Genomic DNA, 46,999 nt, shown 5'->3' with positions numbered 1-46,999 from the left:
CTTCGGGTCATACACCGTATGAAGCTTTATGCCGCCTTTGGTTTTTCGGAAATGCGCCCACTCAAACTGGTTCAAATGTAAGTCAATGGTCGTGGAATCAATCAGGCGTACCATATACTGGCCGCTCCCCGAGGCAGATGGCTTCTGACCTTTTGCAATAGAAAGAAAAAGGTTTCTGAGAAAATGCTGGCCGCCCGAGTGCTGTTGGCATCTGACAATGAAGAGCGCTTTATGCGAGAGACACCCAAATGATAATGGTGGTTGTGGCAGGTATTAAAATTCTCAACCAGATCCCGAATGGAAACCCGGCTGGCCAGTTGAGCAAACATCATGGCAACGAGTTGAGTCCAGCATGACAGAGTCCGGATTCGATGATCTCCGTTGTGGCGATCAACGACCTTCTGAAACTGATGACGTGGGATTGTCTTGAGTAACTGTTGGAAAACGCTGTTATGATGCTTTATGCCTGTCTTTTTTGTTTTGTGAAATAGCTGTCTCGACAACCGCTATTTTACCGCAAACCACTAAAGACAGGCATCTCACGCCTTTCTCGATTTTTTTAACCGGACAGCAGTGTTCTCAATTAAACATCCTGCAAAGATACTTGCCCAGCCACCAGTTTTTCCTTGGTGGCTTTTGGTTGTTTCTTTAACTTGTATTCCATTTTTAATGCCCATGAGCGATTTTTAACTTTTTCCGAAAAAACCAATTCCAGCGGCCCCCGACCTCGAAGATAACGAGCCGCCTTGCCTTTCCCGGACTGATGTTCAGCAAAACGCCGCTCCACATCAGTCGTTATGCCACAGTAGAGGCTGTTGTCTTTACAGCGAATTAGATACAGAAACCAGTGATTCATCGGATCCAAAATTTTTACATTCTGTTTTAAAATGTACAGACTGCTCTTCTTAAGGCCAAGGGTAATTTCCAGCATAAACACTCTGGCTCTGGGTTAGCATTCAGAATTTGAAGACGGCCCCCCCGAGAGCTCCAGCCATTTGCTTTAATTCTCATCATGAATCCCAGATAATACCGCCTCTGCCTACTGAGGCAGGTTAATGACCAAGGACATAACAATGTTAAGGATATCCACTCACGTCTCTATTCCGGATGACGAAATAGAAATCACCGCGATTCGCGCTCAAGGAGCCGGAGGCCAGAACGTTAACAAGGTTTCCAGTGCTATCCATTTGCGCTTCGATATAAACAGTTCATCATTGCCGGATTTTTACAAATCCCGTCTGCTGAAGCTATCTGACAGCCGTATCAGCAAAGATGGCATTGTTATTATCAAAGCCCAAAGGTTTCGCACCCAGGAAAAAAACCGTAATGATGCGTTGGAGCGGCTGGCCGAGCTGGTTTATTCCGTCACCAAAGTGCAGAAAAAGCGTGTTGCAACGAAACCAACAAAAGCGTCAAAGGAAAGAAGACTGAAAAGTAAAGCTAAACGCAGCAATGTGAAATCAATGAGAGGTCGGGTTAATGATTAATCTCAGCGTAATCACTGAACTAAATTAACAACCATTAGCCCCCTCGCGCAACCAACGATTAACCGGCTTCTACTGCCGTACGATAACCTCCTTTGTAGTCAAATATCTTATCTCTTATACTCCAACCCCGTTTCTCTTTTGCAGCAATTACGAAGTCCGGCTTCCGGAATTTCTTGCTTTGTTCTACAACATCTTCCGGAGTACGTGCGCGAAAAGTTTCTCCACGATTAATCTGATGCAGCTTGCCAAAATGGTGATAGAACGCTCCCTGCTGGGCGGGAGTCTCCAGCCGGAAGTACTCGGTTATTTCTAAACCTTCCTCATCAAAGTACGCAACCCGAATACGTGACTGGCCGGCTTTATCCTTATCTACTTTCATCTCCATCCAGGCACATCGAAGAACAGTGACATTGCGCAGATTCAAGGCATCTTTCAGTTTGTCATCAGGGTCAGCAAGAACATTTCCACAGTCATGACAACGGCGGGCTGCAATATCATTTTCTGCGTTGCACTGTTTGCACTCTTTAAAACGGAATCGGAAGTCGCAACGATCACGTTCACCATCAAGGGAATCAATATAGCCCTGACAACGGCGCCCATAGTGCTCGACAAGATCACCCTCGCTATCCACGATCCCCCAAAAACTATTTTGGCAACCACATACGGGGCAATCCACATCCACAGGCACACATCTGGAGTTCGGGCGGGGTTCACCAATTTCCGGGCTGAAAATATTGTAATTATTACCAGTGAAATCCATTACCAGACAATCTTTCTTACCCTCAGCAAGCCGCAGGCCCCGACCAACAATCTGTTGATACAGGCTCACAGATTCTGTGGGGCGAAGAATGGCAATCACATCAACATGGGGCGCATCAAAGCCGGTGGTCAACACCGAGACATTGACCAGATACTTAATTGCTTTTTGTTTGAACTGCTCAATCAGTTTGTCTCGCTCGACACCAGGAGTATCACCAATAATCAATGCCGATTCAGCTTTTGGAAGATAACCCAAAATCTCTTTGGCATGATCAACCGTAGAGGCAAAAATCATTACCCCCAGGCGATCTTCAGACTCTTTCATAACCTGAGCCATTATGGCCGCCGTTGCCCTGCCCTCGCCTTTTAACAGCAGATTCAAGTCAGCTTCAGGATAATATCCGTTGCGATTGGCAACACGGCTAAAGTCATACCACGCTACCGGCGCGTCAATCATCCTGGGTGGTGTCAGGAACTGATTGTCGATCATATAAGACAGCGGCAGTTCAAATACACACTCTGCAAAAAAGCGCTCTTCTTCTGTCCGTACTCTTTTTTGCTGTCCCGGCTGGGAGAAATAGTTATAGAGCCAACCCATGCCCAGACGATAAGGCGTGGCAGTTAACCCCAAAACTTTCAGATTAGGGTTCAACTTACGAAGGTGGTTAATGACTTTGTGATAACTGCTGTTTTTTTCCAGAGAAATCCGGTGGCATTCATCAACGACCAACAAGGTATAACTGCTGTCATTAAACTCTGACAAGTTACGAACCACAGATTGAACACTGCCAAACACAACATGCTCACTGGCTTCCTTGCGCCCAAGCCCGGCGCTGAATATAGAGGCCTTCAGGTCATAACTTTCGTACTTATTATGGTTCTGCTCCACCAGTTCTTTGACATGGGCGAGCACCAGAACCCGACCACGGGCAATACGACCAAGCTCACTGATTACCAGACTTTTACCAGCACCGGTAGGTAAAACAACAACCGCGGGGGCACTGGTTTTGCGAAAATGCTGGATCACACTTCGGACGGCATCTTTTTGATAAAGGCGAAGCTGGAATGACATAAAGGACTTAAATTCATACAATACCTAACGGATAGAATATCCCTACCTCCTTTCAAAAAACCAGTTATTTACTTTTCATGGCCCTCAATCGCAGCCGTTTAGACCGTTTTCTCAGTACCACTATCAATATCAGCCGACGTGATACCCGCATATTGTTTGCGCAGGGGCGTGTTCAGGTTGATGGAAGAACAGCTTCGGATGGCAACCAGCAAATCGACCGGTTTACATGCATCACTTTTGACGGGACAATTCTGCAGGACAACAAGCCCCGCTACCTGATGCTTCATAAACCCGTAGGTGTTGTCAGCGCTACCCGAGATACAGAACATAGAACGGCACTGGAAATCCTTAATGAACCAGAAAACAGTGATCTGCATATTGCCGGGCGCCTGGATCTGAATACATCAGGATTACTGCTACTGACAAACGACAGCCGCTGGTCATCCAGGCTAACGGCACCAGACCACAAGGTTGAAAAGCGGTACAGAGTCACTCTGCAGAAACCATTGAATGACTCTTATGTGAAAGCCTTCAATCAAGGCATGTACTTTGAGTTTGAAAACCTGACCACCCGCCCGGCAGGTTTTAAGCAGTTGTCATTATTTGTGGCAGAAATCACTCTTCAGGAAGGCCGTTATCACCAGATTAAACGCATGTTTGGGCGATTTCGAAATCCGGTACTGGCACTGCATCGGATATCGGTTGGCAAGATCCAACTCTGCCCAACGCTTTCCCCTGGCCAGTACCGAGAACTGACATCCGAGGAAGTTAGTCATATTCAAGGATTCGCCGCACACACGCGGTTCCTATGAACACCCTATGAACAAGCAGGTATAAAATTAAGGAGCGTATTTACGCCCCTTAATCAAAACTAACCCTGCTCATGGGCTTACTACAAATGCAACCAAAGCGCTCACTGTACAGCTACACCAGCACCGCCCTCTTCAACTTACCAAGGTCACCGCTCTGCTCTTCCCCATAAACCAGGCGGATATAAAAAGACGTCACTTGCATCGCCTGTCGCCCCAATTCTGGCCTCTCTCCCATAATACGGCGGGCATAATCTTCAGGCCCTTCTCCCGGCTTTCGGGGAATACCTTTACGAGCCATACGCTTGCAGAATCTGCGGTAATAACGTTCGGTTGGTGCCATCCGCTGCTTCCAGGGCTTAATCAACATCACAGCGGTAACAACCATTACCGCCAGCACACTGATAATAAGCAGACGGGTTAACACCATTAGCGAGTCCTGCCCTGGGAACAGTTTTTTAAACAGATCTTTCTGACTGTTCTCATCGTAGGACAAAACCATACGTTGCCACTGGTATTCCAGATTCTCGTACTTCAAACGTAACGAATTCACCCAGGAAATATCCCGATAGCGAATAGGAGAAAAGATAGCTCCTTCAAGGAAGGAACCTTCCATCGCCACAGCGGATTCCAAACCTTCTTCTATCCGGTTTGGAGCGACGGCAGCTGTTGGATCAACTCTTTCCCAGCCATAGCCGGGTTGCCAGAACTCAACCCAGGCGTGGGCGTCAAACTGACGCACCTGAATAATTTTGCCATCCTTAAGCTCACCACCCTGATAACCTGCAACAACACGGGCGGGGATTCCGGCGGCACGCAGCAGGAATGTGAGAGCGCCAGCATAATGGGCGCAAAAGCCACGCTTGGTATCAAACAGAAATCTGTCTATACGATTTCCATCGAGAAGTGGTGGGCGAAGGGTGTAGTAATACTGCTGGAACCGGAAACGGTAGAGAACATCCTCAATAAACCCAGAAACATTATCTCCATGGCGTTGCTTTAGTTCCTGTGCCAGTGCTCTGGTGCGCTCGTTACCGTTCTTGGGCAACTGAAGGCTGACCTTTTTTAACCAATACGGAAGCTCCCGATCAAATCCCTCCAGCTGCCCGGAACGCATATGGTATTGCTTAAGAAGATCAACATTATCTTTTGCCAGTAACCGCCAGTCCCGAGTGACACCTGCACCTTCAAACGTTTCTGTAGCAGACCCCAAAACCGGCAGCCACGGGCGACCACTCGGTTCAAGAATGATGTCGTAATCATAAACAACCGATTCTTCATCCTCACTGGGAACTGGCCAGTACGGATCAGTGGGGTACCAACTCACTAACTTGTTAGGGTCAACGCCAATACTAATCCAGTCATCACTCTCTCCCTGAAACCAGCGGCGACCATCAAAAAAATGCATAACTACAGCACGCCAGTAACGTTCATCAGGTGATGGTATAGCTCCGGTAAATGTTGCCCGAAAAGCCAGCTCTGCAGACTGGCTCAAACGAGCTATATCGCCAGGGGCCATCTCATCAGACAAGCCAGTTTTGGCGCTGTTATCTGGAAGAGGAACAACCCATAAAGGAGGAATACGAGGAACCAGCACAAACAGAAGAACCATTAAAGGCAATGATTGAAGCGTCATTACCATCCCGGTCTTTAAGACGGGCAAAACCGCCGTTTTCTCTGATGATTGGTGCAATCCGACAAGAGACGAAACCAGCATAACCAAACAGGTCAGCAAATATATCGTCATAGGAATCGACTGTGAAAACAGCAACCCGGTTACCGCAACAAAGAACCCAAGAAAACAAAGCAGTAACGCATCACGCCGACTGCGCATTTCCAACAGTTTCAGGGTATAGGCAGAAACAAGAGTTGCTGCCCCGGCTTCCAGCCCCAGCAAGGTTCCATAGTGCATAACAATCATAACAAGCGCGGCGATAACTAACGCTGTACGAATAATCCAGCCAGGGTTACTGCCCCTTGAACGCAGTAAAGTCAATCGCCAGATAACGGTCAAAGCCGCCAGTGCCAGTATTCCCGGCGGCAGCAGCGGCACCAGTGGCAGGCTCACCATCACCAGAATAATAACCAGACTAAAGCTTGCTGCTCGGGTCACTGCCTTGGGTGGAGTTGTATTGTTCTTTTTACCAAACATATTCAGCGTTTTGGTTACTTATTAGCATTAATGATACAGCGCAAGAGCATCCAGACACCTGTGGGCATGACTCGTTCCCTGCCCTGGCTCAATAGCTTGCCCACCTAATCTGAGCCCCCAGATTTGGGTACCATTGCCCAGCTGCACACATTGGCTGGCTAACCAGCTCAGCTTTTCTTCCATATCTCGACCAGGTGCTTCGTCATAGTTCAACCATAAGTCCTCACCGGCTAAACCATGAAACTGCCGAACTAGTAATTCATCGCTACGGGCCAGAACTTTCCAGTCAACCTGAGCAGCAGAATCAGTCGGATTGAAAGCGCGGAAACCGGCAAAGTCATCCATACCATCGGGCACAATTCTATGACCCTCTTCCCCAAAACCTGTGGAAGCGACGGTTTCAACAGTCTGTAAACCTGGCCAGACCAATGTTCTCTGATCCAAATCTACCCAGCTCCATGCGCGAAACAATCCAAGAGGATATATGGTTTCTATTCTTAGCCGGGAAGGTGATAACCACCCCCGTTTAGACGCTGGGCAACTCACAGTGGTTTCAATTTCTTCCCCTAAAGGGTCAACCCTTACCAAGCCTTCATCAGGTTGAGTAGTATCGGGCCAGCCAATCATCACTCCTTGCTGCTGGCGCCCTTCTTCTCCCCGGCAGGCAATATGAAACCCTGCCAGTTGCCCTGCATGCACAGAGTCTGCTTTACGGGCAGTCAGGGTTATTCCGGCGAGATTGCGCCATGTTTGCCATAGAGCAACCTGAAACAACGCAACCATAAAGAAAGACACACCAAAACTAAGACTGTTGCGGTAATTCACTCCCGCCAGAAACACCAGGACAGCCACCAGAAGAAAGCTATAACCTGCCTTTGTGGGAAGGATAAAAAGACTTTTCTGATTCAGTGTGACCGAGCGGGCTGGAGGAATACGCCGGTTCAGCCATTTCTTCCAGCGTGCCTGTTGTTGCTTGATAACACTCATCGGGCATCGGTCACATCAACTTCCATAAGCAGCGCTTTGACCGCCCCGCCTCTACGGCTTTGCAGCCTGTGCTCTGCCACTGAGGGAAAAACCGCCTGTACGTCTTCCGGCAAAACATAATCCCTACCCGACATAAATGCCCAGGCTCTCGCAGCAGCCAATAAGGCAAGGGAAGCTCGTGGGGAAAGACCACACACAAAACGATCACCCTCACGGGTAGCCGCCACCAATCGCTGAATATAATCCAGCAGCCGCTCACGAGCCTGAACCTGCTGAACCTTATTCTGAAGTGCAACCAGTTGTTCTGTGTTGATAACAGCCTTCACTTTATCCATAACCGCACGGCCAGTTTCACCACTCAACATGGCTCGCTCTGCTGCTGGGTCGGGGTAGCCCATCTGAATGCGCATCAAAAAACGGTCAAGCTGGGATTCTGGCAGCGGGAAGGTTCCGGACTGGGTAATCGGATTACGTGTGGCAATAACAAAGAAAGGTTCAGGCAGCGGGCGAGATTCACCTTCTACAGACACCTGCCCTTCTTCCATCGCTTCCAGTAACGCACTTTGAGTACGAGGCGTTGCCCGGTTAATTTCATCGGCCAGCAACAATTGAGTAAACACCGGTCCGGGCTGAAAACGGAAGACAGATTCGTTTCGGTCAAAAATGGAAATACCGAGAATGTCCGCTGGCAATAAATCACTAGTGAACTGAATACGCTGCCAATCCAAACCTGTCACTTTGGCTAAACCCTGAGCCAGCGTGGTTTTCCCCATACCGGGAACATCTTCAATTAGCAGGTGACCACGGGCCAGCAAACAGCACAGAGCGAGACGTAACTGCTGATCCTTACCACTGATAGCTTGGGCAAGGGAGGAGATAGACTGATCAATCAGAGACATAAATTGGCGTTTCTTGTTATCCGTTGGCTTATAAATTGATTGTAGTGAGCATCCTTAAAGAAACTCAACCACCTGTTTTGATTTCTGCCTGTCTGGTTTACGAATTAATGTAAGCCATGGATTCAAAAAACTGGTCGGCACAACTTCCCGCCGGTTCTAAAGATTACAAAGACCCTTTAAACGAAAACCACGCTGGTTGCGGATCCCCCTCAGGAAGATATTCTGAAGGGCGAAGATAAGTCTGAAATATTTATTGATCCGGATGAATAATAAAACCAAAAATTTCCAGCAAAGAGGCCATTTACCACTCGTAAATCTCAACACCTGAGAAGTACTCCGGTTCTATACTAGCTGCTCATTCTCATTTAAATTTAAGATTTCCTCTATAAACGCTGAACGGTTTACGGCGTTCTCTTCTGATAAATGATCATTCATTTTCACATCCATGGAATACGAGGAAATGTATATTAGGGGGATATCAGAGTGCCGAGCAGCACCGGTCAGAAATACTCTGACCGGCACTTATAGAGAGCGAGAGGCTATCGTACAGGCCGCTTTTTCTTATTCTTTGGTGTCACCGGCTTTCTGTTATCCCACTGCCCACCGCGCGCTTTTTGATAAGGCTTACCTGCCGCTTTCTTCGCAGGCGGACGATGACCTTGCCGCCCGGGTGCATGACGCCCTTTACGTTCAGGTGCTGGAACCAATTGATGTGGTTTGTCACCAATCAGATCTTCCCTTCCCATAGTACGCAAAGCTTCCCGGATAGTGTCATGGTGACGGGTATCATGGTTACGCAAGAAAGCCTTATGAAGACGACGCTGATTCATTTCTCGAGGAATGAACAATCGACCATCTTTATAGCTCAACTTCTTCAGAGGATTACGACCAGAGTGGTACATAGCTGTCGCCAGAGACATTGGCGAAGGATAGAACGTCTGCACCTGATCAACCCGGAAGCCATTCTTTTTCAGCCACAAGCCCAAGTTCATCATATCTTCATCAGTACTGCCGGGATGGGCAGCAATAAAGTACGGAATCAAATACTGTTTCTTGCCAGCTTCCCTGGAGTACTTCTCGAACATTTTCTTGAAGTTGTCGTAAGTCCCCATACCCGGCTTCATCATCAGATCCAATGTGCCCTTCTCGGTATGCTCCGGTGCAATCTTCAGATATCCTCCAACATGATGAGTAACCAGCTCCTTCACATACTCGGGATCTTCCACTGCCAGGTCATAGCGAAGACCAGAAGCAATCGCGATTTTCTTGATACCCGGTACTTTACGAGCTGCACGATAAAGCTCAGTTGTGGGCTTATGGGAAGTCTCCAGATTCTTACATATACCGGGAAAGACGCAGGACAAACGTCGGCAACTGGCCTGTATTTCTGCAGATTTACAGTTCAGGAAATACATGTTGGCTGTTGGGCCGCCAAGATCAGAAATTTGGCCGGTAAAGCCCGGCACCTTGTCCCGAATATCTTCCAGTTCCTGCAGAACAGATTCCTGGGAACGGCTTTGGATAACCCGGCCTTCATGCTCAGTGATACTGCAGAAGGTACAACCACCGAAACAACCTCGCATGATATTGACCGATGTTTTGATCATATCGTAGGCAGGAATCCTGGCATCACCATAAGAAGGATGAGGGCGGCGCTGATAATGCAGAGCAAATACTCCATCGATCTCAGGAGTTTCCAGAGGAATCGGTGGAGGGTTGACCCAGACTTCACGATTACCATGCTTTTGTACCAGCACACGGGCATTGTGAGGGTTGGCTTCCTGATGCAGCACCCGTGAGGCATGGGCGTACAAAGCCGGATCCTTATTCACCTTTTCAAAAGACGGCAGGCGAATACAGGTTTTTTCGTCCAACTCCGCTTTACGGTGCAGCGGCAGAGGAATGATACGAATCGCTTGAACGTCTTCGTCAGCGGCTTCCGATTTCTTTTTGTCACACTCGCTTTCTTCTTTCCACTCGTACGGGTTGCCACCGTAAGCGTCTTCCAGAGAAGAAACATCACGGGGCCAGTCAATACGGGAAGAATCAATCTCAGTCCAGCCTGTCGGAGTAGCCGATTTGATCACGACCGTGCCACGAATATTATCGATGGTATCAATCGACTCCCCTGTCGCAACCCGGTGCGCCAGTTCAGCCATAGCCCGTTCGGCATTGCCGTAAATCAACATATCTGCACCGGAGTCAATCAATACAGAACGGCGTACTTCGTCGGTCCAATAATCATACTGAGCAATACGACGCAGGCTGGCTTCGATCCCGCCAATGTAAATAGGTACGTCTTTGTAGGCCTGACGGCAACGTTGGCTGTAAACAGTCACCGCACGATCAGGACGTTTACCCGGCTCACCATCAGGGGTATAAGCATCATCACTGCGAACCTTCAGATCAGCGGTATAACGGTTGATCATGGAGTCCATATTGCCCGCAGCCACACCGAAGAACAGGTTCGGCTTACCCAATTTCATAAAGTCATTGGGGCAGGTCCAGTCTGGCTGGGCAATAATACCCACACGGAAACCCTGGGACTCCATAAACCGGCCAACAACGGCCATGCCAAAGCTGGGGTGATCCACATAGGCATCACCAGTCACAATGATAATGTCACAGGAGTCCCATCCCAGCTCATCCATCTCAGCACGAGACATAGGAAGATAAGGAGCCGTGCCATAACACTCCGCCCAGTATTTGGGGTAAGAGAACAAATCTGGAGCCTGCACAGGCATGCGCTGGGTGGCTTTTGTCATTGGAGCTCAGGTCAAAGTTCTAGAAAGTCGCGCATTCTAACCTTGAATAGCCCACGATGGTATCTCTCTTGACCACCGGCAAGGCAGGAGTTTCATCAGACTTATAGGCATTAGCAGCCTAAACTGGAAAAAGTATTCAGGGGTTATGTAATGGGCAAGATTGGAGACTTCGCAGTTGAAGCTGCTAAAAAGCTATGACAATCCGTTCGCCCGATTCGGCTTGAGGAGACAGCCCCAACTATTAACACAGCAGTGGAAACAATTGGGGCAGCCCTGCACAGAGCCGGATTAAGATAGTTTAAAAGCGTTACCCTAATGGCATAAGCAACTGATCAACTCCGTCAGAAAATCAGAGCTGAGACAACCCTCGTTCGAGATCAGCCTTCAGGTCTTCAACATTCTCCAGGCCAGCAGCGATACGAACCAGCCCTTCGGCTATACCGGCCTTAAGTTTGTCTTCATCACTTAAACGGCAATGGGTCGTTGAGGCCGGGTGAGTGACCGTTGTACGGGTATCTCCAAGGTTCGCCGTACGGGAGATAATCTGAACACTATCAATCACTTTCCAGGCTGCTTCACGCCCTCCCTCAACTTCAAAAGACAGTACGCCGCCGTAACCCTGCTGCTGTTTGCGGGCTAAGGCCGCACCGGGGTGATGGGGCAAACCGCAATAATGCACATCGACGACCTTCGGGTGCTCAGCCAACCACCAAGCTAATTGCTGGGCATTACGGCAATGAGCATCCATACGCAGCTTCAGTGTTTCCAAACCTTTCAGCAGCACCCAGGCATTAAACGGGCTCAAGCTGGCGCCCGCCCCACGCTGCCAGAGTTGGATAGGCTGAATCAACTCTTTATTGCCCAAGGCAATACCACCCATACAGCGACCCTGACCATCTATAAACTTAGTGGCCGAGTGCATCACAATGTCCGCGCCCCAGGCCAAAGGTTGCTGAAGAGCGGGGGTGCAGAAACAGTTATCAACCACGAACAGTGCATCACCCTCGTGGGCAATAGCCGCAATGGCTTCCAAGTCTGCGACTTCGCACAGGGGGTTGGAAGGTGTTTCCAGAAACAACATTTTGGTTTCCGGCTTCATGGCTGCTTGCCACTGCTCAAGATCAGTAAGCTCCACAAAAGTACAGGTCACACCAAACTGGGCCAGCGTTTTACCAAAAATGGTGACAGTTGTACCAAAAACACTACGGGAGCAAATCACATGGTCACCAGCTTTCAGGTGTGCCATGCAAATACCCAAAATGGCCGCCATACCAGAGCCGGTAGCACAGCCTTCTTCTGCCCCTTCCAGCGCCATCATCCGCTCTTCAAACATCCGAACACCGGGATTGGTATAACGGGAATAGACATTACCCTCTTCTTCCCCGGCAAAAACCGCGGCGGCCTGGGCAGCAGACTCATAGATGAAACTGGAAGTTAGGTAAATTGCTTCACTGTGTTCCCTTTCTGCCGAGCGCACAGTTCCGGCACGAACAGACAGGGTTTCAAAAGAAGCAGATTCAGGAAGTTCTTGCCGGTTTTTCATTCTGGTTATCTCCATACAAAAATGCAGCATCAGTATCTCTGATGCTGCACACTAACACACGAGTCAATGTTTATTGAAGAAAACCCTGATCAGGCCGTCTGGTTATAAACATCAATCACAGAGTCATCTTTGGAGCTGGCGGTCTTCGCGGCATCACTGCGGGACATAGCAAGCTTGTTCAGGTAATCCTCATCCACATTCCCAGCCAGATATTTGCCATCAAAGACAGCACAGTCAAACTCTTGAATCGTCGGATTACCCACCTGCACGGACTCGACCAAATCATGGAGTTCCTGGTAGAACAGTTTATCTGCACCAATCAACTCGGCGATTTCAGGAACAGTCCGACCATGGGCCACAAGCTCATGAGCTACCGGCATATCGATACCATACACATTGGGGTGGCGCACTTCCGGAGCCGCAGAACTGAAGTAAACATTCTTCGCTCCTGCTTCCCGTGCCATCTCAATGATCTGAGTGCATGTCGTTCCGCGAACAATGGAGTCATCAACCAGCATCACGTTCTTGCCCTTGAATTCAAGAGCAATAGCATTGAGCTTTTGCTTCACAGACTTTTTGCGCTCAGTTTGACCGGGCATGATAAAGGTGCGACCGATATAGCGGTTTTTAACAAAACCTTCCCGATAATTCACACCCAGATATTTTGCCATTTCCATAGCGGCAGGACGGCTACTGTCAGGGATTGGCATCACCACATCAATATCATGGTCGGCCCATTCCCTTTGCACCTTCTCTGCCAACTTCTGCCCCATACGCAGGCGTGACTTATAAACCGAAACCCCATCAATAATTGAGTCCGGACGGGCAAAGTAGACATACTCAAAAATACACGGCGTCAGCTGGCTGGTTTCCGTACAGATCTGGGTGTGAACCTCACCGTCGGGAGAAATCAAAATGGCTTCCCCGGGGAGAATATCCCGCACAGGTTCAAAACCAAGTGCACTCAAGGCAACAGATTCAGAGGCAAGCATAAACTCCGGGCCTTCCGGGGTTTCACGGCGGCCATAAATCAGCGGGCGAATACCGTGAGGATCACGGAAACCAACCAGTCCGTGCCCATTCACCATCGCCACAACCGCATAGCCCCCCTGGCATCTTTGCAATACCCGGCTTACCACGGTAAAGAAGTGCTCAGGCTTTGGCTGCAATTGCCCCTGCTCATGAAGTTCATGGGCAAAAACATTCAGAAGGATTTCGGAGTCAGAACTCGTGTTAATATGCCGCAACTGGGTGCGGTACATCTCTTCTTTTATGTCCTGAGCGTTGGTGAGATTACCGTTATGGGCAAGAGCGATGCCATAAGGAGAGTTTACAAAAAAAGGCTGGGCTTCAGCAGAGCTGGAACTGCCCGCTGTGGGATAGCGCACATGGCCAATTCCGATATTACCCTTGAGGAGTTTCATATGACGTGTGTGAAACACATCCCTGACTAAGCCATTATCTTTGCGAAGATGAAACCGCCCTTCATGGCAGGTCATCATCCCCGCTGCATCCTGGCCCCGGTGCTGCAAAACCGTCAGTGCATCGTAGAGCACCTGATTAATCGGGCTAGCTGCAGAAATCCCGATAATACCACACATGCGTCCATATACCTCATATAGTCAGCAATTCCAGTCCAGGAATGCTTTTTCTTAATCGGGGTACAGTGGGTGCTGTACCCCAGCGACGAAACCTTCTGAATATGAGTTTATGGGTTCTGATGCCTTAACGGACAAACAGTGGTGCCAGAGTATCCATGGCCAGACCTTTTACCCATTCAGAGACAATTTCAAAATGTGGAACAAGTGTGGAAGCGGCCCACCAGTTATCCTGCTGAACTGGCATATATTCAGCAATGCCAACCAGCATGGTCACCAGTAGAACTCCACGCAGGGCACCAAAAACCATGCCCAGGGCACGGTCGGTTCCTGACAACCCAGTCACTTCAACAAGCTTGCTGATAACGGTATTGATAATGCCGCCGGTTAGTAATGTGGCAACAAATAACAGGCCGGCAGCGGCAATAGTGCGTAGCGAAGGGATAGAAATGTATTCTTCAAACATCAATGCCAAACTGCCACTGAACAGCCAGGCAATAACAACTGCGGCTATCCAGGTAACCAGAGAGAGTACTTCTTTAAAAAATCCACGGGACAGGCTGATCAGTGCAGAGATCACAACAACAGCCACTATTACCCAGTCAACCCAGATCAAGTTCATGAAATGACAAAACTCGCTTCTGTTCTCATAAGGTCAGTTTTCGGGCGAGAATTCTAACAGCATTCCCGCACTATAGTCAGGCTCTTGTTTTCTGAATGTGTCATCAGGGTACAAATCTCACTACCATCCCTTTCAGACTGTAATCCTTCTCAATACTATTTCGCAGTTTCAGTATCTTTTCTTTACGAAGATCCGGCCCTACGTAAACACGGTAAAGAATGCGGCCTTTGGAACCTTTGGACTCACGGGTATAAGACCGGAAGCCATCGCCCCTTAACCGATCTTGCAGCTGAACAGCATTCAACTGCTTTGAAAAAGCCGCCAACTGGAGACTCCAACTGACTGGCAACTGTTTTTTATCGAGAGAAGGCCGTTCTTCCGGTGCCGCTGGTGGGGCTGGAGCAAAGTCTGCCGGTTCCGGTGGTGCTTCCATGAGAATATCCAGCCGTTCAACATACTTCGGAATTTCCGGAGCTTCGGGAGGTTCAGGTATTGTCAGAACCATATCCTCATCTTCAAACCCACCACTGAACAGCAGCGGGTAAAGAATAACGATTGAAGCGACCAGAACCAGAGCACCGGTCAGGCGCTGCTTACGCTTATGATCCATATTGGCATTCCTTGTTCACTGGCGGTTCAGCAAAAATGCCTCGTTTGGGAGGCCTCACTGAATTCAGCCGACTGAACCCCATAAAACAAATATAAAGAGATACTAACCGGCCAGATAGCAGACTGTCGATTATCCATATCGCTCAGGAAGATATCCGAGAACTATTTCGTCGACTGCGCAGAAACCCAAGAGATTCCCCAACAGTGTGAAATGACCCCAGCACAACAATATGATCACCAGCTTTCGCGCTCTCCAGAGCTGCGCTCAGGGCATCTTTCACAGCACTATAGCTGGTGACAGATTCTCCAAAACGCACCAGTTCATCAGCCAAGTCAGCACCTGTACGAGCTCTGGCAGCGTAACCCACTGTTGCCGTGTACCACTGTCGAAAACATCCCTTAAGTGGCTCCAGCACACCGGTCATATCTTTATCATCCAACATTCCTAAAACAGCAACTGGTGCTGTTTCACCTAAAGCTTGAACCCGCTCAGCCAGAAAGCGCGCAGCCTGAGGGTTGTGGGCAACATCCAGCATGACAGTTACCGGCTCACCCTGATGGTTAGTTGTCTTCACCAACTGACAACGGCCGGCCAATTGAGCCCCCCCCAAGCCATCACGGATGCTGTCATCAGTTACATCCGGGAACAGCCAGACCAATGCCTGCAACGCACAGATCACACTGGTTAACGGTAAGGAGGGTACTGGCAGCTTTTCAATGTTTCGCTGGCTCCCATCGAAACATTGACCTCTGAAAGTCATGAGATTATCGGCAATGGATGTATAGAAAGCCTGAGATGCCCGGAGTTCAATGGCCTGAATATTGTTAATATGTTCCAACAGTGAATGAGCAGGCTGTGCTTCGCCACAAATCGCCGGTCTTCCAGTGCGAAATATCCCCGCCTTCTCTCGGGCAATTTTTTCAATGGTATCTCCAAGCCAGGCCTGATGATCGAGGTCGACAGTTGTAACGATGGAAACATCCGCATCAACAATATTAACGGCGTCGAGCCTGCCACCGAGACCAACCTCCAGCAGAATGACATCAACATTCTCCTGAAAAAAAATATCCAAGGCCGCTAGCGCGCCAAACTCGAAATAGCTGAGAAAATCATCACCTCGCAGCTTTTCTATGCGGAAAAAAGAATCACAAATAGCTTGGTCAGCCACCATCTCGCCATCAATGCAGATACGCTCATTGAAGACTTCCAGGTGGGGCGAGGTCCATGACCCGGCACGAATCCCAGCTGATTTCAGTACAGAAGCCAGAGTGGCAACGGTACTGCCTTTGCCGTTTGTACCAGCCACAGTAATAACTTTTACCGGACGGTTGTCAGAGTAAAACGATGCAGGAAGAAGTTTTCTAGCAGTACGATCGGCCCGTTCAAGGCCAAGTACCATTTCATGCTCGGGGCGACGAGCTTCAAGAAAGGCCAGCCAGGAAGAAAGGCTGTTGGGATTTTCCGGAAAAGATGTGGAGAAGGCGTTCATCACTGCATTGCTGACCGGTTAGAAATTTCAACCTTTAAGTACAGTGAAAGGGTAATAATTTCAAGCAATTATCAGTGAAATCTGCAACAGGTTCTGCAGCTTTCACTGACAATTAGCCAAACATCAAGCTGGAGCTTCGGCTTCATCGAAGTCACTGTCTGGCTCTGACGTTGAAACTGGCTCTTCAATGACAGGATTCAGATGACCGGTCATACGGCGAAGACTACGTGCCAGCGTTGCCTTAAGCTTGTGGCGGTGAACAATCATATCCACTTGCCCGTGCTCCAGCAGAAATTCACTGCGCTGGAAGCCTTCTGGCAATTTCTCACGAACAGTTTGTTCAATAACACGGGGGCCGGCGAAACCAACCAGAGCACGGGGCTCGCCAATATTCAGATCGCCCAGCATGGCCAGGCTGGCAGAAACACCACCGTAAACAGGGTCTGTCAGCACAGAAATGTAGGGAATGCCAGCCTGCTTCAAACGTTCAAGCACGGCACTGGTGCGAGCCATCTGCATCAGGGAGAACAGTGCTTCCTGCATACGGGCACCACCACTGGCGGAGAAACACACCAGAGGAATACGGTGTTCGAGGCAGTATTCACCGGCACGAACAAACTTTTCACCCACAACAGTGCCCATTGAACCACCCATAAAGGCAAATTCAAAAGCTACAGCAACAACTTGCACATCCTCAATATTGCCGCGCATACATATCAAAGCATCCTTCTCGCCAGTGCTCTTTTGAGCCTGACTCAAACGATCACGATACTTTTTACTGTCCTTGAACTTCAGCCGGTCAACAGGCTCAAGATCGGAAAACATTTCGTCTTGCTCCTCTCCCAACAGACGTTCAAGACGCTGACGGGCAGGAACACGCATATGATGTTCACACTTCGGGCAGACATCCTGATTACGCTCAAGCTCGGGGCGGTAAAGAACCGACTCACACTTAACGCATTTCTTCCAGAGTCCTTCCGGAACACTGCTTTTCCCCGGCTGTTTCGCAGACCGGGACAGTGAAGGAACAAGTTTATCCAGCCAACTGCCACTCATGACGCTTTCCAGTTGCACATTCGAGTTAATCCCCCAACCAACCTTTCCCGAGCCCGAAAAAGGCTGATCAGGGAAAAGAGTTACTGATCCATGGCGGTACGCATTTCGGCCAATCGGGTTGCCACAGCAACCCGCCCGGCAGCGAGGTCATCATGGGCGGCCAGCTCTTTCACCAGAGCGGTTCCCACAATAACTGCATCCGCGGTTTTGCTGATGGCAGCTGCAGATGCACCGTCACGTATGCCAAAACCAACACACACCGGCAGATTCGTGAACGACTTAATATGTTCAACACGAGTCTGAACCTCATCGGCATCGAGGTTACCGGCCCCAGTCACTCCTTTGAGTGACACGTAATAAACATACCCGCCAGCGACTGCACAAATCTTGCGAATACGTTCATCGACAGTATTCGGCGATATCAGAAAGACTGTTTCCAAGCCTTCTTTGTGTAGAGGCTCAAACAGAGTTGCTGCATCTTCCGGTGGAATATCTACCGCCAGTAATGCATCAACTCCAGCCTCAGCCGCTCTGCGGGCAAATACTTCGTAGCCCATAATTTCGATAGGATTTAAATACCCCATCAGGGCAATCGGAGTCACATTATCCTTCTTCCTGAACTCTGCGACCATTGCCAGAACGTCAGCAAGTGTAACGCCCTGTGACACAGCTCGCTGGTGAGCCAGTTCAATCACCGGCCCATCGGCAACCGGATCAGAGAAAGGAATACCCAGTTCAATAATGTCCGCACCGGCTTCCACCATAGAGTGAAGCAGTGGAACAGTGGCTTCCGGACCAGGGTCACCCGCTGTTACATAAGGGATCAAACCCTTGCGCCCTTCACTTTCCAGACGAGAAAAACAGGCTGTAATTCGCTTGGTTTCCGGAGTTGTTTGTATTGCCGTCATTGTCAGCCCCCTTACAAAGTAATGCCGTCAATGGCAGCAACAGTATGCATATCCTTATCACCACGACCGGACAAGTTCACGATAATGCTCTGATCCGGAGACATGCTGGGAGCCAACTTGTTGACATAAGCCAGAGCGTGGCTGCTTTCCAGTGCAGGAATAATCCCCTCATAAAGAGTCAGATCATGGAACGCCTGTAGAGCTTCATCATCTGTGGCGTAAGGGTACTCAGCCCGGCCAATTTCATGCAACCACGCATGCTCAGGGCCAACACCAGGATAATCCAGACCAGCCGATACGGAATGACTTTCAATAATCTGGCCGGCATCATCACACATAATGTGGGTACGGTTGCCTTGTAGAACACCTTTACGACCATCGCTGAAACGTGCCGCATGTTTGCCGGATTCGACACCAAGGCCACCGGCTTCCACACCGTAAATTTTCACGCCTTTATCATCGATAAATTCGCTGAACAGTCCCATGGCATTGGAGCCACCGCCTACACAGGCGACAAGTGCATCGGGAAGTTTCCCAGTCATATCCAGAATCTGGCGACGGGCTTCACGACCAATAATACTCTGGAAAGTACGCACCATCTGCGGATAAGGGTGTGGACCACAGACTGTACCCAACAAATAGAAGGTATTATCAACGTTGCTCACCCAGTCACGGAGAGTAGCATTGATAGAATCTTTCAGTGTCTGGGAACCGTTAGTCACAGGCACAACTTTGGCACCCAGCAACTTCATGCGGTACACGTTGGCAGCTTGTCGCTCAACGTCTTTCGCCCCCATATACACGACACATTCCAACCCTAAACGGGCACACACTGTTGCTGTAGCCACACCATGCTGACCGGCTCCGGTTTCAGCAATAATACGGGTTTTCCCCATACGCTTAGCCAGCAGAATCTGGCCAACAGCATGGTTAATTTTGTGAGCACCTGTATGGTTGAGGTCTTCACGCTTCAGATAAACCTGGGCACCGCCGAGCATACGGGACCATCGTTCAGCATGATAGAGAGGGGATGGACGACCCACATAGTGGGCTAGATCTCGGTCAAATTCTTCCATAAATTCAGGGTCAGCAACGTACTTATTAAAAGCTTCGCTGAGCTCCTGAACTGCGGGCATCAGGGTTTCGGGGATAAACTGACCACCGAAATCTCCAAAATAGCCGCGCGCGTCAGGCTGGCAGTAAGGCTGCCCGCCATTTTTCATTGCCCCGTTATCTCTATCGGACATTGTTGACCTCTTCCATAAACTCTCGAATGAGAGTTTCATCTTTTTTCCCCCGGGAACTTTCAACGCCGCTCGAAACGTCGATAGCCCAGGGCTGTACAGTGGCAATTGCGTCTGCCACGTTGGCAGGAGAGAGCCCTCCCGCCAAAATCAAAGGTTGCTTAAGATGCTTTGGGAAGCGATCCCAGTCAAAGGCTTCTCCGGTGCCACCATAAACACCCGGAGTGTAAGAATCCAGCAGAAAAGCTGAGGCTTGTGGCCATTGTTCCAATTCGGATGCGACATCACTGTTCTCTCGAACTCGAACGGCTTTGATCCACGGCAGCCCCCAGCTCTGGCAGAAGTCATTAGACTCATCGCCATGAAACTGCAGAGCATCAAGCTCAACTGTCTGCAAAACCTCTTCCAGAAACTGTGGCTCAGGATTTACAAATACACCTGTACGGGTCACCTGTCCGGCAATCGCAGACGACAATACACGACCCTCATCAAGAGTCAGGTTTCGTGGACTGGGCTGATAAAACATAAAACCTACAGCATCGGCACCGCATTCCACTGCAACAACAGCATGTGCAGGGTCACGTAAGCCACAAATTTTAACGTGTACCCGGTTGTCAGAACTGCTATCAAACAACATTAAACCACTCCACCCTTGTGCTTTTCAGCAGCCTCCGCTGGTGGATTAAACCAGCAGCGATCCAACAAAAGAAGGCCCTAAAGGCTCTTTTGGCAAATCAAATTCCTTCGGATACACAACATCAACAAAGTACAACCCCCATGGAGGTGCCGTTACTCCACCGGCACTGCGATCCCTGGCATCCATTACATCTTTTGCCCATTCTGGCTCGCGCTTACCGGAACCTATGTCCATCAACACACCAGCAATATTGCGAATCATATGATGCAGGAACGCATTAGCTTTGACGTCTATTACGATCAGATCACCAAATTGGTTTAATTGCAGGTGCTCAATTGTCCGCACTGGGTTTTTGGCCTGACACTGAACCGCACGATACGAAGTAAAATCATGCTGGCCAACAAGATATGTTGCTGCAGTACGCATTCGCTCAATATCCAGTGGACGGTAGTTCCAGGTAAGCCCCCGACTCAGATGTGCTGGCCGGATAGGGTTATTGTATATCACGTAGCGGTATCGTCTTGCCAGTGCTGAAAACCTGGCATGAAAATCTTTTGAGACAGGTTTGACCCAACGCACAGCTATGGAATCCGGCAAATTCGTGTTAGAACCATACACCCAGCCACGTACGCTGCGTACAGCGGTGGTATCAAAATGAATAATTTGCCGACTGCCATGCACACCCGCATCGGTTCGCCCGGCACAAACAACAGAAACCCCATGATTAGCGACCCTGCCAATAGCTTTCTCAACCGCGGCCTGAATAGTCGGAAGACCACTCTTTAACGACTGCCAGCCATGGTAGGCGGAACCATCATATTCAACACAGGCAGCGAAACGGTACACCTCTGGAACAATGTCTTGAGAGGCGGCACTATCTGCCAACACTTCATTCACTGGTGCTTCACTCAACAGTATTTCACCTATAAGGCCTTTATCCAGTGCCTTGTTGCCTGGATAAACAGGCATAAAAAAGGCCGGTATCATATACCAGCCTTTTTCTGACAGGAAAGAGAATTAGCCGCTGATTTTCTCAATCAATCCTTTCGCTTCCTGTTGCTGGACATCGCTGCCCTCTCTGACAACTTCATCCAAAATATCCTTGGCACCCTCTTCATCACCCATTTCCATATAAGCACGAGCCAGATCAAGCTTAGTTGCCGTTTCGTCGGTATCATCAAGGAAGGAGAACTCATCTTCCATCTGCCCCAAATCACCGGCAGCATCGGAATCAGTAATTCCTGCCAGCGCAGCATCAAGCTGCTCAGACACAGCGTCAGCTGTTGTCTGATTAACAGCAGGCTCTTCTTTGGCTTCGGTTTCAGAAGCTACTGCTACTGCAGCAGTTTCATTCTCCTGTTCGACCGTCAAAGCATCTGGCTGAGAAGCCTGCTCAGGCGCACCAGAAATAGTTTCTGGTGCCATGCCCTCCTTAACAGCTGCATCATCAAGATCAAAGTCGGCAGACAAATCTGCAAGTTCGGCATCAAGCTGTTCAAGCTCAGTATCGAAATCCAAATTTTCGGCAGGTTGAGCTGCTGTCACTTCAGCTTCGTCAACTGAAGTTTCTTCCAACGTTATGCCATCGATAGATAATTCATCATCAATTTCGAAAGCCGGTTCACTCTCAGCTGTAGCTGGCGTCTCCACAGCCTCAGGCTCTGACACCTCAAAATCAAGACCGGCATCCAGTTCAAGATCCTGCAGCTCTGGCAGCTCTTCCTGCTTTTCAGCGACTTCCTGGATTTCATCAGACTCAAGAGATTCGAAATCCAGATCAAAGTCTTCGAGTCCAGATTCATCCGCACCTTCCTCTGGGGTTGCTTCTACTTCAGCAACAAGTTCAGAGACTTGTTCAGATTCGTTATTCCCTACTGACTCTGGCTTCTGTTCAGCATCAGTCGCCCCATCAAAGTCATCAAGATCAAATTCCAGCCCAGTATCGAACTCTTCACCACCGAGGTCGAGATCAAAATCATCAGCAGAAGCAACTTCTTCAGTTTTCTGGGCCTGAATCGGTTCTTCTGCTGCAACAGACTCAGCGATAGTTTGCGCAGGTTCTAACTCAGAATCTGTTGAATCAAAAGCTCCGGCAGGGAAACGGGTGCGTAACTCACTGGCCCGGTTCAGCCCTTCACTGCTGCCCAGATTTTCCAACGCCTTTTCCTGAGCAAGGAAACCCTGAACATTTTGGCTATCTGCCATAACCTCCATCAACTTAATACGCAGATCAGCCCGTTCTGGGGACTCGGAGATAGCAGTAGACAAGAGTTCAGTGGCCTGCTCAAGACGGCCGTAAGCAATATAAATATCTGCTTCACCCAGCGGATCAGCTGATTGAGCTTGATCAGTCGCGGGCTCATCAAACAGCTCTTTATCGATATCAAGGTCAGATGTCACGTCTGACTCTTTGGCAGATTCTTCATTTCCCTCTGACTCCTGCGGAGCAAAGAGATCTTCAACCTCTGGTAAATCTTCCAAATCGTCTGAGGACGACTCGTCAATAACGTCTTCCTCATCCTCTTCTGCCTGCTGTCTACGGCGTCGGGCCAACAGCGCAACAATCGCAAGAATCAGAACCAGAGACCCACCACCGGCCACCAGGTACACCTGATTCTTCATAGCAAAATTCATCAGGCCTTCTGGCGACATCAGATCAGGTTCAGCCGCTGGCGCACCACCAAAGGCAGATTCAATCGGATCAACCTGACTCGAGGCAGGAGAAGCCCCCCCAGCAGAAGCAGTATTTTCACTGGCCGACGTATCGAGTTCTTCAACTTCGTAGTAGTTGTAATCAATCTCTTCTTCGGGTTCTGGCTGTACAGTCGCCTGTTGCTGAGCAGCCTGAACCTGTTGATCCAAAAGTTGGGCAGCTGTCAGCTCATCGCTTTTCAGGACCACCAGTGTTTCCAGAGATTGTATCTGTTCTTCCAGCTCTCGGAGGCGGCCTTTTAGATCAGTATTTTCTCTGCTCAGAGTATCCAACTGTTCCTGATTGACAGAAATAGCGGATTCAAGGGCACGCGTTCCCGCTGCATGACTGCCACCCCCCTGATCAGAAGCATCTTTGGCAGAGTTTTGAACACCAGTGGTAACGATGTTCAGGCGATCCTGTTCGATGGTGCCACGAGCAGTTTCCACAACTTCGGTTTTACGGGTAGCGTCAACCTGTACTCTTCCTGAACTCTGCTGCCACTGACGATTCTGCTCAGCAACCGTACGGTTTGCTGCCACACCGTCAAGGGCATCAATGGCTGCCCGATCAGGAATACTTAGCAGAGAACCTTGTTTCAACAGATTAATGTTGCCATTAATAAATGCTGAAGGGTTTTCAGACTGCAGCGCCGCCATCATCCTGACAGGTGTCACATCACGACCCGGCCGAGTGCGTAAAGCAACCTCCCAAAGAGTATCACCCTGTTTTACTCGATAGGTCTCAGACGATCTGCCGCGATTCGGGGAAGTAGGGGCAGAATTTCTAGAAACAGGTGCTGTGACAACTGGCCGCTTAAACGGCTTTACAGGAGCAGGAGGCGGGGCTGGTGCAGGCTTTGGAACATTAATAGCTTTGGGGGTTGACGAAGCAGCAACGACCTCATTACTAAAAGATGGTGGATCGAGTAAAAGTGTGTATTCACGCAATAGCCGGCCATCTGGCCAATGAACTTCCATCAAAAAATTAAGATAGGGCTCAACGACAGGCTTGCGGCTGGTTACCCGCACATAAGCCGTACCATCTTCCCTCTTTATAGTGCGGAACCGAAGCTCCGACAGAAAGTAAGGGCGTTCAACGCCTGCACGCTCAAAATCTTCACGGGTTGCCATACTAGGCAAGACCTCCCCCTGAGTCAGTTCCCGTACCTGAACAAGTTCAATTTCTGCATCAAGAGGCTGATTCAATGCAGAGTTAAGTCGGATATCACCGAGACCAAGCCCATAAGCGGCGCTGGCTCCAAGCGTACCAGTTACGCTACCAGCTATGGCAATGGCTGCGGCGAGCTTACGTAACATATATCCCCTATCCTTTCTTTTTATTTGCGAGGTACGAATCAGGCGGAAGTAGGAAAAATACTACCGTCAGAACCATTGCATTATACAGATAACCCTGCACTGATCTTTAGCTACCCGGACACTGCTTCAGTGTCACACTGTGGACACAGGAGTACTGTCATGTTAGGACAACACCCACCAATTATAATTACATGTTAAGTTATCATTGCAGAAACTCTGTAATCAACCACTGATAGAGTTGTACGGCTCCTGAAGCACTTCCAGAACGGGAATTATCAGACACAATCCACATATTCAGAACATTTTCCTGGGCCTCTGATGACCCGAGCCCACAAATATGAACCAGACGACGTTGATCCTCATCGGCACTCACCAAAGACACTGGTGTAAAGGACTCCTCAGGGTCAGCTGCAATTTTTACTGACGGAATCCCCTCAAGAACGTCCCACACTTCACTGACACCCACAGCCCAATCCAGAGACACAGAAAGGTGAATGACCTGTCCGTAGAACACAGAAGCCACCATACTGTTTACATGTACTGGCATACCTTCATGCCCAGATAACGTAACCAATTCACGGCCAGCTGTTACCGCATCACCGCAATTTCCAACAAAGGAAGGCAATACATTGAAAGCAGTCTGTTCAGAGAATACAGAATGTTCGGCAGGCAACCCATTCAGCAAGCGATTCGTTTGCCCTGCCAGCTCACTGACACCCACCTTACCTGCACTGCTGACAGACAAACAGCAACACAGATCAACTCTACCAATATCACCCAACTGCCGTAATGCCCGAAGTACTGGTGCGACCGTCATGGCAACATCACCAGGTACAGCCACAACACCATTCTGTTGCAGAGTCATCAGCGCTTCCGGGTTTACATCTGGATGCACCAGAGAGGCATAGTTCTGGCTGCGACTAAACGGCGTTGCATCAAGAACCATCGCTCCAGCGGCTCCGGCCAGCCCAATAGCCTCTTCCGCAAGCTCAGCGTCACCAGCACAAATAACAATCTGTCCAGACTGAAACTGCATCTTAGCCAGAGACTGGACAGGCAAGCTGTGGCTGCCAAGACTGACTGTAGTCTCATCATCCGACACGCCAGCAATCGCGATGATTTTATCAGCAGTCAAGTCCAGTTCCGCCAGCATGGAAAGGATCGATTCACCAGCAAAAGTATCCGCCCCGACAAGGGCGAGAGGTATATCAGACATAAGCAATTTGATTCGAATAGAAAAACTGGCGCCACTGTATAGCGAGAGAGAGTGCTTTGCAAAAAAGGCAAGACACACCACTATCGGCCGATAGACCTTTTTAAGTCACCCATAGAAAAGGTCAAACATGGCTACCAGAGGCCCTGATTCCCCACGAATTCACCTACGGCAATCGGAATCATCAAGCAACGATAGCTCAGACTCTGAACCCATAAGTAGTCAGAGAACCGCTAGCTTTGGCAGTTCAACAGTTTCCGAAACGTCATCACGGAGCAGCTTTCCTGAGGCCGCACCTCCCGAGGAACAGGAACACGCAAAACAAACCAGTAAACGACTTGTTGACCGAGCAGCAGCCTTTGTGGCTTCACGCTCCCGTCTGGTTTCCATAGCAAGTAGCTCCAGCGATGAAAGCCACTCAAGCACACCAGCCACCCAGAGTAGAAAAAAACGCATCGCCTCCATTAGTAAACTACGCAGCAACAATCGAGAAAAATTTTCTGAGTGGACCAATCTGGATGACCCAAAGAGCCTGGGAAGTACAGTCTTTAAGAACATAACAGGTACAACAACGCAGTTCTTGTCAGATGTAGAGCGGAAGTACCTCCAGGAGACCATGCTTGAGCACATTGAACCATTAATAGGTAGGGGAGAGCCTGAAACAGAGGCCTCGAAACTCATTGAAAGAGTTATTGTGGAGGAAAGCCTTGCTACACAGCTACTGCCAAACCTTAACGGGTTGATAAAGTCTCAATCCAGCAGTAGCACTCCATGCCCTATTGTGCTAACAAAACTCACCTATCCTCAGGGAGCAAACTCAGACGGGGACATACAGGCAAAAGCCATACAGGCACAGGCAAAAGCCATACTGGAGAAACTTAGGATCATATTTCCTGAGGTTATGTCAACATTGCGCACGCAGTACTTTGAAGCATTACACAGTGGCTCACCCACAGAACAGTCAGCCGCTTACGATAGGTTGCAAGTTAACCTTCTGACCGCAAAAGGAAAAATACTCAGATGCAACCAGCTAATAGTCCTTGATGAGAACAGCAGTGAATTCACAAAGCTGTTAAAAAAAGATCTCGACTTAATAGTTAAAAAGCTCAATCAGGAGTTGGAACTTCTGAACACATTGCAGGCACAGGATTACAGGGTAGAAGACAACTATATTCATGGAGCAAAGAGTGTACTTGACCCCGCGTGGGCTTTGATTCAGTCAGAAAGATTCCCAACAAAACCGAAAAAAGACGTTAAAGCCTTTAAGACATTTGTTAAAACCAAAAGAGAAGAGTTATCAAAACTCGATAGAGATAAAATCAGACCAAGTATTATAAGAGACCTTAGGCTACTTCAGGAGGAGTGCTATGAACTTGCCAAAAACATAAAAATGAAACCTGTAGAAAAACCTGCAGCACAGGCTTCCAAAGAAGAAAAAGAACTCGAAGGAGAAAGTAATAAACTACGAACGATACTCAAAGCCGATGTTCAGGCATGGCGATCTGAGCATGGCTGGCAGCCAACCAGCTTTCTTGTCCCCGTGAGGCAAGGTTTGAAAACTGCACTTTACACTATTGATGTCCGTACAGTGGAAAGCATGTTTGGCAGACAAGGAGGAGTTCCCTCGACAGCCCAACATGTCACCGACAAACCCTGCAATGCACTCGTTCATACCGTTCGCTCCACCGTAACAAACACTCCTGTTGATAACTGCATACGTTCAGCCGTTCTCACCCCTTACATGGAAGATAATGAGGATAAGCGTACTAAAGGAACGACAGAAAGAGCCCGGCAAGAAATAGTAGCAGGCCTTTTGAATCAGTTTGATGGAGATGCCGAAGCCTTGGAAAAATTCTGTGGCACTGAAGCCCACGCAGCAAACATTGAAGTTCTCTTGAACAGTTACCTGACAACAGATAAAGCACGCTCATACCTCCACATTCATGATAATGAGTTGAAAATGCATGTAACTACATGCGAAGCACTGCAAGCCCTCACAAGCAATGGAGGCCATCCAACCCAGATTACATTCGAAGACAAGCACGGAAATATGCGAACTATCTATGTACGTCCCAAACTGGCAGTCACGTGCTGCGGCAGTAATGGGATTGCATTGAAGTGGGGAGAACTGACTCGCCCCTGGCATGTTGCCGACATCTATAACAGAGACGCTGTTTTAGAGATGACAGGCTCTGAGTTTCCCGATGATGATATTGAAGGCTGGGTTGGCGAGCGCCTGAATCAATTTGAAAGCACTTATCGGTGTGAACACCCTAATAGAGAGAGAATTATCAGAGCGGTGAACGAATGGCGAACCATTATACTGCTTGATGAACACCATGAAGCAAAAAACGACACCTTCAAAGGCACCAATCCACCCGATGAAATATTAAACCTTTTAAGAACAGATAACGCAGCTGTGGCTGCCTGCATGCGCGAACATCCCCCGACGGAAGATGACGCCGCAAGAGCCCCAAGAGTTTTGAACCCCATTGTTATACGCTTCTGTAAGAGTGGTAAGGATCGCACTGGCGCAGGGGTAGCATCAATCAGTCGCAGAATGGCTGAAGCCGATATGACAGGACGAAACACTATCAGTGAACCCAGCTTTACTGAAGACAGGCAATTCAACGCACAAGCATTTGCTATGTCCATGCAAATGCTTATCCAGCTCTGGAATGGAGCCATGGGCTATAAGACTGATGGGGAAAAGAACTTGATAGGGCCTACTCTACATGCCGCCCGAAAGCACTCACAATAATACATATTATTCCTATTCTGACTTCTTGGAGCAACTCTAAATCTTCAGGGTTGCTGATTAAAGCATCAGATATGATTGTATAATATAAATATTGTAAAATACCAACCAAACCTCATCTAAAGATACTCCCGCCGGGTCTGTCTTCTGCTCCTGATTTTTTTGTAAAACCTTTAGAAAGAAAGTTTCGCCGCCGGTTCTGAATATGCCCGTATTGATAACAAAATTAACAACAGGCGCTCAAACAGATTCAGCTAATTTCTGCACTCAACGAAAAATTGATCTATTTGCTACAAACCAGAAGGAATCCAAATTGATAAAACAATAAAAAAGTCCGAGTGGAGCATTCCACCCGGACTTTTTTGAATTGAAATGGTTAAAGCTTACCAAGTACAATATTTAACATTCGGCGTAAAGGCTCTGCAGCTCCCCATAGCAACTGATCACCTACAGTAAATGCAGACAGATACTCAGGCCCCATATTCATTTTCCGCAAGCGACCAACAGGAATATTCAGCCCACCGCTCGCAACTGCCGGACTCAGCTTCTGCATAGAATCATCACGATCGTTAGCAATCACCTGGACCCAGTCATTCGCCTCACCCAGAATGGATTCCACATCCGCCATAGGCACATCACGGGTCAACTTCAATGTCAGCGCCTGAGAATGACAACGCATAGCCCCTACCCTGACACACAAACCATCAACAGGAACGGGATTGCTTTCACGACCAAGAATTTTGTTAGTTTCTGCCTGTCCTTTCCACTCTTCCCTGCTCTGACCATTGGCCAACTGGGAGTCGATATAAGGAATCAAACTGCCGGCCAGAGGGGCTCCAAATTCTGTGATATTGAGGCCAGAACGAATAGTTTCCGCAACCTTGCGATCAATATCCAGAATGGCAGAAGCCGGGTCCGCAAGTTCATCAGCAACGGCATCACGTATAACGCCCATGCCGCTGACCAGCTCACGCATATGACGGGCACCGCCACCACTAGCAGCCTGATAAGTCATGGCCGAGGTCCATTCCACCAAACCTTCACGGAACAGGCCTCCCAGCCCCATCAGCATCAAGCTGACGGTGCAGTTACCGCCAACATAGGTTTTCACACCCTGCTCAAGAGCTTGATCAACCACCGAACGATTCACTGGATCAAGAACAATTACAGCACTGTCGTCCATCCTCAGTTTGGAAGCAGCATCAATCCAGTAGCCATTCCAGCCAGACTCCCGGAGTTTTGGATACACTTCACCGGTAAAGTCGCCCCCCTGACAGGAAATAATAATCTCCATATCAGAGAGTTCATTAATATCGTAAGCACTCTTCAATGCTGGTACAGCAGCCCCACCAACCACGTGTGAAGGACCAGGCTGACCAGCCTGAGACGTGGTAAAAAATACCGGCTCGATATAGGCGAAATCGCCCTCTTCCGCCATACGCTGCATGAGCACGGAACCCACCATTCCACGCCAGCCGATTAAACCCACCTTTTTCACGGCCAAAACCTCTTAGCGTTAGCTATTTAACATATTAACAACGGCGTCACCCATACCGCGGGTGCCAACCTTTTCACAACCTTCAGACCAGATATCACCAGTGCGGATACCTGCATCCAGAACCTTGCTTACCGCCTGCTCAATTGCATCAGCAGCTTCTGTTTCGCCCAGAGAGTAACGCAGCATCATCGCAACAGAGAGGATTGTGGCCAGAGGGTTTGCCAAATCTTGCCCGGCAATATCAGGAGCAGAACCATGAACCGGCTCATACATACCCTTGTTATTGGCATCCAGAGAAGCGGATGGCAGCATACCGATAGAACCCGTAAGCATAGCGGCACAATCAGACAGAATATCTCCGAACATATTGCCGGTAACCATCACATCGAACTGCTTGGGAGCACGAACCAATTGCATTGCGGCGTTATCCACGTACATATGAGACAACTCAACATCGGGATATTCCGGAGCCAGCTTGTCCATAATTTCCCGCCACAGCACGGTCACTTCCAGTACATTGTGCTTATCAACCGAACAGAGCTTGCCACCACGCTTCTGCGCGGCCTCAAAAGCTACACGCCCAATACGCTCAATTTCAGACTCACTGTAAACGTAGGTATTAAAACCTTCGCGCTCACCATTTTCTAAAGTACGGATACCGCGGGGCTGACCAAAATAGATTCCACCGGTCAGTTCACGAACAATCAGAATATCCAGTCCGCTGACAATTTCAGGCTTCAGTGAAGAGGCGTCTGCCAACTGCGGATAGAGAATAGCCGGGCGAAGGTTGGCAAACAGCTCAAGATTGGAGCGCAGCCCCAGCAGCCCCTTCTCAGGACGAACAGCCATATCCAGGTCATCCCACTTCGGGCCACCCACAGCACCCAGTAACAGTGCGTCTGATTCTTTGGCCTTCGCCAAGGTTTCCTCTGGCAGAGGAACACCGGTGGCGTCAATGGCAGATCCGCCCACCAGCGCATTATCAGTCTCAATCGCCAGACCAAATTTTTCTTTCACCGCATCAAGTACACGAACAGCTTCAGCCATAATTTCATGACCAATTCCATCGCCGGGCAGTACAAGAACTTTCTTCATTCGTTCAACTCCTGAAGGCGAACTGGTTGGCACCTGCCCGCCTGAATGACCTGTCATTAATTCTTAATTTTCCAATTCCCGGAACAACCACGGGAATTTTTGTTCGTGTTTCTTTTCGAAGGCATGAATGGCATCAGCTTCTTTCAATGTCAGGCCAATTTCATCCAAACCATTGAGCAGACACTCTTTCCGGAAAGGGTCAACCTCAAAGGCCAGCTCGCCGCCATCAGGCCTCACAACAACCTGTCGTTCAAGGTCAATAGTCAGGCTATAACCCTCTTCCGCACATTCGCGGAACAGTTCATCCACATGTTCGTCTGAAAGAACAATGGGTAACAGACCATTTTTGAAGCAGTTATTGTAAAAAATATCAGCAAAACTGGGAGCGATAACACAACGAAAACCAAAATCATCCAACGCCCAGGGAGCATGTTCACGACTGGAACCACAACCAAAGTTCTGACGTGCCAGCAACACTGACACATTCTTATAGCGAGGCTGATTCAGAATAAAATCAGGGTTCACCGGACGACCGCTGCAATCCTGATCAGCCTGCCCTACATCCAGATAACGCAGCTCATCAAACAGGTTTTTACCAAACCCTGTGCGCTTGATGGATTTCAGAAATTGCTTGGGAATAATCATGTCAGTGTCGATATTCGCCCGGTCCAGGGGAGCAACCAACCCCTTATGAACAGTGAATGCTTTCATTATGCCTGCTCCTCCTTCACCAATTCACGAACATCAATAAAGTACCCGGTTACCGCTGCCGCTGCGGCCATAGCCGGACTGACCAAATGGGTACGGCCACCAAAGCCCTGACGACCTTCAAAGTTCCTGTTTGAGGTCGATGCACAGTGCTCACCTTCACCCAGTTTGTCAGCATTCATTGCCAGACACATGGAGCAGCCTGGCTCACGCCATTCCAAACCAGCTTCAACAAAAATCTTGTCCAGTCCTTCGTCTTCCGCCTGTTGTTTAACCAGGCCAGAACCGGGAACCACCATCGCCTGTTTAATAGACTCAGCAACCTTGCGACCTTTCACTACTACTGCGGCAGCACGTAGATCTTCAATGCGGGAGTTGGTGCAGGAGCCAATAAATACCCGATCCAACTTAATGGATGTCAGCGGTTGGCCAGCTTCCAACCCCATATACTGCAAGGCTCTACGAATACCATCAGCTTTGGTAGCATCGTCTTCGGCTTCTGGGTCAGGAACAGAGGCACCTACCGGAGCAACCATTTCAGGAGAGGTTCCCCAGGTAACCTGTGGCTGAATATCAGCCCCATCAAGAATCACTTCATAATCAAAGACAGAATCGACATCGGAATGCAGCGTATGCCAGTAATTAACCGCCGCTTCCCACTCCACGCCTTCCGGCGCAAAAGGGCGGCCTTTCACATAATCAATAGTCGTGTTATCAACAGCAACCAAACCAACACGGGCACCTGCTTCAATGGCCATATTACAGATGGTCATACGACCTTCCATAGATAAAGCTTCGATAGCTGTTCCAGCAAACTCAATTGCGCAACCGGTACCACCAGCAGTGCCAATCTTGCCGATTACCGCAAGCACAATATCTTTCGCGGTTACGCCATGGCCTAACACGCCATCAACCCGTACCCGCATATTTTTCATCTTTTTAGCGACCAGGCACTGGGAAGCCAAAACATGCTCAACTTCAGAGGTTCCAATACCGTGAGCCAACGCACCAAAGGCTCCGTGGGTGGCAGTGTGGGAGTCACCACAGACAACAGTCATACCCGGCAAAGTTGCGCCTTGCTCCGGGCCAACAACATGAACAATACCCTGACGAATATCCTGCATGGCATACTGAACAATGCCGAACTCACTACAGTTATCATCCAGAGTCTGTACCTGAATTTTGGAAATCGGGTCAACAATTCCCTCAATACCGACTTCCCGTTCATTCACAGTTGTGGGTACGTTATGGTCGGGAGTCGCCAGGTTGGCACTTAAACGCCAAGGTTTACGGCCAGCCATACGCAGGCCTTCAAATGCCTGGGGAGAAGTCACTTCATGGAGTAGCTGGCGATCAATATAAAGGAGAGCTGAACCATCATCACGGCCCATAACCAGATGATCATCCCATAATTTGTCATAGAGGGTTTTTCCAGCCATAACTTCCTCCTCAGGCTTTGCTCTAACCCGCAAGATAGACGGGTTCAACGGCAATACGGCAATCATTTTTATTTGTATTGGCATCCTATGCCAGCCTTACAAATAAAACAAATTTATATTTTTTATCTGTTTGATAACCAATTGGAATAGATATAAAGTTCGAGACAAAATGGGTTAATCACTAATCAAAAACTGATGGATAGCCAAAATCTGACCGCCTTTCTGGCCGTTGCACAAACAGGTTCCTTCTCTCTTGCCGGTGAACAATTACACCTGACTCAACCTGCAATCAGTAAACGTATAGCGACCCTCGAAAACCAGCTGGACACTCGCCTGTTTGACAGGGTTGGGCGATCCGTGATGTTAACGGAGGCCGGCCAGCTGTTAATCGCACGCGCCCGCCATATTCTTCGCGACATAGAAGACACACGCCAGGCTCTATCCAACCTTTCTGGTAAAATCAGTGGTCGGTTAAGTATTGCCACCAGTCACCATATTGGCCTTCACCGGCTTCCTCCAATCCTGCAGACGTTCAACCAGCTCTATCCGGAAGTCTCCCTTGATATACGATTTGTGGATTCAGAATGGGCCTATGGTGGAGTGCAGAGGGGTGACATAGAGCTGGGAATTATCACCATTGCACCAGAGCAGAAGAGCAGCCGGTTTATTACCAGAGAAATATGGGAAGACAGCCTGATTTTCATGGTATCAGGAACGCACCCCCTTGCTCAGTCCAATAATGCCAGCCTTAAGACTATAAGCGAGCATCCAGCAGTATTCCCCGGAAATAACACATTCACCCGTTCAATCGTTCATAAGCACTTTGCCCAGAGTGGACTGAAACTCGATGTTATTATGGAGTCCAACTATCTAGAAACCCTCAAAATGATGGTCAGTATCGGGCTGGCCTGGAGTGTTTTGCCTCACACCATGCTGACCGAGGAAGTTATCGATATCACGCCTCAAAATATGTCCATAACCCGTAGTCTGGGCTATGTTCATCACCGGGACAGAACTTTGTCCAATGCCGGGCAGGCGTTGATTGGTTTGCTGGAAAAACAGTTACAGCCAAAACCACGTACAAACCCGTAATTACACCAGTCTTCAGCTGCATGAAACTACGCGGTCTTGTCTATGAAGCAGTAATTCAACAATGAATCTTAAACCGGTCCTGTATGTCATCAGCCTTTTCACCATGGTCTTTGGCCTGCTGATGCTCGTTCCGGCACTCTGCGACCTCACAATCGGCAGCCCTCATGCTGCCTCTTTTTTCGAGTCGGCTATATGGACATTCCTGGCCGGTGGCCTGTGTGTTTTGATAACCCGCACTGAACAGTTTCGCCTTGATCCTCGTCAGATTTTCATCCTTACCAATTTAAGCTGGGTGACACTCAGTGCTTTTGGTGCCCTGCCGTTTGTATTGATTGAAGATATGAGTTTCACTGACGCTTTTTTCGAAACCATGTCTGGAGTTACAACAACAGGCTCTACGGTTATGGCCGGATTGGAACAGGTTGATAAAGGCGTGCTCCTCTGGCGTTCACTATTGCAATGGCTTGGTGGAATTGGCTTTATTGTGATGGCTGTTGCCATTCTGCCGTTTTTGAAAGTCGGTGGTATGCGCCTATTCCAAAGTGAATCCTCTGACTGGTCAGACAAATGCATGCCTCGTTCTGGCTCCATTGCCAAACGAGTTGTGATCACCTATCTCATCCTCAGCACGCTGTGCACTATTGGCTATAAGCTGGGAGGAATGACACTTTTTGAAGCCATCAACCATTCCATGACCACTCTATCCACTGGCGGTTATTCCACATCTGATTCCTCTATGGGCCACTTCACTCACTCATGGATTTACTGGAATGGAACCATATTTATGCTTCTGGGCAGCCTTCCATTTGTATTGTTTGTGAAATGCACCAAGGGTTATTCAGAAGATCTCTTTAAGGACAGTCAGGTTCAGGCATTTCTTGGTTTTATGATTGTTGTGTGGGTTTCCCTGGCACTCTGGCAAACCCTGACCAAAGACTGGAACTTTTTCTATAGCCTGACTCTCGTTGCCTTCAATACAACATCAGTTGTAACCACCACGGGCTACGCCCTGACGGATTACAGTACCTGGAGCGGATTAGCAACCACGGTATTTTTCTTCCTGATGTTTGTGGGTGGCTGTTCCGGGTCTACAGCGGGAGGTATTAAAATCTTCCGCTTTCAGATTGGCTTTAAGCTGTTACTCATGCAGTTGAAACAGGTCAGCCATCCAAGAGCATTTCTGGTTCATCGTTATAACGGTGTAGAAATCACCAACGATATTCTTCGTTCCATGGTGGCCTTCTGCTTTTTCTACGCCTTGCTGATTGCAATCATGACCATTCTACTCTCTGCAATGGGGCTAGATATAATCACCAGCATGAGCGGCTCCATTACTGCAGTCAGCAATGTTGGCCCTGGCTTTGGTGAGCTGATAGGACCGGCGGGTAACTTTATCAATCTTCCCGATGCTGCCAAATGGGTGTTGAGTTTTGGCATGCTGATGGGTCGCCTTGAAATCATAACTGTTCTGGTTTTGCTGACACCATCGTTCTGGAGAAACTGATACACTGCTAGCACCCAGAACAGATCAACGTGCATGAACCATAATCATTTCAACGAGTTTGCCCTCTTTCTTGCTGAAGCACTGGATATGGCAGAGCGGAATAACCACCGCCTGCCGGTGGTGTTTTCAGGTAACAAGCCATGGCTTTCAGAACAAATATCCAACTTGCAGGAAATCTGTAAAAAAGACGTTTTCTTTTTCAGTGACCAGAACTGGAATAGGTTAGACACGTTACCCTGGAAGAAAGCCAGTAAGCTGCTCGGACAATCTATTGATGGACTGATTCTGGATTTAACCCAGACTATTTCTGCAAATGCTCTTGGTATTGTCACTGGCGCCCTGAGCGGTGGCGGCCTACTTATTTTTCTGGTGCCTCCAGCGTTTGAGTGGCAAGGCGACTCCTCTTTCCACAAACGCACCGCCCGCCTGTTAAAAGAGAGTCATTTACCGATTCTTTCTAAAGATTCATTTATTCCCGGCACTATTCAGTTTGAGAGCAATGAGCTCCCACTGGGGCACGAAGAACCCACACCACCTGCTGCAACTGTTGATCAACAGAAGGCCATTACAGCAATAAAACGGGTGCTCAACGGTCACCGGAGACGCCCCCTTGTTATTACCGCTGACAGAGGGCGTGGTAAATCAGCTGCACTTGGTATAGCCGCCAGCCAGCTGATGCAGGATCATGACATTCGCATTCTGGTTACCGGGCCATCCCGAAAAACAGCGGACACCCTATTTCTCCATTCAGCCGAATGCCTTCCCGACGGCGTAAATATTCATAAAAATACCATTACCTCAGGTAACAGCCAGCTGCAATTTATTGCTCCCGATGAACTGGCGAGTACCCAACCTGACGCCAATATGGTTATGGTGGATGAAGCAGCAGCTATACCAGCCCCTCTTCTGGAAAAACTTCTGAGAAAATATTCCCGTATCGTTTTTGCCAGCACAGTTCATGGCTATGAAGGCACGGGCAGAGGCTTTGCCATACGTTTTCGTAAAACACTGGATACAGTCACTCCCAAATGGCAGCGCTGCGAACTGAACACACCCATTCGCTGGTCAGCCAATGATCCGGTGGAAGATCTGGTCGCACAGGTTTTGCTACTCAATGCAGAGCCTGCATCTGACAATTCTGTTACAGCAGCACCTTTGAAAGATACGCAGTTTTCCCTGAAAGCAGGCAAAGACCTTATCCATAATGAGCCGGCTCTCAGCGAACTATTCGGCCTGCTGGTAAATGCTCATTATCAGACACGCCCTGATGATCTGGTTCAGCTGCTTGACCGTGAAGACCTGAGCATTGCCACTCTCTCTTCATGCGGCAATATTATTGCTACAGCACTGATCAGCCATGAGGGTGGTTTTAACCAGGAACTGGCCACACAGATATGGGCAGGGAAAAGGCGTCCACAAGGGCATTTGTTGCCGCAGACATTAGCGGCTCACGGTGGTTTTTGTGAGGCTCCTGCCTTGAAAATGGCCCGGGTAATGCGGATTGCGGTACATCCTGCAGTTCAGAGATACGGACTTGGCAGATACCTGATGGATCACCTGAAAAGTGCTATGACAGATCAGGGCTTTGATGTTCTTGGCAGTAGTTTTGGAGCAACGCCTGAGCTTCTCAGTTTCTGGAAAGAATGCAATTTTCGGCCTGTCCATATTGGTAGCACACGCAACAATGCCAGCGGTTGCCATAGCGCAATCGTGACTATCGGACTGTCAGAGCTGGGTAAGGCTTTTGATAATAGTTGCCGTAGTCGTTTTCAAAAATCCCTGCCCCTACTCTGCCATCATGTTCTCAGCAATCTTGAAACCCCGGTTCTTCTAGCGCTATTTACCCCAAAGATCTGCCTGACCCATGGCGAGGTTCAAAACCTGCAAGATTATTGCAACGAAAACAGAACCTTTGATGCCACTCTTCCCGAACTCTCTCAGGTCGCCCACCAGCTTTTACCTTCATACAAAAATAAGCTGTCAGAAACAGAGATAGTCGTATTTGCTGTCAGGTTACTGCAGTGTCAAAGTTGGGATAAGACTGTGAAATGTGCAGGTTTGACTGGAAGAAAAGAAGCGGAGCAAGTAATACTCCGCTCGGTGAAGACCCTGTTAAATGAAGTTGCCTCGCAGAAAATCGCCCCATAAAACACATTCAGGGAGCAGGCTGGTTCTTTGGCGTACTGCCCCCTGAAGACTGGTACTCTTCAACCTTCTGCCTTACTGCTTTTTTGCTGCATTACGGGCCATGGCGTCTTCAGCACTGAAGATCATATTATCCACTCCGGGAGGAGTGCTGGCTCCAGTCGCATATTGCTTATAGGTTTCAGCCTCATCCTGATACTTCTTGCTGTCGAGCTGCAACAGGGCTTTGGCATAGCTGTTATAGAGCTCTGGGAAAGGTGTTGCACCCAAGGCCTTAACTGCACATTTAAACTGCTTTAAAGAGCCGTCCTCGTAACCAACAATTGTTCCCTCACAATCCTCGATGTAACCACGGAAGGTGGTTCTGGCAAGGAAACCATCATCATAGATTGCAGCATATACACCCCCTCTAAAGGCGTGGAAAGCTGGAATATCCGATGCAGGAGGAATGTCGCTGGCGTACTTGAGCATCTCCTTAACCTTGCTCTTCTTAGTGAGTATGCCCCATGTTGGCTTCATAATTTCAACATAGCGACCCATGGCATAAGCAAACCAGAAACGAATCTGCAGTGAAGATTCAATCTTGCCGCTGTCCATATCATCAACCAAAGCTCTCAGCTCATCAGCTGCTTCTTTTAACAGAACCGTCCGTTCAGCACTCTCTTCTTCACCAGCAGAAGGCTTAGGTGTCATATACATGGCGTAGATTGTCTGAGCACGATAGGCCACGTATTTACCTTGAGGCGTTCCAAGGGCCAACCCTTTGGCCTTGGCTTCAGCAAAGTTTCCTTCAAAGTGAACACGCCACACATCCTGAAGCGCAGGATCTTCCGGGAGAGCATCACGGGTTGCCCTGGTGATATTTGGCCATTCTTTAGCAAGGTTATCCCCGGTCAGATCAGGTTTGAACAGATCACTGGGGTAAGGTTTCCAGTTATCATTGGCTACGGTCATGGTTGCCGAAACGGTCAGCAGAGCGCCGTAAAAAGCTGAAAGCATTCTCTGTTTCAACATCATATATTTCCACTCTCTCAGAACTTCACAGTTAGTTGGGCGGCAAGAGTATGTGCATGCATATTGCGATATTTAGCGGTGACTGCACCCGGGTCTTCAAAACTGGCAGTTGCCGGGTTGGTTCCCTGACGGCCGCCATCAACTTTGTGATTGGCATCATGGACAGTGAATGGCTTCATCCACATATAGCCGTAGGCAACATCCAGTGAATAGCGCCGGTTAAATTGATAAGCAGCTCCCACCGTCAGCCACTGGCGATCATTGTCAGGGATACGGGCGGTGCGGGTTGCATCCGATGTGGGTGATTTGTCCAGGGCATACCCACCACGGAGCAAGAGCTTGTCGTTGTAACGGTACTGCCCTCCCAGAGCCATAGACCAAACATCAGACCAGTCCTGAGGTACCCAGGCCACAACATTACTTCCCGGCTCACCATTGCTGACCGAAACGATGTCTGAAGCTCTCTGCCCAGCCGGAGAACCGGATGCTGTTATCTTGAACCGCTCCATTCGACTCCATCGAGTCCAGGTTGCGTTAGCAAGAAGAGTCCAATGGGTATCCAGCTCATAAGAAAGACTGAGATCAACAGCCTCTGGGAACGTGATGGTTGTCCTGGCATCTTCCTTCATTGTTCCCGGACGGTTGGCAATAATCCATTGCGCTGAAGCCTGTGCATCCAGGATTGGTTCGGGGTATGTAGTGGGGTCGTTGGGGTCGTAAGTGCTCTCAGCATAACGCCCCATCACCACTCCCAAACCGGGAATGCCAGCAGCTCTCAGATCACCCTCAAACTTAATCTTTACCGGCGACCGGTAAGCAAGCCCTAGACTCAAGGGAGGAAGAGGTTTCCAGATAACACCCAGATTCATACCAACCCCAACACCCTCGCCATCAATCATGGCACTGGCGTCGGTGACAGCTCCGGCCCAGGGGTTAAGCATCCTGCCCATTTCCAGCTGGCCGGCCGAAATCATCAACCCAGCTCCAACAGCCAGGGTGTCATCAAATTTCCAGGAAACTGTTGGCTGGATGTTGACCACCCGAGTCTGGCTGTTCAGAGCTTGATACCGAAAAGGTGATTCAATCTTGTATTTCGTTTCTCCACCAAATGAGGCATAAACCCCCACACCTACCCATAGCTGATCTGTTACTGGCTGTGCGTAGTAGAGGGATGGAACAAACTCAGGAAGCAGAAAATCATCAGCTTTACCGTTCACCTCATAACAGGTAGACGGATCACCATCAAAACCGGTGCAATCTTTATAGTTCTGCGTGCTGCCAAAGGTCTGGTAATACTGGATATCCGTATCAGGGTGATAGGTTCGCCCCCTCGGATCATCCAGAACCATAGTGTTATATGTGCCTCTGACATCACCTCCAGCCAATATTCCCATACCACCAGCCACTAACTGCTGCCTGCCCAGAAAAGCCATACCAGCAGGGTTGGTACTCATCACAGAAGCATCAGTATTCACACCCCGCCCGGCACCGGCAGAGCCAAATGCAGACACAGAGTTAAAGTCGACTAATGACAGGCCGGCAGAATGGGATTGTGGAGACTGACCTAGGAAGACCCCGGTAGTTGCCAGCGATAACAGTGCTAGACGAAGTTGACTGGACGAATGCCCCTTCAAGGAATTACTGGCAACCTTTACAACCATAAAGTCTCCCCTCGCAGTCGTTATTTTTACCTGCGCGAATATGTTTTTATCAGTAAGTGATATGTACGAGGGTGCATGTATAGACCGCATCGAGCGATCCTGCCGCACTTTTCGCGGCACGATAGTTTCAAAAAGAGAGATTTACTGACAATAAGAACAGAAAAGCCGAACTTCCTAATGGAAAATTCGGCTTTCTTCTGAACCTGCTACAAAAGCTCAGGCCTGAGAGGGGATCACAGGGGTTGCGCACTCAACATCGGCATTCTGGCCCCGATGACGCAACAGATGATCCATCAGAGTGATAGCCATCATCGCCTCAGCAATAGGCGTTGCTCGTACGCCCACACAAGGGTCATGCCGACCTTTGGTAATCACCACGGCTGCATTACCATGCACATCAATGGAGCGCCCGGGAATAGTCAGGCTGGAGGTTGGCTTCAGAGCAATACTGGCGCGAATAGTCTGACCGGAGGAAATTCCACCGAGTACACCCCCAGCATTATTGGACAGGAATCCTTCCGGGGCCATTTCATCTCGGTGTTCAGAACCTTTCTGGCTTACGGAATCAAACCCGGCACCGATTTCAACGCCTTTGACGGCATTAATACTCATCAGAGAGTGGGCAATGTCAGCATCCAGACGATCAAAAACAGGTTCACCCAACCCCGGCATCACCCCGGTTGCTTCCACAGTGATACGAGCACCCACAGAATCGCCAGCTTTACGGAGATCGGTAATCAGTTCTTCCATCTCTGGAACCTTGGAAGCATCTGGGCAGAAAAAAGGATTATTACCCACTTCATTCCAATCAAAGGTTTCCACACGAATATCACCCATCTGCTCAAGGTAGCCGCGAATCTCAACACCCAGAGTAGCCAGATATTTTTTCGCGATGGCACCAGCCGCCACCCGCATAGCTGTTTCACGGGCGGAAGAGCGACCACCACCCCGGTAGTCCCGAAAACCATATTTATGGTTATAGGTGTAATCTGCATGGGCAGGACGATAGATATCCTTGATGTTGGAGTAATCCCGGGAGCGTTGATCTGTATTTTCGATCAGCAACCCGATGGGAGTACCGGTGGTCTTGCCTTCAAAAATGCCAGACAAAATCTTTACTTCATCAGGTTCACGACGCTGGGTAGTAAATTTCGATGTTCCCGGCTTACGACGATCCAGATCTTTCTGCAAATCTTCAACAGACAGTTCCAGCCCGGGAGGACAGCCATCTACAATGCACCCAAGCGCAGGCCCATGGCTTTCACCAAAGCTTGTAACAGTGAACAGCTTACCAATTGTATTGCCTGCCATAATGCTCCGCCGACAGTTATTGTTCTTCAGGTACAGAATTGAGCAGGATTATACCCTGCTCAATACGTAGTGCTACATCTAAAGGTGTGATCAGGCAAAGCTTTCCCGGTATTGATCCAGTTCTGCAGCAGTCAGCAGACATACACCATGGCCACCTTGCTCAAACTCAAGCCAGGTAAATGGCACATTGGGGAAGGCTTCATCCAGGGCAAAACAGCTGTTGCCCACTTCCATTACCAGAATACCATCGTCGGTAAGGTAGTTGCGGGCTTCCCGAAGAATTGTTCGAGCCAGATCAAGACCATCATTACCTGCAGCCAGGCCAAGCTCAGGCTCATGGTGATACTCGTTGGGCAGATCAGTCATGTCCTCGGCATCAACATAGGGAGGATTGGTCACAATAATCTGGTACTGAGGCTTTTCTTCTTCGGATTCCAATGCTGAAAACAGGTTCGATTCAACAGTCTGAACACGATCCCAGAGCTCAAAGCGATCAATATTGATACGCGCCACCTCTAAGGCATCAGGCGATAGATCCAGCAGGTCAACTTGTGCTTCTGGATAGGTTTGGGCACAGCCAATACCGATACAGCCTGAACCGGTGCAGAGATCCAGTACTCGATCAACCTGCACATTACCCATCCATGGTTGGAAACCATTCTGAATCAGTTCTGCAATGGGAGAACGGGGAACCAACACTCTTTCATCAACATAAAACGGCAGTTCGCAGAACCAGGCTTTGTTAAGTAAATAAGCTGTTGGCACCCGATCTTCAATTCTGCGGCGAACCAGGCTTTGCAAATGAGCAGACTCGATAGCCGTTAACCGACAACCATAAAGGCTTTGGTCAAAATCCCAGGGTAACTCCAAAGCCTGCAATATCAGGTAACAGGCTTCATCCCAGCTGTTATCACTGCCATGACCAAAAAACAGGTCATGTTCGTTAAAGCGGCTGTAAGTCCAGCGTAACCAATCACCAATGGTCTGCAGGCCATCAGTGTCAGTCAGGTTATCTTGAAGATGTCCGGACATTGCCAATCCTTCGCCCTAAAAAGCGGTAAATTCTATCAGGGCAACAGTGTAGCGGCTATGTCATTCCACTTGCTGGAGCAATATTGCAATTTAATCCAGATCTTCAAATTCAGGGACTGGGTCTCGGCCTCTCCTTCATAGCGTTAACCAACAGGCGAGTATGAACCTGCCAGGTTTTGGGTGGCAAAACGGGTTCATGCAAACTTCCAATTACCTAGACTTCCAATTACCCAGTCCAGGCGATCCAAAATCATAGGTTCCAAATCAATATCGCCATCATCATTCAAAATATTGGCTTCAACTCCCCTGAGAAAAGCCACACCATGCAAAAATCGTGGAATCACATAACTGTTGGCAAAATGCCAGCGATGGGGAGCACCGGGCATTTCTGGGCCATGATCCGTCAGGGCAAACATTTTCAGTCCTTTTTCTGAACTGGCCTGGGCCAGTTCAAGAACAGTGCTGTGCATGCCCGCTAGACACTGAGTGTGTATGTGTATCCACAAGAAGTTTCATAATGCATTGCCTCCCAAAAATCTGTTCATAAATAGCAATCCCTGTAGAGAAATACATAGCAGCAAGTGCAAAATCATTTTCAATGATCGAGATAACTCCCTACCCAAGAGGTTTGACAGAAGCCTCTGAAAAGCGATACATAGTTTTTTTGAATTCAAGACTTCGGGATAGCACCCCGAAAATGGTGCACAGACAATGGTAGACGACGAAGATAAAGAACTACTGGCCAAGGAGATGGCTGGCGTGCGCCCCCTGAAGCACAATAAAGCCAACACCAAGGCTTCACACAAGAACAAGGTTCCGGAATTCACCATGCGCCTGCGGCGTAGGCAAGCCACGATTGAAAATACCATTGAGGCTGATGGATTATCTGACACCCACCTGGTAGCCATAGCTCCGGAAGAATATATCGAACATCTCCAACCGGGCTTGCAGTACAGTAAGCTGGGCAAGCTGAGGTTAGGAAAACTGGAAGTTCAGTACAATCTGGATCTCCACGGTTATACCTTCGACGATGGCCGGGACATGCTACAGCGTTTTATCAGCTTCTGCCGCAAGAACCATTACACCACGGTGCGGGTGGTGCATGGCAAATCCCACTCATCATGGAGACGACAAGAAACAATGAAAAGTTATGTCAATGCCTGGCTCAAGCAGATTCCCGGTGTACTGGGCTTTGCTTCCTGCCTACCGATGGATGGCGGTACCGGAGCTGTTTACGTGTTGCTGAGCAGACCGCGTTAACCTACGCAAAGAATCAACAGGTCTACTTTTCCTGATCAAACCAGAGATCCTGAATACGGAACACAGGGTATTGATCCGGTGCCGGATAACCCTGCACCCGCTTCCTGACCAACCTTGCGCCGATATAGTGGTAAATGGGAATGGCTGGCATATCCTGATCCAGAATATCTTCCGTCTGGGTCAGGCTCTGGCTGCGTAAAGCCGGATCATTACCATAGCAGGCGTGATGAAAAGCCTGCTCAAACTCTCTGCTGTTGTAGTGAGACGTATTCAATGGCGCATCGCTATGGAATATCTGGTACATAAAACAGGCGTTCGGGTGCCCCATAATCCAGCCGGTACGGACCACATCAAATTTCCTTTCTTTCACCACCGCTTCAAGGGAGTTCCACTCCACATTTCGGAGACTGGCTTTCACGCCTAAAACACGTTTCCACATATCAGCCACTGCCAAAGCAATGAGCCTGTGGCTGTCCATAGTGTTGTAGAGAATCTCGACTTGTAATGGGTTTTCCGGTCCATGGCCGCTTTCTCGATATAAACGCCGTGCTGCAGCTTCACGTCGTTTCTGGCTCATAGCAGCAAGAGGGGTACCTTGAGGAAGGCTGTTACCAAGGGTCTTTGCAGGGGCAAAGCTGATTGCATGCTCCATGGAATAACCGGTGATTTTTTCGGTGATCATCTTCCGGTCAATGGCATAGGCGAGAGCGCGACGAAGACAGGGGCTCTGAAACCTGGGATTATCGAGATTGAAAGTGTAAAGGTAGGTTCCAGCAGATGGGTTTATTTTCAACTCCGAGCCAAACTTCTTTTTCAACCATTCATAGCGACCCGGTAAAACCGTGTAGGTCATATCCAGAAAGCCAGCCTCATACTGTTTTAACTCGGTGTCTACAGAGAAAGGAAACAATTCCGCCCTTTCTATCCGCACCTTGTCGGCATCGTAATAGTTTGGATTCCGAATCAGTTCAATCTTCTCATTCAGCAACCAGCTCTTGGGCATGTAAGCACCATTAACAACCATTTGTCCGACTTTGGCCCAATGTTCGCCATAACGTTTCAGGGTTGGCTTGTGCAAAGGATACTGATTAGTCAAAAGATACAAGGCATGATCAACAGGCTGACTCAGTTCAACAACCAGCGTACGATCATCAGGGGCTGAAACACCCAGATGTTCAGGTGCCAGCTGACCTTCCATCACCTTATCAATATTGACCAGCCTTAGCATGGTCAGGCGAATGGCCATCATAAAACCATTTTTCGGATCACCCTGATAACGAAAACCAGCGACAAAATCCTGAGCGGTTAACGGATCACCATTACTCCAGCGCAATCCTTTGCGCAGAGTAAATACGATACGATGACCATCATTTTCAAACTTCCAGCTCTCCGCCTGGCCAGGTGCAACATCACCATCGGGTGTTGGAACAATCAGTCCTTCAAAAAGGTTTTCTGCCAGAGCGGCGCTATCAGACGTCAAAATCTGGAAGGGATTAAGGGTATGCGGATCGCTGATCTTACCGATGCGGATGATCGACTCACCAGCCTGAAGCACAGCACTTAGAAAGAGCAGGACGATAAACACTGCCCGAACAAACAACATCTTATGACTCTGGGTCAGTCATCCCCTGCCCCGGGAAAATAATCGGTGGCTCGCAGTTACCGGCATAGCTGTATTCGAAGCCTGATCCAAGGCCGGCCTCATAACGATCCAGTGCTTTTTCGGTGACTATACGACCTAATTGAATCATTTCATCTGCCCGGTTGAATTCGTAGAAGCGGCATTGGCTTCGGGATACAGGAATCAGCAGGTCTGGAGCATAGCCAGCCATTTTGTAGCGAGCCAGTGACTCCTGCATAATTTCCAAAGATTGGTTAAACATATCCAGCATGCCACTTTTCACTACATCTTCATCATGATCGCCACCTTCCGAGTATTTCTTGGAGCGCCAGCGCAGTTTATTCAGCCAACGGTCTAATATTTTCTGCTGCTTAGTGAGAGGGGGGGCTTCGCATTGCATGGCCAGTGGCCCGACATCAGCATTCAAATCCACGGCAACAATAATATCGGAATGGGCAGACACCGTTGGCGCAATGGGCAGAGGATTCAATACACCGCCATCTACCAGTGTACGGCCGTTATACATCACTGGTGTGAACAAAGTTGGAATGGCTATAGATGCGCGAATGGCTTGCAATAACTCACCATCCTGAAACCAGATTTCTTTTCGGGCGTGAAGATCGGTAGCAACAGCAGTAAACAGTATGGGCATTTGTTCGATGCGAGTTGAACCAATCATTTCACTGATCACATCAAAAACCCGAGAACCTTTAATAACCCCAGGGTGTTTGAAAGAAAGATCAAGCAGGCGAATCACATCCAGATAGTTGAGTTCTTTCACCCAACCTTTGTAATTTGATAGCTCACCGGCCGCAAACAGCCCGCCAATCAATGCTCCCATGGAGCTGCCAGCCACAGCATGAATTTCATAACCACGGGCCTGAAGTTCCTCAATGACGCCGATATGGGCGTAACCTCTGGCACCACCGCTGCCAAGAACCAGGGAGACTGTTTTGGACATAACCGAAACTCCTGTCATTTCTGACAGAAGTTATCGGCT

The 46,999-nt window shown here is 48.9% G+C and carries 37 protein-coding genes; 7 read left to right on the top strand and 30 right to left on the bottom strand.

Annotated features, from left to right (window positions below; genetic code table 11):
* Nucleotides 1-101: 101 nt before the first annotated feature.
* Together QMA35_RS01985 and QMA35_RS01980 are read right to left on the bottom strand one after the other, a co-directional pair.
* Nucleotides 102-503 carry a DUF4372 domain-containing protein gene (locus tag QMA35_RS01985; RefSeq protein ID WP_281645450.1) on the bottom strand — a complete coding sequence of 134 codons (402 nt, stop codon included), beginning with the start codon at nucleotides 501-503 and terminating at the stop codon, nucleotides 102-104.
* 80 nt (nucleotides 504-583) lie between these two features.
* Nucleotides 584-931, bottom strand: coding sequence for a GIY-YIG nuclease family protein (locus QMA35_RS01980; RefSeq protein ID WP_281645449.1), 348 nt, complete (start codon nucleotides 929-931; stop codon nucleotides 584-586).
* A gap of 142 nt (nucleotides 932-1,073) precedes the next feature.
* On the opposite strand from QMA35_RS01980, the gene arfB reads away from it, so the two are divergent.
* Nucleotides 1,074-1,487, top strand: a complete 414-nt coding sequence (gene arfB / locus QMA35_RS01975; protein ID WP_281645448.1) for an alternative ribosome rescue aminoacyl-tRNA hydrolase ArfB — start codon at nucleotides 1,074-1,076, stop codon at nucleotides 1,485-1,487.
* Between the two features lie 58 nt (nucleotides 1,488-1,545).
* Here arfB and QMA35_RS01970 read toward each other — a convergent pair whose 3' ends face one another.
* Nucleotides 1,546-3,318 carry a DEAD/DEAH box helicase gene (locus tag QMA35_RS01970; protein ID WP_281645447.1) on the bottom strand — a complete coding sequence of 591 codons (1,773 nt, stop codon included), beginning with the start codon at nucleotides 3,316-3,318 and terminating at the stop codon, nucleotides 1,546-1,548.
* 77 nt (nucleotides 3,319-3,395) lie between these two features.
* Here QMA35_RS01970 and QMA35_RS01965 point away from each other — a divergent pair, with 77 nt between their 5' ends.
* Complete coding sequence (locus tag QMA35_RS01965) at nucleotides 3,396-4,130, top strand: 16S rRNA pseudouridine(516) synthase (protein ID WP_281645446.1); 735 nt, start codon at nucleotides 3,396-3,398, stop codon at nucleotides 4,128-4,130.
* Between the two features lie 112 nt (nucleotides 4,131-4,242).
* On the opposite strand, the gene QMA35_RS01960 is transcribed toward QMA35_RS01965, so the two are convergent.
* From QMA35_RS01960 to QMA35_RS01885, 16 genes are all read right to left on the bottom strand, one after another.
* Nucleotides 4,243-6,279 carry a DUF3488 and transglutaminase-like domain-containing protein gene (locus QMA35_RS01960; protein ID WP_281645445.1) on the bottom strand — a complete coding sequence of 679 codons (2,037 nt, stop codon included), beginning with the start codon at nucleotides 6,277-6,279 and terminating at the stop codon, nucleotides 4,243-4,245.
* 27 nt (nucleotides 6,280-6,306) lie between these two features.
* Nucleotides 6,307-7,266: a DUF58 domain-containing protein gene (locus QMA35_RS01955; RefSeq protein WP_281645444.1), complete on the bottom strand. Its 960-nt coding sequence runs from the start codon at nucleotides 7,264-7,266 to the stop codon at nucleotides 6,307-6,309.
* Nucleotides 7,263-8,165 (bottom strand): AAA family ATPase, encoded by a 903-nt coding sequence (locus tag QMA35_RS01950; RefSeq protein ID WP_281645443.1) that lies wholly within the window; start codon nucleotides 8,163-8,165, stop codon nucleotides 7,263-7,265. Before QMA35_RS01950 ends, QMA35_RS01955 begins: the two co-directional genes overlap by 4 nt.
* Before the next feature lie 539 nt (nucleotides 8,166-8,704).
* A complete protein-coding gene (locus tag QMA35_RS01945) occupies nucleotides 8,705-10,909 on the bottom strand; it encodes a YgiQ family radical SAM protein (protein WP_348650921.1) in 2,205 nt (734 codons plus the stop codon).
* A 370-nt stretch (nucleotides 10,910-11,279) separates the two neighbouring features.
* On the bottom strand, nucleotides 11,280-12,473 hold the full coding sequence (locus QMA35_RS01940; protein ID WP_281645441.1) for an O-succinylhomoserine sulfhydrylase: 1,194 nt from the start codon (nucleotides 12,471-12,473) through the stop codon (nucleotides 11,280-11,282).
* A gap of 89 nt (nucleotides 12,474-12,562) precedes the next feature.
* Complete coding sequence (purF, locus tag QMA35_RS01935; RefSeq protein WP_281645440.1) at nucleotides 12,563-14,074, bottom strand: amidophosphoribosyltransferase; 1,512 nt, start codon at nucleotides 14,072-14,074, stop codon at nucleotides 12,563-12,565.
* Between the two features lie 124 nt (nucleotides 14,075-14,198).
* Nucleotides 14,199-14,693, bottom strand: coding sequence for a CvpA family protein (locus QMA35_RS01930; RefSeq protein ID WP_281645439.1), 495 nt, complete (start codon nucleotides 14,691-14,693; stop codon nucleotides 14,199-14,201).
* A 103-nt stretch (nucleotides 14,694-14,796) separates the two neighbouring features.
* Nucleotides 14,797-15,303: an SPOR domain-containing protein gene (locus QMA35_RS01925; protein ID WP_281645438.1), complete on the bottom strand. Its 507-nt coding sequence runs from the start codon at nucleotides 15,301-15,303 to the stop codon at nucleotides 14,797-14,799.
* 142 nt (nucleotides 15,304-15,445) lie between these two features.
* Nucleotides 15,446-16,792: a bifunctional tetrahydrofolate synthase/dihydrofolate synthase gene (folC, locus tag QMA35_RS01920; RefSeq protein WP_281645437.1), complete on the bottom strand. Its 1,347-nt coding sequence runs from the start codon at nucleotides 16,790-16,792 to the stop codon at nucleotides 15,446-15,448.
* 123 nt (nucleotides 16,793-16,915) lie between these two features.
* On the bottom strand, nucleotides 16,916-17,848 hold the full coding sequence (accD, locus tag QMA35_RS01915; RefSeq protein ID WP_281645436.1) for an acetyl-CoA carboxylase, carboxyltransferase subunit beta: 933 nt from the start codon (nucleotides 17,846-17,848) through the stop codon (nucleotides 16,916-16,918).
* Nucleotides 17,849-17,928: 80 nt separating this feature from the next.
* Nucleotides 17,929-18,756, bottom strand: a complete 828-nt coding sequence (gene trpA, locus QMA35_RS01910; RefSeq protein WP_281645435.1) for a tryptophan synthase subunit alpha — start codon at nucleotides 18,754-18,756, stop codon at nucleotides 17,929-17,931.
* Nucleotides 18,757-18,767: 11 nt separating this feature from the next.
* Nucleotides 18,768-20,003 (bottom strand): tryptophan synthase subunit beta, encoded by a 1,236-nt coding sequence (gene trpB / locus QMA35_RS01905; RefSeq protein WP_281645434.1) that lies wholly within the window; start codon nucleotides 20,001-20,003, stop codon nucleotides 18,768-18,770.
* The gene (locus QMA35_RS01900; protein ID WP_281645433.1) at nucleotides 19,993-20,637 is read right to left on the bottom strand and encodes a phosphoribosylanthranilate isomerase; all 645 of its coding nucleotides are present in this window, start codon (nucleotides 20,635-20,637) and stop codon (nucleotides 19,993-19,995) included. Before QMA35_RS01900 ends, trpB begins: the two co-directional genes overlap by 11 nt.
* Before the next feature lie 45 nt (nucleotides 20,638-20,682).
* The gene (gene truA, locus QMA35_RS01895) at nucleotides 20,683-21,624 is read right to left on the bottom strand and encodes a tRNA pseudouridine(38-40) synthase TruA (RefSeq protein ID WP_281645432.1); all 942 of its coding nucleotides are present in this window, start codon (nucleotides 21,622-21,624) and stop codon (nucleotides 20,683-20,685) included.
* Between the two features lie 30 nt (nucleotides 21,625-21,654).
* Complete coding sequence (locus tag QMA35_RS01890) at nucleotides 21,655-24,648, bottom strand: FimV/HubP family polar landmark protein (protein WP_281645431.1); 2,994 nt, start codon at nucleotides 24,646-24,648, stop codon at nucleotides 21,655-21,657.
* A 202-nt stretch (nucleotides 24,649-24,850) separates the two neighbouring features.
* On the bottom strand, nucleotides 24,851-25,864 hold the full coding sequence (locus QMA35_RS01885) for an Asd/ArgC dimerization domain-containing protein (RefSeq protein WP_281645430.1): 1,014 nt from the start codon (nucleotides 25,862-25,864) through the stop codon (nucleotides 24,851-24,853).
* A 127-nt stretch (nucleotides 25,865-25,991) separates the two neighbouring features.
* Here QMA35_RS01885 and QMA35_RS01880 point away from each other — a divergent pair, with 127 nt between their 5' ends.
* Nucleotides 25,992-28,622 (top strand): inositol phosphate phosphatase SopB, encoded by a 2,631-nt coding sequence (locus tag QMA35_RS01880; protein WP_281645429.1) that lies wholly within the window; start codon nucleotides 25,992-25,994, stop codon nucleotides 28,620-28,622.
* A gap of 373 nt (nucleotides 28,623-28,995) precedes the next feature.
* Here the strand turns inward: QMA35_RS01880 and asd are convergent, their stop codons facing one another.
* The 4 genes from asd to leuC form a co-directional block, all read right to left on the bottom strand.
* Entirely contained in the window at nucleotides 28,996-30,117 is a 1,122-nt protein-coding gene (gene asd, locus QMA35_RS01875) for an aspartate-semialdehyde dehydrogenase (RefSeq protein WP_281645428.1), read from the bottom strand.
* An 18-nt stretch (nucleotides 30,118-30,135) separates the two neighbouring features.
* A complete protein-coding gene (gene leuB / locus QMA35_RS01870) occupies nucleotides 30,136-31,212 on the bottom strand; it encodes a 3-isopropylmalate dehydrogenase (protein ID WP_281645427.1) in 1,077 nt (358 codons plus the stop codon).
* 63 nt (nucleotides 31,213-31,275) lie between these two features.
* Nucleotides 31,276-31,923 (bottom strand): 3-isopropylmalate dehydratase small subunit, encoded by a 648-nt coding sequence (gene leuD, locus QMA35_RS01865; protein ID WP_281645426.1) that lies wholly within the window; start codon nucleotides 31,921-31,923, stop codon nucleotides 31,276-31,278.
* Nucleotides 31,923-33,359 carry a 3-isopropylmalate dehydratase large subunit gene (gene leuC, locus QMA35_RS01860; protein WP_281645452.1) on the bottom strand — a complete coding sequence of 479 codons (1,437 nt, stop codon included), beginning with the start codon at nucleotides 33,357-33,359 and terminating at the stop codon, nucleotides 31,923-31,925. The genes leuD and leuC overlap by 1 nt, the downstream gene beginning before the upstream one ends.
* Nucleotides 33,360-33,554: 195 nt before the next feature.
* Between leuC and QMA35_RS01855 the strand changes: the two genes are divergently transcribed.
* From QMA35_RS01855 to QMA35_RS01845, 3 genes are all read left to right on the top strand, one after another.
* The gene (locus QMA35_RS01855) at nucleotides 33,555-34,451 is read left to right on the top strand and encodes a LysR family transcriptional regulator (protein WP_281645425.1); all 897 of its coding nucleotides are present in this window, start codon (nucleotides 33,555-33,557) and stop codon (nucleotides 34,449-34,451) included.
* A gap of 61 nt (nucleotides 34,452-34,512) precedes the next feature.
* Nucleotides 34,513-35,955, top strand: coding sequence for a TrkH family potassium uptake protein (locus QMA35_RS01850; protein WP_281645424.1), 1,443 nt, complete (start codon nucleotides 34,513-34,515; stop codon nucleotides 35,953-35,955).
* A 33-nt stretch (nucleotides 35,956-35,988) separates the two neighbouring features.
* Nucleotides 35,989-38,103, top strand: coding sequence for a GNAT family N-acetyltransferase (locus QMA35_RS01845; RefSeq protein ID WP_281645423.1), 2,115 nt, complete (start codon nucleotides 35,989-35,991; stop codon nucleotides 38,101-38,103).
* A 72-nt stretch (nucleotides 38,104-38,175) separates the two neighbouring features.
* Here QMA35_RS01845 and QMA35_RS01840 read toward each other — a convergent pair whose 3' ends face one another.
* The 5 genes from QMA35_RS01840 to QMA35_RS01820 all read right to left on the bottom strand — a co-directional run bounded on the left by QMA35_RS01840 (nucleotide 38,176) and on the right by QMA35_RS01820 (nucleotide 43,534).
* Complete coding sequence (locus tag QMA35_RS01840) at nucleotides 38,176-39,117, bottom strand: hypothetical protein (RefSeq protein ID WP_281645422.1); 942 nt, start codon at nucleotides 39,115-39,117, stop codon at nucleotides 38,176-38,178.
* 14 nt (nucleotides 39,118-39,131) lie between these two features.
* The gene (locus tag QMA35_RS01835; protein WP_281645421.1) at nucleotides 39,132-40,775 is read right to left on the bottom strand and encodes an outer membrane protein transport protein; all 1,644 of its coding nucleotides are present in this window, start codon (nucleotides 40,773-40,775) and stop codon (nucleotides 39,132-39,134) included.
* A 216-nt stretch (nucleotides 40,776-40,991) separates the two neighbouring features.
* Nucleotides 40,992-42,086, bottom strand: a complete 1,095-nt coding sequence (aroC, locus tag QMA35_RS01830; RefSeq protein ID WP_281645420.1) for a chorismate synthase — start codon at nucleotides 42,084-42,086, stop codon at nucleotides 40,992-40,994.
* A 90-nt stretch (nucleotides 42,087-42,176) separates the two neighbouring features.
* Entirely contained in the window at nucleotides 42,177-43,118 is a 942-nt protein-coding gene (gene prmB / locus QMA35_RS01825; RefSeq protein WP_281645419.1) for a 50S ribosomal protein L3 N(5)-glutamine methyltransferase, read from the bottom strand.
* Between the two features lie 194 nt (nucleotides 43,119-43,312).
* Nucleotides 43,313-43,534 (bottom strand): hypothetical protein, encoded by a 222-nt coding sequence (locus QMA35_RS01820; protein WP_281645418.1) that lies wholly within the window; start codon nucleotides 43,532-43,534, stop codon nucleotides 43,313-43,315.
* Between the two features lie 295 nt (nucleotides 43,535-43,829).
* Between QMA35_RS01820 and QMA35_RS01815 the strand changes: the two genes are divergently transcribed.
* Nucleotides 43,830-44,378 carry a Smr/MutS family protein gene (locus QMA35_RS01815; protein ID WP_281645417.1) on the top strand — a complete coding sequence of 183 codons (549 nt, stop codon included), beginning with the start codon at nucleotides 43,830-43,832 and terminating at the stop codon, nucleotides 44,376-44,378.
* Between the two features lie 22 nt (nucleotides 44,379-44,400).
* Here QMA35_RS01815 and QMA35_RS01810 read toward each other — a convergent pair whose 3' ends face one another.
* Both QMA35_RS01810 and QMA35_RS01805 read right to left on the bottom strand, forming a co-directional pair.
* Nucleotides 44,401-45,981 carry a peptide ABC transporter substrate-binding protein gene (locus QMA35_RS01810; RefSeq protein WP_281645416.1) on the bottom strand — a complete coding sequence of 527 codons (1,581 nt, stop codon included), beginning with the start codon at nucleotides 45,979-45,981 and terminating at the stop codon, nucleotides 44,401-44,403.
* A 1-nt stretch (nucleotide 45,982) separates the two neighbouring features.
* On the bottom strand, nucleotides 45,983-46,960 hold the full coding sequence (locus tag QMA35_RS01805; protein ID WP_281645415.1) for a patatin-like phospholipase family protein: 978 nt from the start codon (nucleotides 46,958-46,960) through the stop codon (nucleotides 45,983-45,985).
* Nucleotides 46,961-46,999: the final 39 nt, after the last annotated feature.

The organism is Parendozoicomonas sp. Alg238-R29 (genome assembly GCF_947331445.1).
Classification (GTDB): domain Bacteria; phylum Pseudomonadota; class Gammaproteobacteria; order Pseudomonadales; family Endozoicomonadaceae; genus Sansalvadorimonas.
Note: the sequence above shows the minus strand (reverse complement) of the source record. Positions and strands in the feature narration are given on the sequence as shown.

Coding starts and splice junctions, on each gene's coding strand:
- QMA35_RS01925 (WP_281645438.1), bottom strand. CDS start 15,303: ATGGATCATAAGCGTAAGCAGCGCCTGACCGGTGCTCTGGTTCTGGTC.
- trpA (WP_281645435.1), bottom strand. CDS start 18,756: ATGACGGCAATACAAACAACTCCGGAAACCAAGCGAATTACAGCCTGT.
- accD (WP_281645436.1), bottom strand. CDS start 17,848: ATGAGTGGCAGTTGGCTGGATAAACTTGTTCCTTCACTGTCCCGGTCT.
- QMA35_RS01980 (WP_281645449.1), bottom strand. CDS start 931: ATGCTGGAAATTACCCTTGGCCTTAAGAAGAGCAGTCTGTACATTTTA.
- QMA35_RS01945 (WP_348650921.1), bottom strand. CDS start 10,909: ATGCCTGTGCAGGCTCCAGATTTGTTCTCTTACCCCAAATACTGGGCG.
- arfB (WP_281645448.1), top strand. CDS start 1,074: ATGTTAAGGATATCCACTCACGTCTCTATTCCGGATGACGAAATAGAA.
- QMA35_RS01955 (WP_281645444.1), bottom strand. CDS start 7,266: ATGAGTGTTATCAAGCAACAACAGGCACGCTGGAAGAAATGGCTGAAC.
- QMA35_RS01940 (WP_281645441.1), bottom strand. CDS start 12,473: ATGAAAAACCGGCAAGAACTTCCTGAATCTGCTTCTTTTGAAACCCTG.
- QMA35_RS01850 (WP_281645424.1), top strand. CDS start 34,513: ATGAATCTTAAACCGGTCCTGTATGTCATCAGCCTTTTCACCATGGTC.
- trpB (WP_281645434.1), bottom strand. CDS start 20,003: ATGTCCGATAGAGATAACGGGGCAATGAAAAATGGCGGGCAGCCTTAC.
- aroC (WP_281645420.1), bottom strand. CDS start 42,086: ATGGCAGGCAATACAATTGGTAAGCTGTTCACTGTTACAAGCTTTGGT.
- QMA35_RS01820 (WP_281645418.1), bottom strand. CDS start 43,534: ATGTTTGCCCTGACGGATCATGGCCCAGAAATGCCCGGTGCTCCCCAT.
- leuC (WP_281645452.1), bottom strand. CDS start 33,359: ATGGCTGGAAAAACCCTCTATGACAAATTATGGGATGATCATCTGGTT.
- QMA35_RS01930 (WP_281645439.1), bottom strand. CDS start 14,693: ATGAACTTGATCTGGGTTGACTGGGTAATAGTGGCTGTTGTTGTGATC.
- prmB (WP_281645419.1), bottom strand. CDS start 43,118: ATGTCCGGACATCTTCAAGATAACCTGACTGACACTGATGGCCTGCAG.
- QMA35_RS01890 (WP_281645431.1), bottom strand. CDS start 24,648: ATGTTACGTAAGCTCGCCGCAGCCATTGCCATAGCTGGTAGCGTAACT.
- QMA35_RS01810 (WP_281645416.1), bottom strand. CDS start 45,981: ATGTTGTTTGTTCGGGCAGTGTTTATCGTCCTGCTCTTTCTAAGTGCT.
- leuB (WP_281645427.1), bottom strand. CDS start 31,212: ATGAAGAAAGTTCTTGTACTGCCCGGCGATGGAATTGGTCATGAAATT.
- QMA35_RS01855 (WP_281645425.1), top strand. CDS start 33,555: ATGGATAGCCAAAATCTGACCGCCTTTCTGGCCGTTGCACAAACAGGT.
- QMA35_RS01845 (WP_281645423.1), top strand. CDS start 35,989: ATGAACCATAATCATTTCAACGAGTTTGCCCTCTTTCTTGCTGAAGCA.
- QMA35_RS01885 (WP_281645430.1), bottom strand. CDS start 25,864: ATGTCTGATATACCTCTCGCCCTTGTCGGGGCGGATACTTTTGCTGGT.
- QMA35_RS01900 (WP_281645433.1), bottom strand. CDS start 20,637: ATGTTGTTTGATAGCAGTTCTGACAACCGGGTACACGTTAAAATTTGT.
- truA (WP_281645432.1), bottom strand. CDS start 21,624: ATGATACCGGCCTTTTTTATGCCTGTTTATCCAGGCAACAAGGCACTG.
- folC (WP_281645437.1), bottom strand. CDS start 16,792: ATGAACGCCTTCTCCACATCTTTTCCGGAAAATCCCAACAGCCTTTCT.
- QMA35_RS01835 (WP_281645421.1), bottom strand. CDS start 40,775: ATGGTTGTAAAGGTTGCCAGTAATTCCTTGAAGGGGCATTCGTCCAGT.
- QMA35_RS01880 (WP_281645429.1), top strand. CDS start 25,992: ATGGCTACCAGAGGCCCTGATTCCCCACGAATTCACCTACGGCAATCG.
- QMA35_RS01960 (WP_281645445.1), bottom strand. CDS start 6,279: ATGTTTGGTAAAAAGAACAATACAACTCCACCCAAGGCAGTGACCCGA.
- purF (WP_281645440.1), bottom strand. CDS start 14,074: ATGTGTGGTATTATCGGGATTTCTGCAGCTAGCCCGATTAATCAGGTG.
- QMA35_RS01950 (WP_281645443.1), bottom strand. CDS start 8,165: ATGTCTCTGATTGATCAGTCTATCTCCTCCCTTGCCCAAGCTATCAGT.
- QMA35_RS01840 (WP_281645422.1), bottom strand. CDS start 39,117: ATGATGTTGAAACAGAGAATGCTTTCAGCTTTTTACGGCGCTCTGCTG.
- QMA35_RS01805 (WP_281645415.1), bottom strand. CDS start 46,960: ATGTCCAAAACAGTCTCCCTGGTTCTTGGCAGCGGTGGTGCCAGAGGT.
- QMA35_RS01965 (WP_281645446.1), top strand. CDS start 3,396: ATGGCCCTCAATCGCAGCCGTTTAGACCGTTTTCTCAGTACCACTATC.
- leuD (WP_281645426.1), bottom strand. CDS start 31,923: ATGAAAGCATTCACTGTTCATAAGGGGTTGGTTGCTCCCCTGGACCGG.
- QMA35_RS01970 (WP_281645447.1), bottom strand. CDS start 3,318: ATGTCATTCCAGCTTCGCCTTTATCAAAAAGATGCCGTCCGAAGTGTG.
- QMA35_RS01815 (WP_281645417.1), top strand. CDS start 43,830: ATGGTAGACGACGAAGATAAAGAACTACTGGCCAAGGAGATGGCTGGC.